General features: G+C 69.8%; 55 protein-coding genes and 1 tRNA gene (1 of these 56 cut by a window edge). 20 read left to right on the top strand and 36 right to left on the bottom strand.

From position 1 onward, the window contains the following. The coding region (locus tag ABB22_RS14560; protein WP_152984200.1) for an amino acid permease at positions 1–508 on the top strand (508 nt) is incomplete at its 5' end. Here ABB22_RS14560 and ABB22_RS14565 read toward each other — a convergent pair. Further along, entirely contained in the window at positions 487–1,107 is a 621-nt protein-coding gene (locus tag ABB22_RS14565; protein WP_055765185.1) for a cytochrome b/b6 domain-containing protein, read from the bottom strand. The two genes, ABB22_RS14560 and ABB22_RS14565, sit on opposite strands and share 22 nt — an antisense overlap. After that, a complete protein-coding gene (locus tag ABB22_RS14570; protein WP_082443473.1) occupies positions 1,104–1,775 on the bottom strand; it encodes a dioxygenase family protein in 672 nt (223 codons plus the stop codon). The genes ABB22_RS14565 and ABB22_RS14570 overlap by 4 nt, the downstream gene beginning before the upstream one ends. Positions 1,776–1,900: 125 nt before the next feature. Between ABB22_RS14570 and ABB22_RS14575 the strand changes: the two genes are divergently transcribed. The 3 genes from ABB22_RS14575 to ABB22_RS14585 all read left to right on the top strand — a co-directional run bounded on the left by ABB22_RS14575 (position 1,901) and on the right by ABB22_RS14585 (position 4,479). Continuing rightward, positions 1,901–2,449: an RNA polymerase sigma factor gene (locus ABB22_RS14575; protein ID WP_055765180.1), complete on the top strand. Its 549-nt coding sequence runs from the start codon at positions 1,901–1,903 to the stop codon at positions 2,447–2,449. Further along, complete coding sequence (locus ABB22_RS14580) at positions 2,442–3,446, top strand: FecR domain-containing protein (protein WP_055765177.1); 1,005 nt, start codon at positions 2,442–2,444, stop codon at positions 3,444–3,446. The genes ABB22_RS14575 and ABB22_RS14580 overlap by 8 nt, the downstream gene beginning before the upstream one ends. A gap of 67 nt (positions 3,447–3,513) precedes the next feature. Further along, entirely contained in the window at positions 3,514–4,479 is a 966-nt protein-coding gene (locus ABB22_RS14585) for a C13 family peptidase (protein WP_055765174.1), read from the top strand. 112 nt (positions 4,480–4,591) lie between these two features. Here the strand turns inward: ABB22_RS14585 and ABB22_RS14590 are convergent, their stop codons facing one another. The 11 genes from ABB22_RS14590 to hisS all read right to left on the bottom strand — a co-directional run bounded on the left by ABB22_RS14590 (position 4,592) and on the right by hisS (position 15,205). Further along, positions 4,592–6,118, bottom strand: a complete 1,527-nt coding sequence (locus tag ABB22_RS14590; RefSeq protein ID WP_055765172.1) for a calcineurin-like phosphoesterase family protein — start codon at positions 6,116–6,118, stop codon at positions 4,592–4,594. A gap of 118 nt (positions 6,119–6,236) precedes the next feature. Beyond that, entirely contained in the window at positions 6,237–6,872 is a 636-nt protein-coding gene (hisIE, locus tag ABB22_RS14595; RefSeq protein WP_055765169.1) for a bifunctional phosphoribosyl-AMP cyclohydrolase/phosphoribosyl-ATP diphosphatase HisIE, read from the bottom strand. Next, complete coding sequence (gene hisF / locus ABB22_RS14600; protein ID WP_055765166.1) at positions 6,862–7,638, bottom strand: imidazole glycerol phosphate synthase subunit HisF; 777 nt, start codon at positions 7,636–7,638, stop codon at positions 6,862–6,864. Before hisF ends, hisIE begins: the two co-directional genes overlap by 11 nt. Continuing rightward, on the bottom strand, positions 7,632–8,366 hold the full coding sequence (gene hisA / locus ABB22_RS14605; protein WP_055765163.1) for a 1-(5-phosphoribosyl)-5-[(5-phosphoribosylamino)methylideneamino]imidazole-4-carboxamide isomerase: 735 nt from the start codon (positions 8,364–8,366) through the stop codon (positions 7,632–7,634). The genes hisF and hisA overlap by 7 nt, the downstream gene beginning before the upstream one ends. Further along, a complete protein-coding gene (gene hisH, locus ABB22_RS14610; RefSeq protein ID WP_055765160.1) occupies positions 8,363–8,965 on the bottom strand; it encodes an imidazole glycerol phosphate synthase subunit HisH in 603 nt (200 codons plus the stop codon). The genes hisA and hisH overlap by 4 nt, the downstream gene beginning before the upstream one ends. After that, positions 8,962–10,035 (bottom strand): bifunctional histidinol-phosphatase/imidazoleglycerol-phosphate dehydratase HisB, encoded by a 1,074-nt coding sequence (gene hisB / locus ABB22_RS14615; RefSeq protein WP_055765157.1) that lies wholly within the window; start codon positions 10,033–10,035, stop codon positions 8,962–8,964. The genes hisH and hisB overlap by 4 nt, the downstream gene beginning before the upstream one ends. After that, entirely contained in the window at positions 10,032–11,114 is a 1,083-nt protein-coding gene (hisC, locus tag ABB22_RS14620; RefSeq protein WP_055765153.1) for a histidinol-phosphate transaminase, read from the bottom strand. The genes hisB and hisC overlap by 4 nt, the downstream gene beginning before the upstream one ends. Next, on the bottom strand, positions 11,111–12,406 hold the full coding sequence (hisD, locus tag ABB22_RS14625) for a histidinol dehydrogenase (protein ID WP_055765152.1): 1,296 nt from the start codon (positions 12,404–12,406) through the stop codon (positions 11,111–11,113). The genes hisC and hisD overlap by 4 nt, the downstream gene beginning before the upstream one ends. Next, on the bottom strand, positions 12,403–13,314 hold the full coding sequence (gene hisG, locus ABB22_RS14630; RefSeq protein WP_055765149.1) for an ATP phosphoribosyltransferase: 912 nt from the start codon (positions 13,312–13,314) through the stop codon (positions 12,403–12,405). The genes hisD and hisG overlap by 4 nt, the downstream gene beginning before the upstream one ends. 10 nt (positions 13,315–13,324) lie before the next feature. Beyond that, the gene (locus ABB22_RS14635; protein ID WP_055765145.1) at positions 13,325–13,651 is read right to left on the bottom strand and encodes a YerC/YecD family TrpR-related protein; all 327 of its coding nucleotides are present in this window, start codon (positions 13,649–13,651) and stop codon (positions 13,325–13,327) included. A gap of 135 nt (positions 13,652–13,786) precedes the next feature. Beyond that, positions 13,787–15,205, bottom strand: a complete 1,419-nt coding sequence (gene hisS, locus ABB22_RS14640; protein WP_055765142.1) for a histidine--tRNA ligase — start codon at positions 15,203–15,205, stop codon at positions 13,787–13,789. A 108-nt stretch (positions 15,206–15,313) separates the two neighbouring features. Between hisS and ABB22_RS14645 the strand changes: the two genes are divergently transcribed. Beyond that, the gene (locus tag ABB22_RS14645) at positions 15,314–16,072 is read left to right on the top strand and encodes a Crp/Fnr family transcriptional regulator (RefSeq protein ID WP_055765140.1); all 759 of its coding nucleotides are present in this window, start codon (positions 15,314–15,316) and stop codon (positions 16,070–16,072) included. An 84-nt stretch (positions 16,073–16,156) separates the two neighbouring features. Beyond that, complete coding sequence (locus ABB22_RS14650) at positions 16,157–16,603, top strand: hypothetical protein (protein WP_055765137.1); 447 nt, start codon at positions 16,157–16,159, stop codon at positions 16,601–16,603. Positions 16,604–16,735: 132 nt separating this feature from the next. Here ABB22_RS14650 and thrC read toward each other — a convergent pair whose 3' ends face one another. The 6 genes from thrC to ABB22_RS14680 form a co-directional block, all read right to left on the bottom strand. Continuing rightward, a complete protein-coding gene (thrC, locus tag ABB22_RS14655; protein ID WP_055765134.1) occupies positions 16,736–18,034 on the bottom strand; it encodes a threonine synthase in 1,299 nt (432 codons plus the stop codon). A gap of 43 nt (positions 18,035–18,077) precedes the next feature. Continuing rightward, on the bottom strand, positions 18,078–19,013 hold the full coding sequence (locus ABB22_RS14660; protein ID WP_055765131.1) for a homoserine kinase: 936 nt from the start codon (positions 19,011–19,013) through the stop codon (positions 18,078–18,080). 11 nt (positions 19,014–19,024) lie between these two features. Next, on the bottom strand, positions 19,025–21,529 hold the full coding sequence (thrA, locus tag ABB22_RS14665) for a bifunctional aspartate kinase/homoserine dehydrogenase I (protein WP_055765128.1): 2,505 nt from the start codon (positions 21,527–21,529) through the stop codon (positions 19,025–19,027). 501 nt (positions 21,530–22,030) lie between these two features. Then, positions 22,031–22,963, bottom strand: a complete 933-nt coding sequence (locus tag ABB22_RS14670; RefSeq protein WP_055765124.1) for a DMT family transporter — start codon at positions 22,961–22,963, stop codon at positions 22,031–22,033. 84 nt (positions 22,964–23,047) lie between these two features. Further along, positions 23,048–23,743: a helix-turn-helix transcriptional regulator gene (locus ABB22_RS14675; RefSeq protein WP_055765121.1), complete on the bottom strand. Its 696-nt coding sequence runs from the start codon at positions 23,741–23,743 to the stop codon at positions 23,048–23,050. 59 nt (positions 23,744–23,802) lie between these two features. Beyond that, positions 23,803–23,879: transfer RNA gene (locus tag ABB22_RS14680), tRNA-Arg, on the bottom strand. 152 nt (positions 23,880–24,031) lie between these two features. On the opposite strand from ABB22_RS14680, the gene amaB reads away from it, so the two are divergent. The 12 genes from amaB (at position 24,032) to ABB22_RS14740 (ending at position 35,057) form a co-directional block, all read left to right on the top strand. Next, on the top strand, positions 24,032–25,564 hold the full coding sequence (gene amaB / locus ABB22_RS14685; protein WP_055765118.1) for an L-piperidine-6-carboxylate dehydrogenase: 1,533 nt from the start codon (positions 24,032–24,034) through the stop codon (positions 25,562–25,564). 201 nt (positions 25,565–25,765) lie between these two features. Next, entirely contained in the window at positions 25,766–26,053 is a 288-nt protein-coding gene (locus ABB22_RS14690) for a DUF4190 domain-containing protein (protein WP_055765116.1), read from the top strand. A 7-nt stretch (positions 26,054–26,060) separates the two neighbouring features. Further along, entirely contained in the window at positions 26,061–26,834 is a 774-nt protein-coding gene (locus ABB22_RS14695; protein WP_055765114.1) for a class I SAM-dependent methyltransferase, read from the top strand. Between the two features lie 6 nt (positions 26,835–26,840). Further along, positions 26,841–27,896, top strand: a complete 1,056-nt coding sequence (locus tag ABB22_RS14700) for a quinone-dependent dihydroorotate dehydrogenase (protein ID WP_055765111.1) — start codon at positions 26,841–26,843, stop codon at positions 27,894–27,896. Beyond that, positions 27,893–28,933: a UDP-N-acetylmuramate dehydrogenase gene (murB, locus tag ABB22_RS14705; protein ID WP_055765109.1), complete on the top strand. Its 1,041-nt coding sequence runs from the start codon at positions 27,893–27,895 to the stop codon at positions 28,931–28,933. Before ABB22_RS14700 ends, murB begins: the two co-directional genes overlap by 4 nt. Before the next feature lie 32 nt (positions 28,934–28,965). Further along, on the top strand, positions 28,966–29,829 hold the full coding sequence (locus ABB22_RS14710; RefSeq protein WP_152984203.1) for a DMT family transporter: 864 nt from the start codon (positions 28,966–28,968) through the stop codon (positions 29,827–29,829). A 132-nt stretch (positions 29,830–29,961) separates the two neighbouring features. Beyond that, a complete protein-coding gene (locus ABB22_RS14715) occupies positions 29,962–30,633 on the top strand; it encodes a response regulator (RefSeq protein WP_055765107.1) in 672 nt (223 codons plus the stop codon). Positions 30,634–30,695: 62 nt separating this feature from the next. After that, positions 30,696–32,012, top strand: a complete 1,317-nt coding sequence (locus ABB22_RS14720; protein WP_425477810.1) for a sensor histidine kinase — start codon at positions 30,696–30,698, stop codon at positions 32,010–32,012. Positions 32,013–32,249: 237 nt separating this feature from the next. Continuing rightward, positions 32,250–33,083 (top strand): alpha/beta hydrolase, encoded by an 834-nt coding sequence (locus ABB22_RS14725; protein WP_055765105.1) that lies wholly within the window; start codon positions 32,250–32,252, stop codon positions 33,081–33,083. Continuing rightward, positions 33,083–33,442 (top strand): EamA family transporter, encoded by a 360-nt coding sequence (locus ABB22_RS14730; RefSeq protein WP_055765103.1) that lies wholly within the window; start codon positions 33,083–33,085, stop codon positions 33,440–33,442. The genes ABB22_RS14725 and ABB22_RS14730 overlap by 1 nt, the downstream gene beginning before the upstream one ends. Next, positions 33,439–33,846: a DMT family transporter gene (locus ABB22_RS14735; RefSeq protein ID WP_055765101.1), complete on the top strand. Its 408-nt coding sequence runs from the start codon at positions 33,439–33,441 to the stop codon at positions 33,844–33,846. The genes ABB22_RS14730 and ABB22_RS14735 overlap by 4 nt, the downstream gene beginning before the upstream one ends. Continuing rightward, positions 33,843–35,057: a DegT/DnrJ/EryC1/StrS family aminotransferase gene (locus tag ABB22_RS14740; protein WP_055765099.1), complete on the top strand. Its 1,215-nt coding sequence runs from the start codon at positions 33,843–33,845 to the stop codon at positions 35,055–35,057. The genes ABB22_RS14735 and ABB22_RS14740 overlap by 4 nt, the downstream gene beginning before the upstream one ends. A gap of 95 nt (positions 35,058–35,152) precedes the next feature. Here the strand turns inward: ABB22_RS14740 and ABB22_RS14745 are convergent, their stop codons facing one another. From ABB22_RS14745 to ABB22_RS14775, 7 genes are all read right to left on the bottom strand, one after another. After that, positions 35,153–36,202, bottom strand: a complete 1,050-nt coding sequence (locus tag ABB22_RS14745; protein ID WP_055765097.1) for a sterol desaturase family protein — start codon at positions 36,200–36,202, stop codon at positions 35,153–35,155. A gap of 1 nt (position 36,203) precedes the next feature. Next, positions 36,204–37,103 carry an arginase family protein gene (locus ABB22_RS14750; protein WP_055765095.1) on the bottom strand — a complete coding sequence of 300 codons (900 nt, stop codon included), beginning with the start codon at positions 37,101–37,103 and terminating at the stop codon, positions 36,204–36,206. Between the two features lie 2 nt (positions 37,104–37,105). Beyond that, positions 37,106–38,158, bottom strand: coding sequence for a GNAT family N-acetyltransferase (locus ABB22_RS14755; protein ID WP_055765094.1), 1,053 nt, complete (start codon positions 38,156–38,158; stop codon positions 37,106–37,108). A 6-nt stretch (positions 38,159–38,164) separates the two neighbouring features. Next, positions 38,165–39,394 carry a beta-ketoacyl-[acyl-carrier-protein] synthase family protein gene (locus ABB22_RS14760; protein WP_055765092.1) on the bottom strand — a complete coding sequence of 410 codons (1,230 nt, stop codon included), beginning with the start codon at positions 39,392–39,394 and terminating at the stop codon, positions 38,165–38,167. 1 nt (position 39,395) lies between these two features. Further along, on the bottom strand, positions 39,396–39,683 hold the full coding sequence (locus ABB22_RS14765; RefSeq protein ID WP_055765090.1) for a phosphopantetheine-binding protein: 288 nt from the start codon (positions 39,681–39,683) through the stop codon (positions 39,396–39,398). 86 nt (positions 39,684–39,769) lie between these two features. Continuing rightward, a complete protein-coding gene (locus ABB22_RS14770) occupies positions 39,770–41,167 on the bottom strand; it encodes an aspartate aminotransferase family protein (RefSeq protein WP_055765088.1) in 1,398 nt (465 codons plus the stop codon). A gap of 27 nt (positions 41,168–41,194) precedes the next feature. Beyond that, complete coding sequence (locus ABB22_RS14775) at positions 41,195–41,890, bottom strand: MtnX-like HAD-IB family phosphatase (RefSeq protein WP_055765086.1); 696 nt, start codon at positions 41,888–41,890, stop codon at positions 41,195–41,197. Positions 41,891–42,106: 216 nt separating this feature from the next. Between ABB22_RS14775 and ABB22_RS14780 the strand changes: the two genes are divergently transcribed. Then, positions 42,107–42,916, top strand: a complete 810-nt coding sequence (locus ABB22_RS14780) for a MipA/OmpV family protein (RefSeq protein ID WP_055765084.1) — start codon at positions 42,107–42,109, stop codon at positions 42,914–42,916. Positions 42,917–43,171: 255 nt separating this feature from the next. Here the strand turns inward: ABB22_RS14780 and ABB22_RS14785 are convergent, their stop codons facing one another. After that, positions 43,172–43,705, bottom strand: coding sequence for a carboxymuconolactone decarboxylase family protein (locus ABB22_RS14785; RefSeq protein ID WP_055765444.1), 534 nt, complete (start codon positions 43,703–43,705; stop codon positions 43,172–43,174). 117 nt (positions 43,706–43,822) lie between these two features. Between ABB22_RS14785 and ABB22_RS14790 the strand changes: the two genes are divergently transcribed. After that, the gene (locus tag ABB22_RS14790) at positions 43,823–44,686 is read left to right on the top strand and encodes an AraC family transcriptional regulator (protein WP_055765082.1); all 864 of its coding nucleotides are present in this window, start codon (positions 43,823–43,825) and stop codon (positions 44,684–44,686) included. A 68-nt stretch (positions 44,687–44,754) separates the two neighbouring features. Here ABB22_RS14790 and guaA read toward each other — a convergent pair whose 3' ends face one another. The 9 genes from guaA to pilW all read right to left on the bottom strand — a co-directional run. After that, positions 44,755–46,320, bottom strand: a complete 1,566-nt coding sequence (guaA, locus tag ABB22_RS14795; RefSeq protein WP_055765076.1) for a glutamine-hydrolyzing GMP synthase — start codon at positions 46,318–46,320, stop codon at positions 44,755–44,757. Positions 46,321–46,430: 110 nt separating this feature from the next. Next, entirely contained in the window at positions 46,431–47,888 is a 1,458-nt protein-coding gene (gene guaB / locus ABB22_RS14800) for an IMP dehydrogenase (protein ID WP_055765441.1), read from the bottom strand. A gap of 197 nt (positions 47,889–48,085) precedes the next feature. Further along, positions 48,086–48,970 carry a bifunctional methylenetetrahydrofolate dehydrogenase/methenyltetrahydrofolate cyclohydrolase FolD gene (gene folD / locus ABB22_RS14805; protein WP_055765074.1) on the bottom strand — a complete coding sequence of 295 codons (885 nt, stop codon included), beginning with the start codon at positions 48,968–48,970 and terminating at the stop codon, positions 48,086–48,088. An 81-nt stretch (positions 48,971–49,051) separates the two neighbouring features. Next, the gene (moeB, locus tag ABB22_RS14810; RefSeq protein ID WP_055765438.1) at positions 49,052–50,191 is read right to left on the bottom strand and encodes a molybdopterin-synthase adenylyltransferase MoeB; all 1,140 of its coding nucleotides are present in this window, start codon (positions 50,189–50,191) and stop codon (positions 49,052–49,054) included. 250 nt (positions 50,192–50,441) lie between these two features. Further along, the gene (der, locus tag ABB22_RS14815) at positions 50,442–51,842 is read right to left on the bottom strand and encodes a ribosome biogenesis GTPase Der (protein ID WP_055765072.1); all 1,401 of its coding nucleotides are present in this window, start codon (positions 51,840–51,842) and stop codon (positions 50,442–50,444) included. Between the two features lie 12 nt (positions 51,843–51,854). After that, complete coding sequence (gene bamB, locus ABB22_RS14820) at positions 51,855–53,051, bottom strand: outer membrane protein assembly factor BamB (RefSeq protein WP_055765069.1); 1,197 nt, start codon at positions 53,049–53,051, stop codon at positions 51,855–51,857. Further along, positions 53,051–53,692 (bottom strand): YfgM family protein, encoded by a 642-nt coding sequence (locus ABB22_RS14825; RefSeq protein ID WP_055765068.1) that lies wholly within the window; start codon positions 53,690–53,692, stop codon positions 53,051–53,053. The genes bamB and ABB22_RS14825 overlap by 1 nt, the downstream gene beginning before the upstream one ends. 58 nt (positions 53,693–53,750) lie before the next feature. Then, the gene (locus ABB22_RS14830) at positions 53,751–54,614 is read right to left on the bottom strand and encodes a helix-turn-helix domain-containing protein (RefSeq protein WP_055765066.1); all 864 of its coding nucleotides are present in this window, start codon (positions 54,612–54,614) and stop codon (positions 53,751–53,753) included. Between the two features lie 6 nt (positions 54,615–54,620). Beyond that, positions 54,621–54,937, bottom strand: the 3' end of a protein-coding gene (pilW, locus tag ABB22_RS14835) for a type IV pilus biogenesis/stability protein PilW (protein ID WP_055765064.1). The gene runs 505 nt beyond the window's last position; the window shows 317 of its 822 coding nt (coding positions 506–822); its start codon lies beyond the right edge, outside the window; it ends in the stop codon at positions 54,621–54,623.

Raw genomic sequence — 54,937 nt, forward strand, 5'->3', positions numbered from 1 at the left:
GGACACCGCCATCACCACCGCCAGCAGTACGCCGGCCGCGTTGTGGGGGCCGGCGGCCGGCGTACTGCTGGCGGTGGTGATGGCGGTGTCCTGCGTGGGCGCGCTCAACGGCTGGACCCTGCTCTCGGCGCAGCTGCCGATGGCCGCCGCGCGCGACGGCGTGCTGCCGCGCGCCTTCGCCCGCGAGAACGGCCGCGGCGCCCCGGTCTTCGGCGTCATCGTCAGTTGCCTGCTGGCCACCGTGCTGGTGATCTGCAACTACAACCGCTCGCTCGTGGACCTGTTCAAGTTCTCGGTGCTGCTGTCCACCGCGGCCACCCTGCTGCCCTACCTCGCCGGCGCCGCCGCATGGCTGTGGCGCGGCAACGGCGGCGCCTCGCGGCTGGCCGCCGCCGGCGCGCTGGCCTTCAGCCTGTATGCGCTGGGCGGCATCGGCGCCGAGGCCCTGCTGTGGGGCGCGGGCCTGATCGTGGCCGGGCTGCCGATCTATTTCTGGTTGCGGCGCTGATCCCGGCCGGTCGGCGCTGCGGGAAAGAGCGGCGCATGCCTGCCATCGGCCATGCTCCCGAAGCCCATGCGCCGGACGATGAACCCCTCCCGATGGCGCACCTGATGGAACACGGCGGCCGCAGCATGCAGGCCGACCAGCGCTGACAGCAGCCAGGCCGCGTACACATGCACGTACCAGGCGACCGCCCGCCCCGTTTCGTCGGCGGGCGGGACGAACAGCGCGGGAACCTCCACGCCCGCGAACAGCACCCGGTCCGCGCCCATCCATACCCAGATCACATGGCCGCTGACCGGCAATACCAGTACCAGGACGTAGAGCAGTCCATGCGCCCACGTGCGGACCCGACGGCGCCACGGCGATCCATCATCGTGGCCGGGTATCGGCAGCCAAAGACGCAGGCCCAGGCGCAGCAGCATCAGGCACAGGATCAGCACGCCCAGCCGGAAATGGACCGGCAGCAGCGCATCGGAGAGCTCGCGCGGGGTCCCGTGTTCGGCCGCGAACCCGAGCGCAAGCTGCGATACCAGCAGCAGCGCCAGCAGCCAGTGCAGCACCCGCAGGACCAGGGGATACCGCTCCACGGCCTGGCCGCTCATGGAGCGCAGCCCGGATAGCCGGGAATGCCGCGGCCCAGCACGATGTCGCGGGTCGCCTCCCAGCCATCCGCGATCCGCACGGGCGTCACGATGCCCGGACCGCCGCGGCCCTGCGCGGCCCTGCGCGCGACCGCAGGGGTCAGGTACGGGTCGTCGCGGAACAGCACGTCGTCGATGTAGTACAGCGCGCAGCCGCGCTCGATCACGTACAGATGGATGTGCTGGGGCATGCGCGTTCCGGGGTAGCTGCCGGGGCGGATGGTGGAAAACGCATACCGTCCGCCGGCATCGGTGGCGACCCACGCACGCAGCCGCCCGTGCCGCCGGGCTCCCGGGTCCTGGTCCGTCCTTTCGCCCGGGTAGACGCCCTGCTGGTTGGTCTGGTGCGCGTAGACGATGACGCCCGGGCGCGGCCGTCCCTGCGCATCGGTCACCCGCCCGGCCAGGTGCAGGCGCTGTCCGGGTTCATCGGCAGGCGCCAGCCGGGCGCTGGCCGCCAGCGCCTCCGGCATGCCGATCAGCGGCACCTCGCAGTCCTCGCAGGGCAGCCCGACGACGGGGATCGTAACGGCGTCGGCCCGCGAACAGGCGGCCAGCAGCACAAGCAGGGCCGCGGCGCGGACAGTGCTGGCAACCAGACGCGGAAATGATGGCGGGGAGTGAGGCATGCGGGTTCTCCAGACAGATTCATCGATGAAGAGCGCCCTCCGCGGCGCGGCGTTAACCGTCCCCACGTGTTAACACTCCGCTCCCGAGCCCCCTCTTTGCCTGTGTCTCCCAGACCCTCCCGGACATGAAGGCCGCGCCACTTTCCCTGGACATCGCCCGGCAGGTGCAGGACGCCCGCCGCGGATCGCAGGCCGCCTTCGCCTGGCTTTACCGCACCTTCGCCCCGCTGGTGCATGCCATCCACCTGGGCATGACGGCACGGGCGCGGGCGGAGGAACTGACCCAGGAGACCTTCGTCATCGCCTTCGGCAAGCTCGAGCAACTGCGCGAGCCGGCGCGCTTCGGCCCGTGGATCGCGATGATCGCGCGCCGGAACCGCCCCGCCGCCGCCATCGACGAACGGGAACTGGCCGATGCGGACGAGCCCGCCTGGACGGGCACGGGCCCCGATGCGATGGCGCAGGCAAGCCAGGCGCTGCGCGCCATCCGCGAGCTGCCCGAGGCCTACCGCGAGACCCTGATCCTGCGCCTGGTCGAAGGCCTCAGCGGCCCGGAGATCGCCAGCCTCACCGGACTGACGCCGCAGTCGGTCCGGGTGAATCTTCATCGCGGCATGCACCAGCTGCGCGACGCGCTGGGCATCGCCCGCCAGCAGGAGACGAACGATGGGTGAGAAACCCGACCCGCTGTGGGACCCGGACGTGCCCGGCGATGACGCGCTGCAGCGCCTCACCTCGCTGCTGGGCGTTTACCGCCACGCGCATGGCCCGGTGCCCACCGCAGCGGAAGTCCGGCGGCCAGGCGCGGCGAGCGTGCGCAGGCGCTTCATTCCCCTGGCGGCGGCCGTGGCCCTGGCCGCCTGCCTGGCCGGCTTCGCCGCCTGGGTGCCGTGGCGCCTGCAGTGGAGCGAGAACCGGCAGTGGGCCGTCGAGACACGCGCCCACGCGGTTCCCGCGGCGCTGGGCGTCGGGCAGACACTGGCTACCGCCGCCACGCAGTCGGCCACGATCCGGGTCGCGCGTATCGGCCGGGTGGAGGTGATGCCGCTGACACGGATCCGGCTCACGGACACCCGAACCGGGCACCACCGCATCGAGCTGCTGGAAGGCCGCATCCGCGCGCGGATCTGGGCACCGCCGGGCCAATTCGGCATTGCCACCGGCACCGGCGAAACCGTCGATCTGGGCTGCGCGTTCGAGATGGATCGCAACCGCGACGGCGAAGGCCGGATCCACGTCACCAGCGGCTGGATCATGCACAGCGTGGACGGCCAGGAGACCCTGGTGCCGGCCGGTTCGTATCTCGATTTCACCCGCGAACGCAGCGGCATCCCGTTGGCGGTGAATGCCGCCGCAGGATTCCGGACCGCCGTCGGCCAGTTCGACCGGGCGATGTCGGCAGGGCAGCGTCCGGCCGATACCGAGGCGCTCATCGCCCGCACCGCCACGGCCGCGGATCGCTTCACCCTGCTCACCCTGCTCACCCGCTATCCGGCGCTGGCCTCCGGACCGCTCTACCCCAGGCTCACCGCGATGTTCGACGGGGCGCCTCCGCCGGGGCACCGCGACGACTGGCTGCGCGGCAGCGTGCAGGCGATGAACCTGTGGTGGGAGCAGATTCCGCGTCCGCCCAAGGCCTGGTGGCTGAACTGGCGCGATGCGCTGGATTGAATGGCGGCGATTCCATGGCCGGGCGAAGTGCGCATACGATGCGTTCCGTTCCGTCCTGCCTGTTCCCATGCCTTCTGCCGCCACCACCACGACCCGCCTCGCCCGGCACTCGCGCGCCATCGCCCTTGCCTGCGCCCTGGTCTGCGCCATCTGGCCGGCACTGGCACAGACGCCGGACACCCCGCCCTGGGAACCGACCACGCCTGTGCTGGAAGGCGCGCAGCTGGCGCTGCTCGACGCGGCACTGGCGCGGCTGCCGCCGCAGCGGCCGGGCGTGACCGACCTGTATGTACTGGGCGTGGCCGGCGATGCCGACGAGGACGTGTTCCGCAACGAGGTCGCGTACCTGCGGCAATTGTCGGCGCAGCGCTGGGATGCGGCCGGGCGCATGCTGGCGCTGGCCAACCAGCCCGATACGCTGGCCAGCGAGGGGGCGCTGCCACTGGCCACCTACGACAGCCTCGGCTACGCGCTGGATGCGCTGGGGCGGACGCTGGATCCGCGCGAGGACGTGCTGTTCCTGTACCTGGGCAGCCATGGCGTGGACGACAGCAGCGTCTACCTGCATACCGGCCCGGACGAGGAGGACTACCTTGCGCCGGAGGACCTGGCCCAGCTGCTGGACGAAGCCGGGATCGGCAACGCGGTGATCGTGGTCTCGGCCTGCTATTCGGGGGGATTCGTGCCGGCGTTGAAAGCCGCCAACCGCATGGTCATCACCGCCGCACGCAAGGACCGCCCGTCCTTCGGCTGCGGCAATACCGACAGCGCCACCTGGTTCGGCCGCGCTTTCCTGGTCGAGGCGCTGAACGCCACCAACGATTTCGCCGCCGCTTTCGGCCTGGCCCGCGATACCGTGCGCCGCCGCGAGAAGGAGGAAGGCGAACTACCGTCGCAGCCGCAGTTCTTCGCCGGCAAGGCGATCACGCCGGTGCTGGCACGATGGCGTGCCGGGTTGCCGGCGAGCGCACCGGTGCCCTATCCCTTCGTGCACTCGCCGCCGGCGGGCAACAGCAACCGCAAGTCTCCATAGGAGCGCATCCTGGTGCACGCTGGGACCTGCATGCAGGCCCCTCCGCACCGGCCCGCCCATTCAAGACGGAAAGGCCTTATCGCGCACTGAAGCGCGTTCCCGCCGGCGGATATCAGGGCTGCGCGTCCTGCAGGCGGTAGGTAGTGCGGCTGCGGTATTCCCTGCCGTTGAGCGTGGTGCGCACCTCGACGGCGTGCTCGCCCACGTCCAGCTTCGTCGGCAATGCCGCGCGCCACAGGTGCGAGGAGGGCGTGGCCTCGGGCGATCGGTCGTAGCCGCGCAGGCGCGCTGCCTGGTCGTCGGCGACGTTCTCGGCCAGCAGGCGCGGGTCGGGCTGCTCGACCCGCTTCATCGGCTGCCATTCGCCGTCATCGACACGGAATTCCACCGGCAGGCCGTCATGGCCCATGAACACGTTGGCGTACACGCCCCAGGCCGGATACGCGCCATGGCGCAGCACCTTCGGCGCATGCAGGGCGATCTGCTCGTCCTCGGCCGCGCGGGCGGCGCGGTATTCCACGCTGTAGCTCCCCTGCGGCCGCACGTTGAGCAGGCCATAGCCGTTGGGCGTACCGTCGGACATGGTGGTGTCGGGAATGCCCTGCGCGTCCTTCACCCCGGACCAGAACGCGCCGCAGGCCGCGCCGACGTTGTATTCGTGCAGCGGCCGCGCGCCCTTCCAGCCCTGCGCCGCGCTCCAGAACACCTGGTTCTGGTTGTGGGTATGGCCGCTCAGGACCAGCGGGTGCGGCAGCTTTTCCAGCAGCGCGAACAGGCGCGCGCGGTCCCCGGCGCGGAACACATGGTCGAACAGCGGGATATGGATGCCCAGCACCACCAGCCGGTCCTTCGGCACCGTCGGCAGGTAGCGTTCGAGGAAGGCGAACTGGTCCTCGCGCAGGCCGCCGACATAGGCCGGCTTCTGCCCGGGCTGGGCGACGACGTCATCCAGCCCGATGAACACCATCGACGGTTCTTCCCAGGCATAGGTGTCCGGGCCGAGCTGGCGGTGGAAGCTGTCCAGCGACTGCGCATCGCTGTGCGCGCCGACGTCCATGTCGTGGTTGCCCGGTACGTGCAGCCACGGCACGCCGAGCGAGGTCACCGCCTTGACCAGCAGCGGATACAACGACGGATCGTCGTTGGTGATGTCGCCCAGGGTCATGCCCAGGCGCGCGCCGTGCCGGCCGCGCAGCGGTGCGACGATGTCGCGCTCGAAATAGCTCACGTCCAGCGGGCTGGCGGTCTGGCTGTCGGCCATCACCAGCGCCTGGAAGCTGTCCGGCGCGTCGGCCTGCGGCACCAGCGCGAACGGCCGGCATTGCCCGCCGCCCGCCTCGCCGGCGCGCGGGCGCCAGATGTCCGGCAGGCCGTCGGCACGCGCGGCCACACGGTATCGGGCGGGCTTGATGACGAACACCGTGGGCTGCGCCGAATCCGGCAGGCGATAGCGGCCATCGCGGTCGGTGACGGCGATGTGCTCGCCATCGGAAACGCGGATGCCGGCCAGCGGCTTCTCGTCCGCATCACGCACGCCGTTGCCGTTGGCATCGGCGAACACCACGCCGTCCGTGCAGGAAGCGGCCGTGGCGAACGGCATGCAGGCCAGCTGCAGGCCGGCAAGCAGGAAATGGCGCATGGAAGCCTCGTCGGGCGAACGGACAGGCGGCCATTATCGCGCCGCCATGCGACATGCGCATGGCGATGGGTTTGCCGTGGACGGCGGATCGCAGCAGCGCCGTGGCGGGCGCCCCCGTTCAGCCCGCCGCCTTCTCCGCTGCCCTGGCATGCCGCTGCTCCAGCACCGCCACCGCGTCGTCCAGCGACAGCCCGCGCGCGCGCAGCAGCACGATCAGGTGGAACAGCAGGTCGGCCGATTCGCCCAGCAGTTCGTCGTCACGCTGGACCACGCCGGCCAGCGCCGTCTCCACGCCCTCCTCGCCCACCTTCTGCGCGATGTGGCGCGTGCCCTTCTCGAACAGTTTCGTGGTGTAGCTGTTGAGCGGGCGGTCGTGCTCGCGCTGCCGGACCAGCGCGTCCAGCGCGCCCAGGAACTGTCCCGGCGCGTCGCCGAAACAGCTGGTGCTGCCGGTGTGGCAGGTGGGCCCATGCGGGCGCGCGGTGACCAGCAGCGTATCGGCGTCGCAGTCGGCACGGACCGCCACCAGTTCCAGGTGGTTGCCCGAGGTCTCGCCCTTGGTCCACAGGCGTTGCCGGCTGCGGCTGAAGAAGGTGACCTTGCCGCCCTGCAGCGTCCTGTCCAGCGCGGCGCGGTCCATGTAGCCGAGCATCAGCACCCGCAGCGTGGCCGCGTCCTGCACGACGACCGGCATCAGCCCGCCGACCTTGTCCCAGTCCAGTGCGGCCGGGTCGAAGGGGTTTTCAGTAGACATCGCGTACCTCGATCTGTTGTCCGCGCAGGAAGCGCTTCAATTCCGCAATGGCGATAGCGCCGGAGTGGAACACACTGGCCGCCAGCGCGCCGTCGACGTCGGCCTGCTCGAACACGTCGGCGAAATGCCGTGGCTCGCCGGCGCCGCCGGACGCGATCAGCGGCACGCTGCACAGGGCGCGGGCCTGGCGCAGCTGGGCGATGTCGTAGCCGCTGCGCACGCCGTCGCTGTCCATGCAGTTGAGCACGATCTCGCCGGCGCCGCGCTGCTGCGCCTCGCGCAGCCAGTCCAGCGTCAACCGCGCCTCGGCGCGGGTCCTGGCCGGGTCGCCGGTGTAGGAGCGCACCCGCCATTGTCCGTCCGGCTCGCGGATGGAATCGATGCCGACCACCACGCACTGCTGGCCGAACGCCTCGGCCAGCTCGCCGATCAGCGCCGGCCGCTCCAGCGCCGGGGTGTTGATCGAGATCTTGTCGGCGCCGGCGTTGAGGATGCCGCGCGCGGTGTCCACGTCGCGTATGCCGCCGGCCACGCAGAACGGGATGTCGATCAGGCGCGCGACGCGCTCGATCCAGGCGCGGTCCACCGAGCGCCCTTCCGGGCTGGCGGAGATGTCGTAGAACACCAGTTCGTCGGCGCCGTCGTCGCGGTAGCGCAGCGCCAGTTCGGCGATGTCGCCCATGTCGACGTGGTCGCGGAAGCGCACGCCCTTGACCACGCGGCCGTCGCGCACGTCCAGGCAGGGAATGATGCGGCGGCTCAGCATGCCAGCGCCTCCTCAAGCCGCAGCCGGCCTTCGAGCAGCGCCTTGCCCAGCACCGCGCCGGCGCAGCCGGCCGCGCGCGCCGCGGCCACGTCGGCCACGTCGCGCACGCCGCCGGAGGCCTGCACCGCCACGCCGGGCAGCCGCCGCGACAGGTGCGCGTACAGGTCGAGGTTGGGACCGGACAGCATGCCGTCGCGGGCGATGTCGGTGCACAGCAGGTGCTCCATGCCGGCCTGCGCGTAGCGCAGGGCCAGTTCGTCCAGGGTCGCGTCGGCGGTCTCGGTCCAGCCGTGCACCGGCAGGCGCCACACGCCGTCCTCGCCCTGCCGCGCGTCCAGCGCGATGGTCAGCCGGTCCGGGCCGAATTCCTGCAGCCACGCCAGCACGCGCCCGGGGTCGCGTACCGCCAGCGATCCGATCACCACCCGGCTGGCGCCGGCGTCGAGGAGCCGCGCCACGTCGTCGCGGCCGCGCACGCCGCCGCCGGTCTGCACCTTCAACGAAGTGCTTGCCGCGATCTGCGCCAGCAGCGGCGCCAGCGTGTAGCCGCCGGCCCTGGCCGCGTCCAGATCGACCAGGTGCATCCACCGCGCGCCGGCGGCGGCGAAGGCCTGCGCGCGCGGCAGCGGATCGTCGCCATAGGTGGTCTGCTGCGCGTAGTCGCCCTGCAGCAGGCGCACCACCTGGCCATCGCGGATGTCCAGCGCGGGATAGACAACAAAGCTCATGGAAATTCGTTCTCGATGAAGTTGCGCAGGATGCGCGCGCCGGGCCCGGCCGAACGTTCGGGATGGAACTGCGCGCCGCACAGGCGGCCGCGCTGCACTACCGCGGTGAACAGGCCGCCGTGATGGCAGGCCGCCACCGTGTCGGAGGTGACCGGCGCGGCGTAGCTGTGCACGAAATAGGTGCTGGAACCGGCCGGAACACCGTCCAGCAGCGGCGACTCGCGCAGGGCCAGCAGTTTGTTCCAGCCCATGTGCGGCACGCGCACCCCTACCGCAGGGTGCAGGCGGCGCACCACGCCCGGCAGCAGCCCCAGGCAGTCCACGCCGCCCTCCTCCGAGCGCTCGAACAGCAGCTGCATGCCCAGGCAGATGCCCATCAACGGCACCTGCAGGTCGCGCAGCGGCTGCACCAGTCCCTGCGCGTGCAGGCGGCGCATGCCTTCGGCCGCGGCGCCGACCCCGGGGAGGATCACCCGCGAGGTACCTTCAAGCGCGGACGGTTCGCGCACCATGCGCACCGCCACGCCCAGGCGCTCCAGCGCATAACGCACCGAGCCGAGGTTGGCCCCGCCCGCATCCACCAGGCCGACCGCGTTCACAGTGCCCCCTTGGTCGAAGGCAGCTCGGTACCTTCGCGGCGGATCGCCTGGCGCAATGCGCGCGCCAGCGCCTTGAAGCAGGCCTCGACCTTGTGGTGGTCGTTGTCGCCCTCGACCTTGAGGTTGAGATTCAACCCGGCGGCGTCGCACAGCGAGCGGAAGAAATGCGGCACCAGTTCGGTGGGCATGTCGCCGACGCGCTCGCGCTTGAATCCGCCCTCGAACACGAAATACGGGCGGCCGCTGAAATCCAGCGCCGCGCTAGCCAGCGTCTCGTCCATCGGCAGGGTGAAGCCGTAACGGCCGATGCCGCGCTTGTCGCCCAGCGCCTCGCGCAATGCCTGGCCCAGGGCGAGCCCGGTGTCCTCGATGGTGTGGTGTTCGTCGATGTGCAGGTCGCCGCGCGCCTGGATTTCCAGCGCGAAGCCGCCGTGGCGGCCGATCTGGTCGAGCATGTGGTCGAAGAACGGCAGGCCGGTGTCGATCTTCGCCGTGGCCACCTTGTCCAGATCGACGGCTACGCGGATCTGCGTTTCCTTCGTATCACGCTGCACGGTGGCGCGGCGCGGCGCGTCGGCCAGTTCGTGGGCGATGCCGTCCCAGTCCCACTGCCCTCCAAACTGTTCTGTACGCAGCTGGAAACCGCGGATCTTCATGTTGTCGGCGAACTGGATGTCGGTGGGCCGGTCGCCGACCATCGCCGAGCGCGCCCAGTCGATGTTCCGATCCTGCAGGTACGGCAGCATCATGCCGATGCCCGGCTTGCGGTTGGGGCTGTTGTCGGCCGGCCAGCTCGGGTCCACCAGCACGTCGCGGAACGCGATGCCCTGGCTGGCGAAGATCTGCAGCATCAGTTCGTTGGGGCCGTCGAAGCTGGCCTGCGGATAGCTTTCGCTGCCCAGCCCGTCCTGGTTGGAGACGATGACGAACTGGTAGCCGGCATCGCGCAGGCGCAGCATCGCCGGGATGACGTTGTTGACGAAGCGGACCTTCTCGTAGGCGTCGATCTGGAAATCGGCCGGCTCCTCGATCAGGGTACCGTCGCGGTCGACGAACAGGATGGGCGTCATGCGGCAGGCTCCAGGGTGGCAAGCACGCCCAGCACGCGCGCGTTCTGTTCGGGGGTGCCCAGGGTGATGCGCAGGGCATCGTGCAGTTGCGGCGCGGCGCGCTGGTCGCGCACCACCACGCCGGCGGCCAGCAGCCGCTGGAACGCGGTTTCGGCATCGACGAAGCGCACCAGCAGGAAGTTGGCGTCGGAGGCGTACACCCGGCGCACGCCGGGCAAGGCCGCCAACGCGGCGCGCAGACGCCCGCGTTCGGCGCGCACCAGCGCGGTGCGTTCGCGCGTACGCAGCAGCGCCGCGTCGTCCAGTCCATCCAGCGCCAGTGCCGAACACGGTGCCGGGACCGGGTATGGCGCCTGGCAGCAGCGCAGCACCGCGACCAGGTCGGCGTCGGCGATCACGCAGCCGATGCGCGCAGCCGCCAGCGCATGCGCCTTGGACAGCGTCCGCAGCACGGCGATGTTGTCGTGGCGCGGCAGCAGGGTCGCCGCCGAGGGTTCGTCGGCGAACTCGGCATAGGCCTCGTCCACCACCACCAGGGCTTGTCCACGCAGGGCCACGGCGACCTGCTCGACCTGCGCCAGCGGGATGCTCAGGCCGCCGGGATTGGAGGGCGAGCACAGGAACACCAGCCGCGCCCCGCCCCGCTTCGCGGTGGCGATGATGGCCTCGATGTCCGGCACCAGGCCGGCCTCGTCGTCGCGCAGCGGCACTTCCAGCGCCGGTGCGTTCTGCAGCCGCGCGCTGACCGCGTACATGCCGAACACCGGCGGCGTGTACAGCACGCCATCGCGGCCCGGCACGCACAATGCACGCACCAGCAGGTCGATGGCCTCGTCGCTGCCGCGCCCGATCAGCAGCTGTCCGGGCGTGCAGCCGTAGAGCGCGGCCAGCCGTTCGCGCAGTGCCTGCGGCTGCGGCTCAGGGTAGCGCCGGCAGGTGGCCGCGGCATCGCCCGGATTGGGCCATGCCGCTTCGTTGGCGTTGAGCCATATTTCGCCGTCGAGCCTGGCGCTGCGCGCGGAGGAATAGCCGCCGAAACCGCGCAGGTCTTCGCGCACCAGGTCGAGCACGCCGCTCATGGCGCACCTCCCAGGCGCAGCGCGACCGCATTGGCGTGCGCATCCAGCCCTTCGGCGCGGGCCATGATCAAGGCGCACGGGCCGATGCCGGCGATGCCCTCGGCGCTGGCCGCCTGCACGCTGATCTGGTTCTGGAAACTGGCCACGCTGACACCGCTGAAGGCGCGCGCGGCGCCGGCCGTGGGCAGCACGTGGTTGGTGCCGGAGCAGTAATCGCCCAGCGCTTCGGGGGTGTAGTCGCCGAGGAACACCGAACCGGCGGCCTCGACGTGGTCGAGCCAGTCGCGCGGCTGCCGCAGCGCCAGGATCAGGTGCTCCGGCGCGTAGCGATTGGAAATGGAAAATGCCTGTTCGATCGACGCCACCCTTACGAGCAGCGAGGCAGCCAGCGCCTGCCGGGCGATGCCCTGGCGCGGCAGCTGCGCCACCTGCCGCTCCACTTCTGCCTGCACCGCGGCGATCAACGCGGCATCGTCGCTCAGCAACAGCACCTGCGAGTCCGGGCCATGCTCGGCCTGCGACAACAGGTCGGCCGCGACGAAAGCCGGGTTGGCGCCGGCATCGGCGATGACCAGTACCTCGGACGGACCGGCCGGCATGTCGATGGCGGCGGCGCCGGCCTGCGCCACCTGCTGCTTGGCCTCGGTGACGTAGCTGTTGCCCGGCCCGAACAGCTTGTCGCAGGACGGGACGGTCGCGGTACCCCAGGCCATCGCCGCGATCGCCTGCGCGCCGCCGATCTTGAACACCTTGTGCACGCCGGTCAGGCGCGCGGCCACCAGCACCGCCGGATCGGCCGTGCCGTCCTTGCGCGGCGGCGTGCACAGCACCACTTCGCGGCAGCCGGCCAGTTTCGCCGGCACGCCCAGCATCAGGGCGGTCGACGGCAACGGCGCACTGCCGGCCGGCACATACAGGCCGACGCGCCCGATCGGGCGGATGACCTTGCCGCAGACCACGCCCGGCGCGGTCTCCAGCGAATACGGCTGCGCCATGCCGGCGCGGTGATAGGCGTCGATGCGTCCGGCCGCCTGCTGCATGGCGATGCGCAGGTCCGCCGGCACCGCCAGTTCGGCGGCGGCGAACTCGTCCTCGCCCACCTCGAAGCGTTCCAGCGCCACACCGTCCAAACGCGCCGTGATGTCGCGCAGTGCGAGGTCGCCGATGCCACGCACCTGTTCGATCAGGGCCGCGACCGCGGCACGGGTCTGCGCGGCCACGGCCTGCGCCGGCCGGGTCAGCGCACGCGCCTGCGCGTCGGCATCCAGTGCATTCCAGTCGAGGATGTTCATGCCAGCGATTTCTCCACCGCCAGCACCATCAGCCCCTGCGCACCGGCACGCTCCAGCTCCTCCAGCCGCTGCCAGCTCAGTGCGCCATTGCACATGGTCTGCAGGCGTACCGCTCCGCCATTGCCCGGCAGGCGCAGCAGCGGCTCGGCATCGGGCAGCAGCCGCGCCAGTTCGTCCACGCGTTCCTCCGCGGCGGAGAACATCAGCAGCTTCCGGTCCTGCACCCTGCTCAGGCCATCCAGGCGACGCAACAGCATCGCCATCAGCCCCGCGCGGGCGTCGTCCAGCGCGTGCGCCGGGCCCGCCAGCACCGCCTCACTGTCTAGCAGCGTTTCCACCGGCTTGAGCTGGTTGGCCGCGAGCGTGGCACCACTGGAGACCAGGTCGCAGATCAGGTCGGCGGTGCCGAGCTTGGGCGCGATCTCGACCGAGCCGGACAGCTCCACCACCTGCGCGTCCACGCCCTTGTCCTTCAGCCATGCGGCGAGGATGGCCGGATAGCTGGTGGCGATGCGCCGGCCGGCCAGCTGCGCCGGCCCCTGCCAGTCCCATTCCTCGGGCACGGCGATCATCAGCCGGCACTGGCCGAAGCCGAGGCCGCGCAGCGGCTGGTAGGCATCGGCCAGGCCGAGCTGCCGGCGCGCCTTGGCCTGCTCGTCCAGTTCGTTGAGGCCCACCACGCCGAGGTCGCAGACGCCATCGGCGATCAGCCCCGGGATGTCGTCGTCGCGCACCAGCAGCAGGTCCACCGGCAGCGATTCGCCGAAGCAGAACAGCTTGTCGCGGCTCTGCCGCCAGCTCAGCCCGCAGGCGGCCAGCAGGCTGCGCGCGGGGTCGGCCAGGCGCCCGCTTTTCTGGATGGCGATGCGCAGCCGGTCGCGGGTCGGCGCGGAGGAAGAAGCAATCATGGGTCTTGTCTCAGTTGGATTCGGCTTTGCGCACGGACAGGCGCTCGATGGCGGCGGCATAGCCCCCGGCGCCATGTTCGAGCGAGCGCGCGACCCGGCCGATGGTGGTCACGCTCACCCCGGTCAGGTCGTAGATCTCGCGGTACGGCACGCCCTTGCGCAGCAGCGGCACCACCCGCCAGCGGTCGGCCATCGCCTCCAGCTCGGCGGGCGTGCACAGGTCGCGCAGGAAGGCCTGCACGTCCTGCGGCCGGTCCAGCGCGGCGAACGCACGCGCCAGCGCCTTGAGGGAAGCGTCGGATGCCTTTTCGCGGTCGGGGTCTGGGCGCGTTTTCATGCGTACCAATGTAATAGCGTGCTAATACATTAATCCAAACAGGATTGCCCGGTCAAACATCGGCGGCCACCATCGTCCTGGCAAAAGAAAAGGCCCCGCAGTGCGGGGCCTTTGGTTCAGGTCGAGCCCGGGCGCTCAGCGCGCCATGGCGCGGGCCTGCTCCAGCTCCACCTGCAGGGTGGATGCCAGCTCGTCGCGGGCGACCTCGAACTGCTGCTCGCGCAGCAGGTCCTTGACCGCGACCACGCCGCGCGCCAGCTCGTCCTCGCCGGCAAGCACCACGAAGCGGATGCCGGCCTTGGCCGCGTACTGGAACTGCTTGCCGATCTTCTTCGGCTCCATCTGCACTTCGGTGTTGATGCCGCCGGCGCGCAGACGGCGGGCGATGTCCAGCGACTGCGGCATCGCCGCCTCGTCCATCAGCGCCACCATCGCCTGCACGCTGCTTTCGGCGATGCCTTCGATCAGGCCGGCCTCGCGCAGCTGCCAGAACAGGCGGGTCAGACCGATGGAGATGCCCACGCCCGGCAGCCGGCTCTTGGTGTAGTGGCTGGCCAGATCCTCGTAGCGGCCACCGGAACAGATCGAGCCGATCTGCGGGTGGTCCAGCAGCGTGGTCTCGTAGACGGTGCCGGTGTAGTAATCCAGCCCGCGCGCGATGGAGAAATTCAGGCAGTACGCGCTTTCCGGCACGCCCAGCGCCTTGACCAGCTCCAGCACCTCGCGCAGTTCGGCGGCGCCGGTGCGCAGCGACTCACTGGCGCCCTCGCCGGCTTCGGCCAGTACCGCGTCGATCTTCGCCAGCGCGTCGGCGTGCGACTGCGAACGCACCTCGACGAAGGCGAGGATGCGCTCCACCGCCGCGGCCGGCAGGCCGAAGTCCGGGCCGGCCAGGGTCTCGCGCACGTAGTCGGCACCGCGCTTGTCGAGCTTGTCGACCTCGCGCAGCACCAGCGCCTGCTGCTGCGGATCGGCCACGTCCTGCGCCTCGAAGAAGCCGCGCATCAGCTTGCGGTTGTTCAGCTGCACCGCAAAGCTGCCGATGCGCAGTTCGGAGAACACCGCGTGGATCACCGCCAGCACTTCGGCGTCGTAGCGGATGCTCAACGCGTCCTTGCCGATCACGTCCACGTCGCACTGGTAGAACTCGCGGAAGCGGCCGCGCTGGGCGCGCTCGCCGCGATAGACGCGCTGCATCTGGTAGCGGCGGAACGGGAAGGTCAGCTCGTGCTCGTGCTCGGCCACGTAGCGCGCCAGCGGCACGGTCAGGTCGAAACGCAGCGCCATTTCCGGCAGGCTTTTGTCGCTGCCCGCCTCGGCCGAGCTGGCGGCATTGGCCAGCGCGCCAGTGGACTGCACGAAATACACCTGGCGCTCGGTCTCGCCGCCGGACTTGGTCAACAGCACGTCGGACAGCTCGAACACCGGCGTCTCCACCGGCAGGAACCCGAAGCGCTCGTAGTTGCGGCGGATGACGTCCAGCATGCGCTGGAACGCAATCTGCTCGCGCGGCAGCAACTCCATGATGCCGGGCGGCGTACGGGGCTTGATCACGGGTGGAACTCCTGCAAACGGGGGGATGAGCGGACGCCAATTCTAGCGCCACGCCGCCCGGGCCGACCGCATGAAGTATCATGCGCACACTTCCCCCGCCCCGAAGCCATGACCCGGCCCGTCCCCGGTTCCGAGCCACCTGCCGCATTCCAGACCGTCTCCGAAGGCAGCGGCGCGCGCGAGTGCCTGCACTGCTCGGTCCGCCACCTGTCGGTGTGCTCGGCGCTGTCCTGCGACGAAGTACAGGCCCTGGAGCAGATCACGCTGTCCATGCCGGTGCCGATGGGCGCCACGCTGGCCCGCAGCGGCGAACCGCGCGCGCATGTCTTCACCGTGACCGAGGGCGCGTTGCGGCTGGTGCGCACGCTGGCCGACGGCCGCCGCCAGGTGAACGGCTTCGTCCTGCCGGGCGACTACGTGGGCCTGAGCGGCAGCGACCATCACCGTTATGACATCGAGGCCATCGCCGAGAGCCGCGTGTGCCGGGTGCCGACCTCGCAGATGCGCGACCTGCGCCAGCGCTTCCCGCACCTGGAGCGCAAACTGCTGCAGCGCGCCTGCCAGGAACTGGACGCCGCGCAGGACAACGCCCTGGCCCTGGCCCGCCTGCAGCCACCGGAACGGCTGGCCGATTTCCTGCTGCGCCTGGCCGCGCGCGAGGCCATGCAGGGCCAGGTCGGCAACCGGGTGGCGTTGCCGATGGGGCGCGGCGACATCGCCGACCATCTCGGCCTGACCATGGAGACGGTCAGCCGCACCTTCACCAAGCTGCGCCAGCAGGGGCTGATCGCCCTGCCGCACCTGAACGTGGTCGAGATCCTCGATTTCGCCGGCCTGCAGAAGCTGGCCAACGACGACCTGGGCTGAATCGCCCGCCCGGCATTTGACGCTGCGCCGCGCGGTCTGCAAGCTGGGCCTGGCCGCCACCGCTGGCGGCGCCCGGGAGGTCTCATGTCGCGTGCTGTCGCCACACTGCTCTCCATCGTCATCGGCATCGGTTTCGTGCTGCTGGTCCTGTATGCCTGGCCGCCGATCGCCGCCCACAACATGATTCCGGCCCGGCTCGCGCAGGCCGGGCTGTCCGGCACCGCCTGGTACGGCGCGCTGACCCTGCAGGACTTCGCGATCAACCTGCTGCTTGCCCTGCCCGCCGCCTGGCTGCTGCGGCGGCTGGGACGCGACCGGCTCCGTTTCCACTGCGCGCTGGCCACGCTGACGTTCGCCACTGCCTTCACCGTCGCGGCAGGCCTGCCGTTGTTCTCCGCCGGCGGCTTCATCGTCGCCGGCTGGCTGCTGATGCTGGCCGCCCTGCCGGCGGCCAGCTGGCTGCTCGGCCTGCGCGGGCGCGGCAACAGGCGCAACCGCTCCGGCAACCTGCCCCGCCCGCACGCAGCCTGAGCCAGGTCACCGGTCTGGCGTCATTTTGACCAGACCGGCGCGAACGCCCGCCGGCATTGGCCCGGCGGGCACTTGTCCACAGGCTTTCCTCGCCGCGCTCCACATCCGCTGTGGACAACGCGGCGGTGGCTCTCAAGCCAGCAGCACGTCGCGCAGCGCCGCATATTCCGGCGCGCAGGGCTCGGCATGCGCCGGACGCTGCAGCAGCTCGGCCAGCGCCGGCGGCACCGGCACCTGGCGACCGATCAGCGGCTCGACCACCGTCTCGAACTTGGCCGGATGCGCCGTCGCCGCCACCGCCCAGTGTTCGTGCGCCGCGGCCTCGCCGCTGGCGCGCAACTGCTCCAGCACCCGTACCGCGGTGGCGGTGTGCGGGCAGAACACTTCGCCATGCCGCCGATGGCGCGCGGCGATAGCGTCGCGGATGGCGTCGTCGTCCACCGCACGCGAGAGGAACTGCGCGCGCAGCACCGCGTCGTCGCCGGCGTACAGCCAGCGCAGCCGCTCGAAGTTGCTGGGCGCGCCCACGTCCATCGCATTGGCGAGCGTGGCCACGCTGGTGCGGGCCTGGTACCCGCCACCGGCGAAGTAGTCCGGCAGCACGCGGTTGGCATTGGTGGCCAGCACGATCCGCCCCAGCGGCACGCCCAGGGCGCGCGCCATGACCGCCGCCATCGCATTGCCGAGATTGCCGGTGGGAACGACGACGTTCAGCGGCGAGCCGTGCGCGGCGCGATGGGTCAGCGCCGCATGCGCGTAATAGCTCATCTGCGGCAGCAGGCGGCCGAGGCTGATGCTGTTGGCCGAACTCAGCGGCATCTGCGCCTGCAGCCCGGCATCGTTCAACGCCTGCTTGACCATGGCCTGGCAATCGTCGAACGAGCCGGCCACGCGCAATGCGCGGATGTTGCCGCCCAGGCAACCCAGCTGGTGCGCCTGCCGCGGCGACACGCGCCCGTCCGGATACAGCACCACCACCTGCAGGTTGGGTTGATTGTGGAAGGCGGCGGCCACGGCCGCGCCGGTATCGCCGGAGGTCGCCACGACAATCGTCAACGGGCGCTCCTGTCCTGCGCGCAGCCGCGACAGGCTGGCGGCCAGGAAGCGCGCGCCGAAATCCTTGAACGCGGCCGTCGGGCCGTGGAACAGCTCCAGCACATGGTCGTTGCGGGTGGCCAGGCGCTGCAGCGGCGCCGGGAAGTCGAAGGCTTCGGCGCAGATCCGCGGCAGCTCGGCTTCCAGCCCGTCGCCGGCGAAGAACGGCTGCAGCAGCGTGGCCGCGGTGTCGGCCAGCGAGTCGCCCGCCTCCAGGGCACGGGCCGGGGGCATCTGCTGCGGCACATACAGTCCGCCATCGGGCGCAAGCCCGGCGGCGATGGCCTGGCTGAGCGTGGCGGCGGGAGCATCGTTGCGGGTGGAAATGAAATGCATGGAGAAGATTCCGTGAAGTGCCCCCGCGCAGGAGGGCGGGGTTTCAAAGCAGACGTGCACCCGGGCTGTCCAGCGGCGTCACCCAGCCCTGGCTGTCGAAACCTGCGTCGGCAAACGCGGCCCGCACCTTCGGCGCGGCGGCCTCGGCCGCTTCGCGCGTCTCGAACCACGCGAACACGCTGGGACCGGCGCCGGAAATGCTGGCCCCCATCGCATCGGCATCCAGCGCGGCCTGCTTGGCCGCATCGAAGCCGGCGATCAGCGGCGCGCGGCGCGGTTCGACCAGCACGTCGCGCAGGCCGGCGCGCACCAGCCCGGCGTCGCCTGCATGGCAGCCGGCCAGCACCAGCGCCAGGTTCGTGCTCTGGGCGACGAACTCCTGCAGCGCGTAATCGCCCTGCAGGGCGGCGCGCGCGCGGCGGGTTTCCAGCAGCGCATCCGGGTGCACCAGCAGGCTGTGCCACGGTGCCGGCACCGGCACCGGCACCAGCCGCTCCAGGGTGGACAGCACGAGCCCGCCAAGGAACATCGGCCCGAGGTTGTCGCCATGGCGGCTGCCGCTGGCCACCGCCTCGCCTTCCAGCGAATGCAGGTACAGCGCTTCCCTGCTCAACGGCGCATCCAGCAGGGCGTTGGCCGCGACCAGCGCGGCCACGCACGAGGCCGCCGAGCCGCCCATGCCGGAGCTGAGCGGTATGCCCTTGTCGATCTCGATCTCGAAGCCGAACGGCAGCGCCAGCGCCTGCCGCAGTGCGATCAGCGCCGCGCCGGCGGTGTTGCCGGCCGCATCCGTGGGCAGGTCCGCGGTGGTACCGCGGATCGCCGCGATGCGCACTTCGGGCGCCTCGATGCGCCGCACCGTCACCGTATCGCCGACGCCGGCCACGGCATAGCCGAGCAGGTCGAAACCGACCGCCACGTTCGCCACCGAGGCCGGCGCGAAGGCGCGCGCCTCGCGCTGGCCGGCACCACCCTGCATTGCTTGCCCGCTCACAGTCGTGCGCCCTCCCCCGCGGCCACCCGCAGCACGTCGGCGAACACGCCGGCGGCCGTCACTTCCGGGCCGGCGCCCGGCCCCTGCACCACCAGCGGATTGTCGCAGTAGCGGCGGGTGATGAACTGCACCACGTTGTCGGTCAGGCGCAGGTTGGCGAAGGCATGGTCGGCCGGCAGTTCCACCAGTCCGACGCTGGGCGCCTGCCCCGGCGCGAACTGCGCTACATAGCGCAGCACCTGGCCGCGCGCACGGGCATCGGCCAGACGCTGCGCGAACGCGGCATCCATCTCGTGCAGGCGCGCCATGAAATCCTCCACGCTGGCCTGGCGCAGCGCATCGGGCACCAGGCTTTCCACCGCCACGTCTTCAAGGCTGAGCGGGTGGCCGGCCTCGCGCGCCAGGATCACCAGCTTGCGCGCCACGTCCACGCCGGACAGATCGTCGCGCGGGTCCGGCTCGGTGTAGCCCATTGCCCGCGCCTGCGCGACCAGCTGCGAGAACGGCACGCTGCCGTCGTACTTGTTGAACAGCCAGGCCAGCGTGCCGGAGAAGATGCCGGCGATCGCGGTGACTTCGTCGCCGGTATCGACCAGGTCGCGCAGCGTGGTGATGACCGGCAGCCCGGCGCCCACCGTGGCCTCGTAGCGGAAACGCGCGCCGGTCGCGCCGGCCGCCTCGCGGATGGCCTGGTAGCGCGCCAGCGGTCCGGAGCCAGCCTGTTTGTTCGGCGTGACCACGTGGATGCCGGCAGCGAGCCAGCCGGCATAGCGGTCGGCCACTTCCGGGCTGCCGCTGCAGTCGATGACCAGGGTGTGCGGCAGGCGGGCGGACAGCAGGTGCTCGGTGAAGCGGTCCAGGTCGGCCGGTTCCGCGGCAGCCTCGAACGCGGCCTTCCAGTCGCCCTGCACGCCACGCGCGTCCAGCAGCATGCGGTTGCGCGACAGCACCGCGCGCAGGCGCAGGTCCAGCTTGGTCCGCGCCAGCAGCTGCGGCTGGGCGACGCGCAGTTGTTCCAGCAACGCCGCGCCGACATTGCCCGGGCCGATCACGCCCACGGAGAAGGTCTGCGGCGACAGCCAGAACCCGGCATGCGCCGCGCGCAGTGCCTTGGTGGCGTCACGCGCGTCGATGGCCACCGAGATGTTGCGTTCGGACGAGCCCTGCGCGATGGCCAGGATGTTGACCTGCGCCCGCCCCAGCGCCTCGAACAGGCGCGCGGCCACGCCCGGTTGGCCGGCCATGCCGTCGCCCACCGCGGCCAGCACGCTCACGCCCTCGGTCAGCTGCACGCGCTGCACCTGGCCGGCGGCCAGTTCGTGCGAGAACGCCTGCACCAGCGCATCGCGCGCGCGCGCCGCCTCGGCCTGGCGCACCACGCAGCAGATCGAATGCTCGGACGAGCCCTGCGAAATCATCACCACCGACACGTGCGCATTGCGCAGCGCGGCGAACACGCGCTCGGCGGTGCCCGGCACGCCGATCAGGCCGGTGCCCTCGACGTTCAGCACGGCCAGGTCGGGGCTGAGCGTCAGCCCCTTGATCGGCCCGCTGCCGGCGCTGACCGCGGTGATGCGGGTGCCCGGATGCTGCGGCTGGAAGGTATTGCGGATGATGATCGGCAGTCCGCGCTCGATCGCCGGCGACATGGTCTGCGGGTGCACCACCTTGGCGCCGAAATAGGCCAGTTCGCAGGCCTCGTCGTAGCTGAGCGCCTCCAGCTGCACCGCCTCGGGCACCACCCGCGGATCGGCCGACAGCACGCCGTCCACGTCGGTCCAGATATGCAGTTCGTCGGCGGCGAACAGCGCGGCGAAGATCGCACCGGAGAAATCGCTGCCGTTGCGGCCCAGCGTGGTGATGTTGCCCTTGCGGTCGCGGGCGACGAAGCCGGTCACCACCAGCCGCCGCGCCGGGTGCGACTGCCGCCACAGCGCCAGCCTGGCGGCGCTGGACTTCCAGTCCACGTCCACGCCGAGTTCGCCATGGTCGACCACCAGCACCTCGCGCGCGTCCAGCACGTCGGCGTCTTCGCCCAGCGCCTGCAGGTGGTGGCCGAGCAGGTGCGCGGAGAACACTTCGCCCAGGCCCTGCACGCGGTCCAGCACTTCCTGCGGCAGCTCGCCGATCACCGCCAGCGCGGCGAGGATCTCGCGCAGGCGGTTGAAGCGCGCATCCAGCCATTCGATGGTCGGCCCGGAGTTCTCGACCAGCAGCGCCACCGCCGCCGCGCGGTGGCGGGCGCGCAGTTCATGCCAGCGCTCGTCCCAGGCCGGGTCGGCGCCGGCTGCCAGCCGGGCCAGCTCGATCAGCGCATCGGTGACGCCCTTCATCGCCGAGACCACGGTGACCTGCACGTGCTCCTCGCGCGCCAGCAGCAGTTGGGCCACGTGGCGGTAGCGGTCGGCGTCGGCCACCGAAGTGCCGCCGAACTTGTGGACGACACTGCGGACGGCGGCGTCCGCGGCGGGAGCGAGGGGTGAAGCGGCAACTGGCGACATCGGATGAACCTCGGCTGGAGGCCCCGACACGCATCAGGATGGGAGCCCCCGCATCCTGATCCGGGTGCGGGGCCGTGGTTTTCGGAAACTACGCGAAGACGACGGGCCGCACCGGGCGAGTGGTGACGGTAATGGTGGTGGTAATGGACGCGCGGCCGCAGCTGCCCGGCAGCGCGCCTGCAGGCGGCTGGACGAAGGCGAAGTTGGGCGACGGCGTGTGCATGCGGTCAAGAGGACACCAGCCGTGAATGCGCTGTCAAGTGTTGCGGCGCAAAAGGCCACTTGCGCCCATCGTCGGCGAACGCGCACTTATCGGTTGCAAATGTCATCAACGCCGATCATCGCCCATCTATCCGGCAAGCATCGGTAAAACGCGCCTTCGTCAATGGCAGGCCGCGGCCGCGCCCAATCGCCCGACGGATGCCTGCGGACCACCGGCTGGAAAGCGCCGACCGGCGGAACTGCGCCGAACGCGCGCATTCCGCTGCGCCACGGGGCGGTTCAATGCGGAGCCAGCGCCTCCGGTGCGGGCCGGTGCGCGGCCGCGCTCGACACCACGCCGGCCAACAGGCAGCCGGCCGCCAGCAGCTCCAGCGGCAGCGGCCAGCGCTGCTGCCAGAGGAAGCCGTAGAGCAGGCCGAACAGGGTCTCGAACACGATCATCTGCCCGCCCAGGGTGAGCGGCAGCGCACGGCTGGCGCGGTTCCAGCAGGCGTTGCCGAGGATCGAGGCCAGCACCGCCACCGCCGCGGCGACCAGCCAGAACTGCCCCCACTCGGCCGGCGGACGCCCCTGCCCTCCGCCGGCGAACGCGAGCGGCGCCACCAGCAGCGCCAGGCCGCCGGTCGCCACGCCGGTCAACAGCGACCAGTCATGCCCGGATACCTCCGGGCAGCGCGCCAGCCAGCGCGTATTGCCCACCGAGTACACCGTCCACGACAGCAGCGCGCCGACCGCGCACAGCAGGCCGAGCAGGCGCCGCCCGGTATCGGCGTGCACATGCGAAGAGGCCATCGCCGCCCATCCCATCAGCACCACCCCGGCCACGCACAGGGCCAGCGCCGGCGCCAGCTTCGACAGCGGCACCGCGCCCGGCTCGCGCGAGGCGGTGACCGCCACGAGCACCGGCACCATGCCGACGATCAGCGACGCCGCCGCGCCGCCGCTCCACTGCACCGAGATGGACAGCAGCACGTAATACAGCAGGTTGCCCAGCAGGCTGAGCCAGGCCAGGGCGCCCCATTCGGCGCGGCCGATGCGCGACCGCAGCGCCGGCCAGCGCGGCACCAGCAGCACCAGCGCGATCGCGCCATAGACCAGGTAGCGCGCGGCCGCCAGTTGCAGCGGCGCGAATCCGGCGAGCATGGCCGGGGCCAGGAACACCACGCCCCACAGCGCCCCGGAGGCCACGCCGTTGGCGATCCCGACACTCATCGAACGACTCACGCTTGCCGCACCATTGCCACGGAGAAGGGCGCGCAGTGTAGGCAGCGCCCGGGCGGCGCGTCTTGACCCAGGCTATTGCCGGGCGCGCCACTGCCGCGGCGTGCGCCCGCTCTCCCGGCGCAGCGCACGGGTGAACGCGCTCTGCTCGGAATAGCCGGCGCGCTGGGCGATGTCGCTGAGGCTGGCATCGCTGCCCAGCAGCTGGCGCTTGGCCCAGCGCAGGCGCGCGGCACCGACCCATGCCAATGGCGGCAGCCCGAACTCGCGGACGAACAGCGCATGCAGGCGGCTGCCGCTGACCCCGGCCATGGCCGCCATGCGCGCCACCGACCAGTCCAGGCCCGGTGCCGAGACCACCGCCATGCATACACCCTGCAGCCGCGCGCCGCTGCCGGCCGGGGCGAAATGCCGCAGCAGGCGCGGCAGCGGATCGCCCACCAGCCCGCTTGCCGGCAGTTCGCGCAGGCGCTGGCGCACCTCGATCGGCAGCGCCAGCCAGGGTTTGCGGTACAGGTGTTCCAGCGTGTCGTCGTCGAGCACGCCTGCCGGACAGTCAACGATCAGGCAGCTGTGCTCGCCCAGCGCTTCCAGGTCGTGGGTCTGGCCCGGTGCGACGAAGGCGCCCTGCAACCGGTCCAGGTGGCCGCCGGCGCCGCCCACTTCGAACTGCAGCTCGCCGTGCACCGGCAGCACCCATTGCGCATAGTCGTGGCACTCCAGCCCGGTGGGCCCGAGGTAACGGCGCAGGTGGGGAGTACTGGCGGACATGCAGGCAGTCTGCGCAGGAGGTGGCGGTCGCGGCAAGCATTGCGCGGCAGATGGAACGATGGCGGCCCCGACACGATTCGAACGTGCGACCTGTCCCTTAGGAGGGGACCGCTCTATCCAGCTGAGCTACGGGGCCTGCGGACGCGTATTGTGGCATGCCGCCGCCGCATCCGGCATCCACCCTGCGCCAAGAAACACGCGCGGCTCTGCTAAAATCGCGGTTCTGCATGCCGCACCCCACCTCTGCCAGCGGCTGCGCCCCCCAACGCAAAGCAATCAGGAGATTTCATGTCCTTCGAAATGCTCAAGGCGCTCGGCCTCGACGCTTCCAACGCTGGCACCTATCTGGGCAACGGCGAGTGGTCCACCGCTACCGGCGCGGGCGTGCTCAAGCCGCAGAACCCGACCACCGGCGAGGTGATCGCCGAGGTCCAGGCCACCACCGAGGCCGACTACGAAACCATCGTCGCCCGCGCCCAGGAAGCCTACAAGGTGTGGCGCACCACCCCGGCGCCGCGCCGCGGCGAGGCCGTGCGCCTGTGCGGCGAAGCACTGCGCAGGCACAAGGACGCGCTGGGCTCGCTGGTCGCGCTGGAAATGGGCAAGTCCAAGCCGGAAGGCGACGGTGAAGTGCAGGAGATGATCGACATCGCCGACTTCGCGCTGGGCCAGAGCCGCATGCTGTACGGCTACACCATGCATTCCGAGCGCCCCGGCCACCGCATGTACGAGCAGTACCAGCCGCTGGGCCTGGTCGGCATCATCTCGGCGTTCAACTTCCCGGTCGCGGTGTGGGCGTGGAACTCGTTCCTGGCCGCGATCTGCGGCGACGTGTGCATCTGGAAGCCGTCCAACAAGACCCCGCTGACCGCCATCGCCTCGATGAAGATCTGCAACGAGGCGCTGAAGGAAGGCGGCTTCCCGGACATCTTCTTCCTGATCAACGACGCCGGCACCGCCCTGTCGGAAAAGCTGGTCGCCGACACCCGCGTGCCGCTGATCTCCTTCACCGGCTCCACCCAGGTCGGCCGCACCGTCAACCAGGTCGTGGCCAAGCGCCTGGGCCGCTGCCTGCTGGAACTCGGCGGCAACAACGCCATCATCCTGGACGAGACCGCCGACCTGAAGCTGGCCGTGCCGGGCATCGTGTTCGGCGCCGTCGGCACCGCCGGCCAGCGCTGCACCACCACCCGCCGCCTGATCGTGCACGAATCGATCTATGACAACGTGCTGGCCACCCTGATCAAGGCCTACAAGCAGGTCGAGGGCAAGATCGGTGACCCGCTGGATGCGGCCAACCTGATGGGCCCGCTGAACAGCCCGGAAGCCGTGCAGCAATTCCTGGCCTCGATCGCCAAGGCCAAGGCCGCCGGCGGCACCGTCGAGACCGGCGGCACCGCCATTGATCGCGCAGGCAACTTCGTGCTGCCGGCGATCGTCACCGGCCTGAAGAACAGCGACGAGGTCGTCCAGCACGAGACCTTCGCGCCGATCCTGTACGTGATGAAGTACTCGACCCTGGACGAAGCCATCGACATGCAGAACGGCGTGCCGCAGGGCCTGTCCTCGTCGATCTTCACCACCAACCTGAAGTCGGCCGAGAAGTTCCTGTCGGCCGCCGGCAGCGACTGCGGCATCGCCAACGTCAACATCGGCACCTCCGGCGCCGAGATCGGCGGCGCCTTCGGTGGCGAGAAGGAAACCGGCGGCGGCCGCGAGTCCGGTTCGGACGCGTGGAAGGTCTACATGCGCCGCCAGACCAACACCATCAACTACTCCGATTCGCTGCCGCTGGCCCAGGGCATCAAGTTCGACCTGTGATGGTTTTTCCCCGTCTCCCGCCGGGAGAGGGGGAGGCGCGAAGCGCCGGATGAGGGTGCGGAACAGCCCCGCCCCCTCGTCAACCCGCGCCCCGGCCCAGGCCGGCGGCGCGCGCTCCAAGGCCTGCGCGGCAGTGACGCGCAGGCCGCGCCTTTTCGCCCCGGACAGGGGCTTTTTTCCACCCGCAACGGAGTCCCACCGATGAGCATTCCCGCACCACGACAGACCAGCAGCTATGCCGTGATCGCCCTGGTCGCCGGCATCCTCGGCTGGACCCTGCTGCCGTTCCTGGGCAGCATCGGCGGCATCATCTTCGGCCATATGGCGCGCGGCGAGATCCGCCGCAGCAACGGCCAGCTCGACGGCGATGGCCTGGCCGTCACCGGCCTGGTGCTGGGCTGGCTGTCGGTGGCGATGTGGGTGCTCGGCATCCTCGCCTTCATCCTGTTCTTCGGTGGCCTGGCCTGGATCGCCGCATTGAATTCCTGAGGCACGCGTGAGCGCTCCGGCCGATTCGACCCAACGTTTCAGCAGCCGGGTGGCGGACTATGTCCGCTACCGGCCCGACTATCCGCCGGCCCTGCTGGACTGGCTGCATGGCCAGATCGGGGTGCCCGCCGCCACGCCGGTCGCCGACATCGGCGCCGGCACCGGTATTTCCACCCTGATGTTCCTCGACGCCGGCCACCCGGTGGTCGCGGTCGAGCCCAACGCCGCGATGCGGCAGGCCGCCGAGCGCTGGCTGGCGCACGATCATCCGCAGCTGAGCTTCGCCGCCGGCACCGCTGAAGCCACGACCCTGGACGACGCCAGTATCGGCCTGATCAGCGTCGCCCAGGCCTTCCACTGGTTCGACACCGAGGCGGTGCGGCCGGAGTGGCGGCGCATCCTGCGGCCGGGCGGGATGGCGCTGGTGTACTGGAACTCGCGCCTGCTCGACGTCTCGCCGTTCCTGTCCGCCTACGAACAGCTGCTGCAGGACTACGGCACCGATTACAACGCGGTGGCCGAGCGCTACCAGGACGACGCGACGATGCGCGCGTGGTTCGGCGACGGCCTGCGCGGCATGGTCCAGCTGCCGAACACGCAGCACCTGGACTTCGACGGCCTGCGCGGCCGCCTCCTTTCTTCCTCCTATGCGCCGCAGGCCGGCCATCCGCGGCATGCGCCGATGCTGGAGGCCCTGCGCGCCCTGTTCGACGCCCATGCGGTGGACGGACGGGTCGCCTTCGAATACCGAACCCGTGCCTTCATCGGCACGCTGGACTGAAACAGCATGTACCCGCTTGCCCGCCCCTTCCTGTTCGCCCTCGACGCCGAACGCGCCCATGGCCTGACGCTGTCCGCGCTGGAGCTGGCGTGGCGCACCGGCACCACGCCGCTGATCGCGGCGCGGCCGGCGCCGATGCCGACCGCCGCGTTCGGCCTGGACTTCCCCAACCCGGTCGGGCTGGCGGCGGGGCTGGACAAGAACGGCGAGCACATCGACGCGCTGTTCGGCCTGGGCTTCGGCTTCGTCGAGATCGGCACGGTCACCCCGCGCCCGCAGGCCGGCAACCCGAAGCCGCGCCTGTTCCGGCTGCCGCGGCATGCGGCGATCATCAACCGCATGGGCTTCAACAACGCCGGCGTCGATGCGCTGGTGCGCAATGTCGAGCGTAGCCGCCAGCGCACCGGGCCGCTGGGCATCAACATCGGCAAGAACAAGGACACGCCCAACGAGGACGCGCTGTCCGACTACCTGACCTGCATGGAGAAGGTGTACCCGCTGGCCGACTACATCACCGTCAACATCTCCTCGCCCAACACCGCCGGCCTGCGCGAGCTGCAGGAAGAGCAGGCGTTGCGGCGGCTGGTCGGCGGCCTGCGCGAGGCGCAGGAACGCCTGGCCGCCCAGCATGGCCGGCGCGTTCCGATGCTGGTCAAGGTCGCGCCCGACCTGAGCGACCGCGACATCGAGGCGGCCGCGCGCGTGCTGGGCGAACTGGAAGTGGACGGCGTGATCGCCACCAACACCACCATCGGCCGCGAAGGCATCGAGCACGATCCGCGCGCCGCCGAGACCGGCGGCCTGTCCGGCGCGCCACTGCTGGGCCAGTCCACCCTGGTACTGCGCCGCCTGCGCGCGCGCCTGCCCGAACGCATCCCGCTGATCGGCGTGGGCGGCATCCAGTCCGGCGCCGACGCGGTGGCGAAGATGGCTGCCGGCGCGACCCTGGTGCAGTGCTACAGCGGCCTGGTCTTCCGCGGCCCGGCGCTGATCGGCGAATGCGTGGACGCCATCCGCCGCCGCCGCGAGGCCCCGTCCCGAGGCGCCGTCGCCCCCCTATGACAACCGCTGCACCCTGGTCGCTGACCGAAAACGCCCCGCTGCATTCGCTCAACACCTTCCATGTCGCCGCCCGTGCGCCGCGCCTGCTGCGCGTGAGCGACGCGGCCGCCCTGCCCGAGGCGCTGGCCGCGGTGGCGCCGTCGCCGCTGCTGGTGCTCGGCAGCGGCAGCAACGTGCTGCTCGCCGCCGACCCGGAAGGCACCGTGCTGTGCTTCGACAACCGCGAGGTCGCCATCCTCGAGCACCGCGCCGACCACGCCGTGGTCCGTGCCGGCGCCGGCGTGGTCTGGCACGAGCTGGTGCTGTGGTCGCTGGCCGAAGGCCTGTCCGGGCTGGAGAACCTGGCGCTGATCCCCGGCACCGTCGGCGCCGCGCCGATCCAGAACATCGGTGCCTACGGCGCCCAGGTCGGCGAATTCATCCAGGCCGTCGAAGCCTGGGACACCCGGCAACAGGAATGGGTGCAGCTGGACCAGGCGGCCTGCCGCTTCGGCTACCGCGACAGCCTGTTCAAGCACGAAGCCGACCGCTACCTGATCACCGCGGTGCAGTTCCGCCTGCCGCTGCTGCACGAACTGCGCCTGGACTACGCCGGCATCGGCGAGGAACTGCACGCCATGGGCGTGGAACTGCCGGTGGCCGCCGACGTGGCCAATGCGGTCATCGCCATCCGCCGCCGCAAGCTGCCCGACCCGGACGTGCTCGGCAACGCCGGCAGCTTCTTCAAGAACCCGATCCTGCCGCGCGAACAGGTCGAGGTGCTTGCGCAACAGTACCCAGCGCTGCCGGTGTTCCCCGGCGACGACGACGGCAACCGCAAGCTGTCGGCGGCCTGGATGATCCAGGCCTGCGGCTGGAAGGGCCGGCGCGAGGGCGATGCCGGCGTGTCGCCGGACCACGCGCTGGTGCTGGTCAACCACGGCAACGCCAGCGGCGCGGACCTGCTGGCCTTCGCCCGCCGCATCTCCGCCTCGGTGCTGGAAACCTTCGGCGTGCCGATCGAGCCCGAACCGCGGCTGGTCGGCGCGCGCTGGTGAACGCCACCGCCACGGCAAGCCGCCTCGCTCCGCTGCGCGCGGCGCTGCTGATGTTCGGCAGCGCCATGGCCTTCGGCCTGATGGCCATCGCCATCCGCTACGCCACGGCCTACGTGCCGACCCAGGAAGTGGCCTTCTTCCGCAATGCCTTCGGCCTGCTCGCCCTGCTGCCGATGCTGCTGCGCCCCGGCCACGCGCCGCTGCGCACGCAGCAGCTGCCGCGCTACCTGGTGCGCAGCGCGATCGGCCTGGCCTCGATGCTGTGCGCCTTCTGGGCGCTGGGCCACCTGCCGCTGTCGCAGGCCATCTCGCTGTCCTATTCCACGCCGCTGTTCGTGACCATTGCCGCGGTGCTGTGGCTGGGCGAGACCGTGCGCGCGCGCCGCTGGGCCGCGGTGATCGCCGGCTTCATCGGCGTGCTGGTGATCGTGCGGCCCGGCTCGCACGGCTTCCAGGCCGGCAGCCTGATCGCGGTGGCCGCGGCCATGCTCAGCGCACTGGTGTCGATCCAGATCAAGCAGCTCACCCGCATCGATGGCCCGGATACGGTGGTGCTCTACACCTACGTGTTCTGGGTGCCGCTGTCGCTGGTGCCGGCACTGTTCGTGTGGACCTGGCCGACCGGCATCGCCTGGCTGTGGCTGGTGGCCACCGGCGTGCTGGGCACGGTCGGCCAGTTGCTATGGACGCGCGCGCTCAGGCTGGGCGAGTTGTCGGCGCTGACACCGATCAGCTTCACCCAGCTGCCGCTGGTGGTCGCCCTGGGCTGGCTGCTCTTCGACGAACCCCTGGACCGCTGGACCCTGCTGGGCGCGGCCATCATCCTCGCCGCCAACGCCTACATCGCCCACCGCGAGGCGGTGCTGGCGCGCCGGACGCCGCCGAAAGCGCCCTGAAAGCCGGTCCGGCCGATACTGCCGCCATCATGAACGGCGGCAGTGCCGGTACCGGCGCGCCGACATTGATTGGACACCGGCCATGCCACGCTTGCCGCCCTTGGCCTATGGTTCCGAGCGGGGAACGATCGCATGCGCATCCTGGTTGCCGAAGACGACCGCGACATCGCCGCCGGGGTGTGTGCCTCGCTGCAGCGGCAGGGACATGCCGTGGATCACGTCGGCGATGGCGCGCAGGCGGACGCGGCGCTGGCCTCGATCCGCTACGACATGCTGATCCTCGACCTGGGCCTGCCCTCGCTTGAGGGCACCGCGGTGCTGCAGCGCCTGCGCCAGCGCGGCGACAGCCTGCCGGTGCTGGTGGTGACCGCGCGCGATGGCCTGCAGGAACGGGTGCGCACCCTGGACCTCGGCGCCGACGACTACCTGATCAAGCCCTTTGCGGTGGACGAACTGGAAGCGCGGGTCCGTGCCCAGCTGCGCCGGGTCACCAGCAACGGCCAGCCGGAACTGCGCATCGGCAGGCTGCGCCTGGACCTGCCCGGGCACCGCGTCTGGATGAACACCGATCCGCTGGAGCTCACCGCCCGCGAGTTCGGCCTGCTCTCGGCGCTGGCCACCCGCCCGGACCGCATCAGCTCCCGCGCGCAGCTGGTCGAAGCCCTGTGCAGCTGGGACGAGGAACTGACCGACAACGGCCTGGACATCGCCCTGCACCGGCTGCGGCGCAAGCTGCGCCCGGGCGGCATGGGCATCCGCACCGTGCGCGGGCTGGGCTACATGCTGGAGGAAGCGGCCGAGTGAGCACGCTGCGCGCGCGCCATCCCAGCCTGCGCCGGCGCCTGCTGGCGTTCCTGGCGCTGCCGATGCTGGTCCTGCTGCTGCTCAACGCGGTGATCACCTATCGCATCGCGCTGGCCTATTCCAACCACCTGCACGACCGCAACCTGCTCGACGACACGCAGTCCTTCGCGCGGATGCTGCAGACCATGCCGTTGAGCGGGGAACTGTCGCCGCAGGCGCGCTTCCTGCTCGAATACGATCCCGACGGCCACGGCTATTTCAACGTGGACAGCCTGCACCACGGCATCCTGGTCAGCAATGCCGATTTCAGCGCGGTGGCCAAGTCCCGGGACTGCGTCGATTCGACGCCGCTGCTGTACAGCGCACACCTCAACCAGCAGAAAGTGCGCCTGGCCACACTGTGCATCCAGAGCGCGACCGACCCGGGCGACCGGCTGGCGGTGACCGTCGGCGAGACCTTCGACGACCGCCGCCAGCGCGCCCAGGAAATCCTGATGATCACCATCCCGATGATGGCCCTGCTGATGCTGTGCGTCGGCGCGCTGGTCTGGTTCGGGGTCAATCACGGCCTGCGCATCCTGCGCCCGCTGACCCGGCAGCTGGCCGAGCGCAAGCGCGACCTTGCGCCGATCTCCAACCCGGACGTGCCGCGCGAAATCCTGCCGCTGATCGAGACCATCGATGGCCTGTTCGGGCGCCTGGCGGAAATGATCGCGCTGCAGGAGCGTTTCGTCGCCGATGCCGCGCACCAGCTGCGCACGCCGCTGGCCGGCATCAGCCTGCATGTGGACCGCGCGTTGAGCGCCACCGACGGCAAGACCCGGACCGAGGCGCTGGAACACGTGCGCCGCCTCAACCAGCGCACCGCCCGCGTCTCCGGCCAGCTGCTGGCGCTGACCCGCGCGCAGGCCTCGCCGGCGGTGGTGGAGACGCTGGACCTGACCGCGCTGGTGCCCGAATGGGTCGCCATGCGCGTGCCCGAGGCGATCCGCGCCGGCGTCGACCTGGGCTACCAGCGGCCGGACGAAACCCTGCGGGTTCCCGGCTATGCGCCGGTGCTGCAGGAGGCACTGGACAACCTGATCGACAACGCCCTGCACTACGCCGGCCGCGGCGCGACGGTCACGGTCGGCATCGCGGCCAGCGGCAACCAGGTCGAGCTCTACGTCGAGGACGATGGCCCCGGCGTTCCCGAGGCGGCGATGGCACGCCTGGGCGAACGCTTCTATCGGGTCGCCGGTACGCAGGAAAACGGTACCGGGCTGGGACTTGCGATCGCGCATGAAGCGGTGGAGCACTTCCGCGGCACGATCCACTACCAGACTTCGGTTCCGCATGGTCTCAAGGTTTCCATCCTGCTGCCCCGGCTTACCCCGTAGAGCGGGGCCACGCCCCGCCTGCACCTTGTCGATGAGGCCCCTGCCGGGCGGCGCCCGGCACTACGGAACCTCCAGCATTACAGTTCCGGTGCAGGCCCTGCCGGGCGGCGCCCGGCGCTACGGAACCTCCAACGTTACCGTTGATGAATACACGCCGGTCCATTGCCGGGCCTGAAAGGCTGGCGAAAAGGCCGGCTGCGATCCTTCGCCCATCTGCAGGAAGGTGAATGCGTGACGATGCCAGGTTCCCAGGAGTTTCTGTTCGAAGGCGGCCGCAGCGGCGTGCTGCTGATCCACGGCCTGACCGGCACGCCGATGGAGATGCGCCTGCTCGGCAAGGGCCTGGCCAATGCCGGCTTCACCGTGCACGGGGTGCAGCTGCCCGGCCATTGCGGCAGCGTCGAGGAACTGGTCGCCACCCGCTGGCAGGACTGGTACGGCGGCGTCGAACGTGCCGCCGAACGCCTGCGCGCGCGGGTGGACACGCTGTTCGTCGGCGGACTGTCGATGGGCGCGGTGCTGGCGCTGGCGCTGGCCGCCGAGCGCCCTGAGCTGGTCGCAGGAGTCGGCGTATACGGCGCCACTTTCCGCTATGACGGCTGGAACATCCCCGCGATGGCGAAACTGTCGTTCCTGCTGCCGCTGTTCAAGCGGCTGGGCATCGGCCGAAACCGCATGTTCATGGAGGAGCCGCCCTACGGGCTGCGCGACGAGCGCATCCGTGCCCAGGTCAGCGCCTCGATGCTGTCCGGCGACAGCGCCGCCGCCGGCCTGCCCGGCAACCCATGGCCGGCGCTGGCCGAAATGCATGGGCTGGCCGCCTGGGTGAAGCCGCGCCTGCCAAAGGTTGTCGCCCCGTGCCTGATCGCGCACGCACGCGAGGACGACATCGCCAGCCTCGATAACGCCCGACTGGTGGCCGCGCGCGTCGCCGGCCCCACCGAAATGCTGATCCTGGAAAACAGCTACCACATGATCACGATCGACCGCGAACGGCGCCTGCTGATCGAGCGCAGCGCCGGGTTCTTCAACGCCATCGCCGCCGGCCGGACGCTGGCCGACGCCGCCTGATGTCCGCGCTCGTCGTCACCCTGTGGCTGCTCAACGTGCTGCTGGATACCGGCGGGCAACTGGCGTTCAAGGCGGCGGCGGGGGATCCGGATGCCGGCGAAGGCTTCGCGCGCTGGAAGCACATGCTGTCGCGGCCGTGGCTGGGCCTGGGCATCGCCTGCTACGTGCTGGAATTCGTGGTCTGGATCGCCTTCCTGTCGCTGGTGCCGCTCTCGCGCGGCGTGCTGCTCGGCTCGATCAACATCGTCGCGCTGATGCTCGCCGGGCGCTTCCTGTTCAAGGAACGCCTGACCCGCCTGCGCGTGGCCGGCATGCTGCTGGTCAGCCTGGGCGTGGCCGTGGTGGGGGTGGCCGGATGAGGCGCCTGTACCTGGTCGGGTTCCCCCTGCTGATGACCTTCGACACCCTGGCCCAGCTGTGCTTCAAGCTGGCCGGCGACGGCGCGCTGCCGGTGGAAGCCAATACCGCCTGGGTGCTGCGGGTGCTGTCCCAGCCCTGGGTGTACGGCGCCATCCTCGGCTACATCGGCGCGTTCTTCACCTGGATGAGCCTGCTCAAGCACGCTCCGATCGGGCCCGCGTTCGCCGCCTCGCACCTGGAGGTGGTCAGCGTGCTGCTGCTTTCGGCCTGGCTGCTGCACGAACCTGTCGGCCCGCTGCACCTGCTCGGCGCGGCCCTGATCGTGGCCGGCATCGTCTGTCTCGGCGTCGCCGAATCCGACGATCCGCATTCACCGGCCCCAGCCGGCGACATGCAGGAATGAGCCGGCGCTTTCCCGGCGAACTGCCGCCCACCGCCGGGCTCCCGTTGCGGTGGCGGGATTTCCTGCCGGGGGACGCGCAACTGGGCGACACACTGGCCCAGCTGCTGGGTACGCCGCCGATGCAGCTGGAGTGCTCGGGCACCTCGGCGCTGCGCATCGCATTGCAGACCCTGCAGCAACTGCAGCCGCAGCGGCGCGTGGTGATCGTGCCCGCCTATACCTGCCCGCTGGTCGCCATCGCGGTGCACAGCCTCGGGCTGGAACTGCGCCTGTGCGATCTGGCGCCGGGGGGCTTCGACTTCGACCACCACGCGCTCACGGCCCTCTGCGACACGGACACGCTGGCGGTGGTTCCAACCCACCTCGGTGGCCGCGTCGCCGACGTGGAGCGCGCCTGCGCCATCGCCGGCCGCCATGGCATCTTCGTCATCGAGGATGCCGCGCAGGCGCTGGGCGCCGTCGATCGCGGCCGCAGCGTCGGCCTGCGCGGCGACATCGGCCTCTTCAGCCTCGCCGCCGGCAAGGGCCTGAGCCTGTTCGAAGGCGGCCTGCTGCTCGCCCGCGACCCTGACCTGCGCGCACTGCTGGGGCGGATTTCACGGCAGCACATCCACGGCGACTGGCGCTGGGAACTGAGGCGCAGCGTGGAACTGCTCGGGCTCGCCGCATGCTACCGCCCTTCGCTGTTGCCGCTGGCCTATGGCCGGCCGCTGCGGCGCGCGCTGGCCGCTGGCGATCCGGAAGCGGCAGTCGGCGACGTGTTTCCACTGCAGATCCCGCAACACCGCGTCGGCCGCTGGCGCCGCGCCGTCGGCAACCGCGCCGCCACGCGCCTGCCGGCCTTCCTCGACGAGGGCCGGGCGCGTGCGCAACGCTGGAACGCCCGGCTGCGGGAGCTGCCGGGCGTACAGGTCCACGACGACCCGCCCGGAGCACGGGGAGTATGGCCGCTGCTGATGCTGCGGTTTGCCGACGGCGGCCAGCGCGACGCCGCCCTGCGGCGGCTGTGGACGCGCGGACTCGGCGTGAGCCGCATGTTCATCCACGCCCTGCCCGACTACGCCTACCTGCGCGGCATCGTCCCCGCCGTGGACACGCCCAACGCACGCGACTTCGCCGCGCGCACGCTGACCATCGGCAACAGCCCGTGGCTGGATGACGCCCGCTTCGAGGTCATCGTCGAGGAACTGCGCGCCGCGCTCGCCCCATAGCGGGGCTTACCCGAATGGGTATTTCACCCTGTAGAGCGGCGCAACGCCCCGCTGCGGCATTCCCGATCAAGCCCCCAGCCTGGCATCGCCCGGCGCTACGACTCCGTGGACGGATGCGCCGTGTCGTCGTGCTCGACCGGAGCATGTTCGACGGAGGCATGTTCGACAGGAACCGGCTCGCAATCCTCGCTGAAAGCCACCTCGCCGAATTTCCAGCCCAGCGGTCGCCGCACCGTGCCCCAGAAGCGGCGTACCGCATGCCATTGCATGGCAAGCACGCCGCGCTGGTTGTCGGCATCGACCACCGGATCGGCCACGCCGGTCGGACGGATCGGCTCGCCATACAGCGCGGTGCCGAACAGCACGTCCCAGAAGGCGAACACCTGGCCGAAATTGCAGTTGTGCAGGCCCGGCCGCTGCGGATCCACGACCATGTGGTGCAGGCGGTGGAAGACAGGATCCACCGCCAGCCGGCTGCCCCAGCGGCCAAAGCCGAAGCGGACATTGGTATGCGAGTAGTTCTGCACCAGTTCGCCGAGCAGCATCAGCGCGGCGAATTCGTCGGCTTCCACCCCGGCCAGCAGCCCTACCCCTGCCAGGATCACCGACTGCAGCATGCCGTCCAGCCAGCTGCCGCGGTCGTTCGACCAGCAGCTCAGCTGGCGCTGGCTGTGGTGCAGGCTGTGCAGCGCCCACCACCACGGAATCGCGTGCTGGGCGCGGTGCATCCAGTAGTAGACGAAGTCGTACAGCAGGTAATAGACCGCGAACAGCAGCCACGGATGCTGCTGGAACCATGGCACCCACGCGCGCAGACCGTGCGGTCCCTGCACCGTCTCGGGGCTGCCGCCCAGCGAGGCCAGCGGCGCCAGCACCAGGTAACTGAACAGCGGGAACAGCCCCAGCAGCATCAGCAGGGTGTAGGTGCGGTCCACGCGGGTCAGGTTCCGGTCCTGCCAGCGTTCGGCAGGCCACAGGCTTTCCAGCGGCCGGAACACGCCGGCGATCAGCGTCAGCTGCAGCGCGGTCAGCAGCAGCGCGATGGCGATGTCATGGGGATCGTCGTGGCGCCCCAGCGCCTGCAGCGCCGGCGTCACCACGTGATCGGCCAGCCACATCACCGGCGCCCAGCCGTGCACGTCCATCTCAGCGCGGCCCCGCGCCCGGCACCTCGGCCAGCGCCGACAACAGGCGCTGGTTCACCTCGCGCTGCTGCGCCTGCCATGCATGCAGGGTATGGCCGGGAATCTCCGGCTGCCCATCCAGCGCCGACAACAGCCGCTTGACCCGGCTGCGGTAGCGGTACTGCGACACCTCGCCGGTGATGTCGCTGCCCACCAGCCCGCCCTCGTGCAGCGCGTGGATCACCGCCAGCGCATGGCCGAGGCGGAAACGCCCCTGGTCCCAGTTGGTGCGCGCGACCTCTTCGGCGAACACGTCCTTGTCGATGGACAGGTAGGTCGGCTGCGGCCGCCGCTGCTGCTCCGCGACGAAGGCTTCCACCAGCGCCGAAGGCGAATCGAAACTGCGGAAGCCACGGCCCAGGCCCATGTACCGCGCCCAGCGCACCGGCACGCCCATGCTCCAATAGGTGAGCCTGCCCGACAGCAGCGGCCGCCAGCGGTTCTCCCAGGCGTGCGCGCTGCCGATGTCGTGCGAGGTGATGCCCAGCACATGCACGTGGCTGATCTGCGGCAATGCCGCGGCCCAGCTGACCCAGGAACCGCAGTGGATGCCGAACGGGTAGCGCATGTTGTCCGGATGGTTGTCCAGCACCACCAGCTGGTACCGGGCACCGGCATCCAGGCGGCGCAGCAGCGGATAGCTCAGGTGGTGGAAGTCGCCGCTGCCGAACAGCACCGTGCCATGGCGGGCCGGCAGCCGTTCGTCGAGCAGGGCCGAGAACCGGCGCAGGCTGGCCTGCGAACAGGCAAAACGCAGTTCCTCCTGCCAGTCCTGCAGCGCGACGACGCGCTCGCCGCCGAGCGACAACACCGAACCGTCCAGATCGAGTACGACCGGGGACCGCAGCGCATCAGCCTCCATGCTCAACCTCCGCCATCGGCTTCGCTCTGGAACAGATGCGCGCAGCGCCGCAGCACCGCCCTCAGCAAGGGATTGCGCGCGCGTACCGCATGCCAGGTCGGGGTGATGCTGGCGCCGAGATACCGCTTGATGCGCGAATCGGTCCAGCCGGCGACGTAGTGGCCCAGGCCCTGGTCCAACGCGTACTGCAGGTTGTGCATCCAGCTGACGAAATACAGGTTGCGTTCGCGCGCCTGCGGATAGAGGAAGCCGACGTACTTGTCCACGAGCTTGCCCTCGTACAGGTAGCACAGGTTCCAGCCGATCAGCGTGTCTGCCTCGAAGTACAGGAACATGCGGCCGCTGCTGTCGCGGTCCTGCAGCAGCGCCCTGAGGTAGTCTCCGGTCAGCAGGTCGAAATGCACCTGGCTCTGCGCGTGTACGTTGAGGTACAGCTCATGGCAGCGGCGCACTGCGGCTTCGTCGAACCAGGCGTCGCCGGTTTCCAAACAGCGGATGTCCAGCCCGTCGCGCGCCCTGAGCTTGCGGCGGATGTCCTTGCGCCGGCTCGCCGACAGGCGCGACAGGTACTCGTCCACCGATTCGAAATCGATCGCCACCCAGGCCAGCGGCATGCCTTCCAGCAGCACGAAGCCGGCTTCGCGCAGGGCTTCGACAAAGGCGCCGGCGTGGCGGTTCTCGCGTACCCCCAGCAACGGTGAGTCCACGGCCAGGTCCTTGACGATCAGCAGCCGGCTGTCGCGACCGTGGCGCTCGAGGAGTTCGGCCACCAGCGCCTGCGGGTCGACGCCATGCGGCAGCGGCATGTACTCGGTGGCGGTACAGCCGATGAAGCGCGTCCTCCAGCGCAGCCAGTGCTGCCAGCGGCGATGGCCGGGCAATGCCCGCAGGCGCTGGCACATCGCCTCGTCCAGGGTAGTGGTCAGGTCGTAGTCGGCGAGGAACACCGGCACGCCCGCGGCGGACAACGCGGCTTCGAAACCCTGTGGTGGATGCGCGACGAACTGGCGGACCAGGGTGCCCGGCTCCAGCGCGGTGTCGTATCGGCCGTTCATTTCCGTTCAGGCACTGCGGAGCGCCAGCACCGCGTTCAGGCCACCAAAGGCGAACGAATTGCTCAGCGCGGCGGTGACCGGCATGGCGCGTGCGCTGCCCAGCACGTGGTCCACGCCCTCGCACTGCGGGTCGAGGCTGTCCATGTTGATCGTCGGCGGCACGCGCGATTCGGCCATCGCGCGCAGTACCGCCACCAGTTCCAGCGCACCGGACGCGCCCAGCGCGTGGCCGTGCATGGACTTGGTCGATGACACCGCCACCTGGCGCGCATGCGCGCCGAATACCTGCGCGATGGCGCGCACCTCGTTGATGTCGTTGGCCAGCGTGGCGGTGCCGTGCGCGTTGACGTAATCGACCTGCGCCGGCTCCATTCCCGCATCGGCCAGCGCGGTCCGCATCGCCGATGCCGCGCCGGCCATGTCCGGCGCGACGATGTCGCCGGCATCCGAACTCATGCCGACGCCCGCGATCTCGCCCAGCACCGTGGCGCCGCGCCGCTGCGCATGTTCCAGCGATTCGAGCACGAACATGGCCGCGCCCTCGCCCAGCACCAGTCCCTTGCGGTTGGCGCTGAACGGCCGGCAGGTGTCGTCGGCGAGCACGCGCATCGCTTCCCAGGCACGCATCGCGCCGTAGCTCAGGCTGGCCTCGCTGCCGCCGGCCAGCGCCACGTCCATCGCACCGGCGCGGATCAGCTGCACCGCCTGGGCGATGGCGTGGTTGCTGGACGCACAGGCGCTGGCGACGACGAAACTCGGGCCATGCAGCCCATGGCGCATGCTGATCTGGCTGGCCGCCGCATTGGTCATGGCGCGGATGATGGTCAGCGGATGCAGGCGCTGCGCATTCTCGGCATAGAGCCGGCGCGACTGCTCGTCCTGCGTGTTCTCGCCGCCCACCGCGGTACCGACGATGCAGCCGGTGCGCTCGGCGCTGCCGCCGGGCTCGAAGCGGAGGCCGGACTGGGCGATCGCTTCGCCGGCCGCCAGCAGGGCGAACTGCGCCACCCGGTCCAGCTGCGGCAGTACCTCGCGGCTGAAATGCGGTTCGGGCGTGTAGTCCTCCGGCACCTGCGCGGCGACGCGCACGCGCATCTCGGCCGCGCGCTCGTGGCGCAGCGGCGCGATCGCGCAGCGGCCCTCGCTCAACCCGGCCCACAGCGCCGGCACGCCCAGGCCGAAGGCGCTGACCGCGCCCATGCCGGTCACGACTACCCGTTGTGCGTCGGCGCGCATTTCAGCCTCCGGCGGCCTGGTCCTTGTCGCGCAGGCCCTGCACCACGGCATCGACCAGGTCCTGCAGGGTGTCGCTGCCGAGGCTGTCGGCGCGGCTGTCCGGGAAAGTGAAGTCGAAGTGTTCCTCCAGGTCGAAGATCAGCTCGACCGCATCCAGCGAGGCGACGCCGATGTCCTTCAACGTCGCCTGCGGCGTCAGCGCCGCCGGGTCGATGTTGCCCTGCATATGCTTGAGGATCATGTCGTTGATCGTGGTACGAATGGCGTCCACATCCGGAACTGCGTTCATCGTGCGTCCTCCTGGGTGGGTACTGCATATCGATCCGGAGCCCGCCGCGCCCACACACGGAGCGCGGAGGCCATGCGGACCGCGTATTACTTCGCCTTGCCGATCAGCTGGTCCAGCAGGGCGATCGCGGTGTCGATCTCCTCGTGCGTGATGTCCAGCGACGGCGCGAAGGTGATGACGTTCTTGTACCAGCCACCGACATCCAGCACCAAGCCCATGCGCTTGCCCTGGTGCAGCAGGTCGCCGGCCAGGCCGATGTCGACCATGCGGTCGAGCAGCTCCTTGTTCGGGGTGAAGCCGTCGGTCTGGCAGATCTCCGCACGCAGCGCCAGGCCCAGGCCGTCGACGTCGCCGATCTCCGGATGCTTCTTCTGCAGCCCGCGCAGGCCGTCGAGGAAGTACGCGCCCTTCTCCGGCACGGTGCGCTCGTAGTCCATTTCCCTGCCCAGCTTCAGTACTTCCAGGCCCAGGCGGGTGCCCAGCGGATTGGAGTTGAACGTGGAATGGGTGGAACCCGGCGGGAACACGGTCGGGTTGATCAGCTCCTCGCGCGCCCACAGGCCGGACAGCGGGTTCAGGCCGTTGGTCAGCGCCTTGCCGAACACCAGCACGTCCGGGGTCACCCCGAAGTGCTCGATCGACCACAGTTTGCCGGTGCGCCAGAAGCCCATCTGGATCTCGTCGACGACCATCAGGATGCCGTACTTGTCCAGCACGCGCTTGAGCCCGGTGAAGAAGTTGCGCGGCGGAATCACGTAGCCGCCGGTGCCCTGGATCGGCTCGACGTAGAACGCGGCGTATTCGGCCTGGCCGACCTTGGGGTCCCACACGCCGTTGTATTCGCTCTCGAACAGGCGCTCGAACTGCCACACGCAATGATCGGAGTACTCGTCCGGGGTCATGCCCTTAGGGCGACGGAACGGATACGGGAACGGAATGAACATCGCGCGCTCGCCGAAGTGGCCGTAACGGCGGCGATAGCGGTAGCTGGAGGTGATCGACGAGGCGCCCAGGGTACGGCCGTGGTAGCCGCCCTCGAAGGCGAACATCAGGCTCTTGCCGCCGCGCGCGTTGCGCACGATCTTCAGCGAATCCTCGATCGCCTGCGCGCCGCCGACGTTGAAGTGCACGCGGCCATCAAGGCCGAATTTTTCCCTGGCATCCACCGCGATGGTTTTGGCCAGCTGCACGCGGGTCGGGTGCAGGTACTGGCTGGCGACCTGCGGCAGCTGGTCGATCTGGTCCTTGAGCGCGTCGTTCAGGCGCTTGTTGGAATAGCCGAAATTGCACGCCGAGTACCACATCTGCAGGTCCAGGAACGGCGTGCCCTGCGCATCGAACATGTAGCTGCCTTCGCAGCGGTGGAAGATCTTCGGCGGGTCCACGTAGTGCACGGTGTCGCCGAAGGAGCTGTAGCGCGCCTCGTCGGCGAGCAGCTGGGAATCGTCGATCAGGGGGGCAACGTTCTTGTCGAATGCATTCATCGGGAGGGCCTGGTGGGTTCGAGGCGGTCAGGCCGGCAGCGCGGCCGGCAACGGGGAATGGGCGGGCGGCAGCAGGCTTCCATCGAGCAGGCGCGGCAGCAGCTCGATGGCGTCCTGGAAGCCGGTGATGGGCATGTACGGAATGCCGGCGGCGCGGCAATGCTCGATGAGCCTGTGCTTGGCGAAGACGAAATCGACGCGGTTGGCGACACAGAAATCGGAAGCGCCATCGCCGATGAGCAGCACGCGTTCGTCATCGCGCCTGCGGCCCGGCGCGGCGAAGCTGCATTTGCAGGTGCCGCTTCCGCAGCCTTCGGCCTGCAGCGGCGACTCCAGCGTCCAGCGATCGGGCGCGCGCGCGACGAGGTGGTTCGCCGACACCGGCAGGTCCTGCAGGCCGTGCCGGGCGAGGATGCGGTGGATCGCGTGGTCCAGGCCATCGCTGACGATGCGCAGCGGCACGCCGGCGGCAGCGGCCTGCCCGACGAAATCGGGAAAGCCCTGGTCGATGCGCACCGCGTCCAGGTGCGCGTCCAGCGTCGGGCGATCCAGTTCCAGCAGTTCCACCTGCCCGCGCATGCACTGCCGCGAGCCGATTCGCCCCGCGCGCCAGTCGTCTTCCAGCTGCTGCCAGCCCGGACGGCCGTACTCGCTCAGCAGCGAGTCGATCACATCCTCCACGCTCACCGTGCCATCGAAGTCGCACAGGATGGTCCAACGCATGCATCGCTCCAGCATCTTCGGAAAACGTCGTATCCGCTTGATGGGGCACTCTAGGCAGGGTTTCTTTCGCGTCCCTTTCTCCTGGCCCGCAGGCCGGCGCCGGGTGCTGAAGCGTTAAGCGATGTCGGAAACCTGTTCAGACGGTTCCCCATGGACGCCGGGAACCCTGGGCCGCATGCTGCGGTCCATCACGTTCCCCCACCGCGTGCCGCCCCGATGTCCTCTTCTTCTTCCCGGCTTCCCCTGCTCCTGGCCCTGGGCATCGCCAACGCCTTGCTGCTGCCGGCACAGGCACGGGCAGCCGACGATGTCCCCACCGATGGCGACAGGAAGGTCAACATCGCGCTCGGCGTCGGCGGCCAGTACCTGCCGGGCTGGCTCGGTTCGGGCCAGCGCCAATGGCAGACCGTGCCGTTCTTCGACATCGAGATGCCCGGCGTCGGCGAACTGTCCAGCACCGATGGCCTGACCCTGCACCTGCCGCATGACGGGCCGTGGGAAGCCGGCATCTACGGCGACTACCTGTGGGGCCGCAGCCGCTCCGATCTCGGCCCACGGCTGGCCGGGAAAATCCCGTCGCTGTCGCCGCGGGTACATGGCGGCGTCTATGCCGAATACCAGTTCGACGGGCACAGCGCGCTGGGCGCCCGACTCGGCCACGACCTCACCGGCAACAGCGCCTACCTGGCGGCCTACTACGACCGCGACCTGCCGCAGGTCTGGTACATCCAGCATTCCGTGGAACTGGGCTGGCGCGGCATGAACCGCGCGGCGATGAACCGCTACTTCGGCGTGTCCGCGCAGTCGGCCACGCAACTGCAGACCGATGCATGGTCGCCCGGCAGCGGCAGCCAGCAGCTGTCGGCCAACTACTCGGCCTTCGTCCCCACCAGCCAGCACACCGGATTCGCGTTCTCGCTCGACTACTCGCGCCTGCTCGGCGGCGCGGCCTCCAGCCCGCTGGTGCGGCAGTTCGGCAGCCGCAACCAGCTGGAAGAATCCATCGCCTTCGTCTACCACTTCTGAGCAGGCCGTCCGCGGCACGGCCGTGCCGGTCATGGCGCCGACGGCCCGGTCCCACACCTGCCGCAGCCCGATCCTGGAACCCGACATCGGCCTGCGACTGGCCGGATCCGGCACCCCGGCCGGACCAGCTTGAAGACCGGGAACACCCCCGCATCCGGATCGCGCGCGGGCACCACGCCGGTGGTGGCACCTCATCCCGTCACGGCGCCCGCCGATGCCGCCGGGCCTGCCGCGTGAGCGGCAGGCCCGCACGTTTCACTTCAGCGCGACCGAGGGGAAATCCACGGGAACGTCCAGCGCGACATTGACGTAGTTGGTGAAAAGATTCAGCGCGACATGGGCCATGATCTCGACGATCTGGGCGTCGCCGAAGCCGGCGCTGCGCAACTGTTCCACATCGGCGGCGCCGACCTGGGCGCGCTGTTCCACCACCTTCAGCGCGAAGGCCAGCGCCGCCGCCGTCCGCGCGTCGGCGGACTGCCCCACCTGGGCGGCCGCCATTTCGGCAGGACTCGCACCGGCGTTCTGGCCCAGCACGGTGTGGGCCGCCAGGCAGTACTCGCAGCGGTTGCGGTTGGCGATCGCCACGGCGATCTGCTCGCCCAGCCTGCCGCCCAGGCTGCCGCGCCCCAGCGCACCGAAAGCGCTCCACATGCTCTGCAGGGCGGCAGGGGAATTGGCCACGGCCTTGAACATGTTCGGCGTGGCGCCGAAGGCCTGGTGGATCTGCGCCAGCAACGGCTGGCTGGCGGCGGGAAGCTGATTGGATTCGAGGTTGACGCGGGACATGCCGATCTCCTTGGGGGACATTCCGAACCGGCCAGGTATCGCCGGTGGGAGGCAGTATCCGCAGATCACCCGTATGATTGGATACCTTTCATACACAAAAGAGATCAATCCGTACCCATGCAGCCCCCTGTCCCCATCGACCGTCTCTCCAGCCTGCTGGGACGATTCCGCGTGCAGGCCAGGCTGCATCACTCCGGCGCACTGTGCGGACTCCAGCGCTTCGATGCCAGCGAGGGCAATGGCTATCTGCACGTGCTGCGCCGCGGCCGGCTGGAACTGAGCCATCCCTCGTCGCGGGAGGTTCCGCGCCGCATGCACTTCGACGAACCGACGCTGCTGTTCTATCCGCGTCCGTTCACCCATCGGTTCCACAATCCTCCCGCGGAGGGCGCCGACTTCACCTGCGCGCGGCTGATCTTCGACGGGGGACCGGAGAACCCCCTGGCGCGCGCGCTGCCGCCCTTGATCGCCCTGCCCCTGGCGCAGGTCGACGGGCTCGGGATGGCGCTGGAACTGCTGTTCGCCGAGACCGACCGCGTGCGCTGCGGGCAGCGGCTGCTCGCCGACCGCCTGTTCGAAGTGGTGGTGCTGCAGCTGCTGCGCTGGCTGCTGGATCACCCGCAGCAGGCGGGCATCCGCCCCGGGCTGATCACCGGGCTGTCCGACCCCCGCCTGGCGCGCGCCCTGGTGGCGATGCACGACCATCCCGGCGAATCATGGACACTGGAGCGCATGGCCGGGCACGCCGGCATGTCGCGTACCGCATTCGCCAACACCTTCCGCGAACGGGTCGGCCAGACCCCCGCCGACTACCTCGGCGGCTGGCGCATCGCGCTGGCACAGAACCGGCTGCGCGAAGGCCGCCCCATCAAGCTGCTGGCCGAGGAGCTCGGCTATGCGAACCCCTCGGCGCTGTCGCGCGCCTTCTCGGCGCGGGTGGGCTTCTCACCGCGGGAATGGCTGGCCCGGCACATGCCTTGAAAGCGCCGCCATCCGGCTCGACGGCGGCACTGCCATGCGCATGGCGACTCAGGTCCCGGGAGTCCGCCTTATTCCCACTCGATCGTCGCCGGCGGCTTGCCGGAAATGTCGTAGACCACGCGCGAGACGCCGCGCAGCTCGTTGATGATGCGGTTGGAGACGCGGCCGAGGAAGTCGTACGGCAGGTGCGCCCAATGCGCGGTCATGAAGTCGATGGTTTCGACCGCACGCAGTGCGATCACCCACTCGTAGGCACGTGCATCGCCCACCACGCCCACCGACTTGACCGGCAGGAACACGGCAAACGCCTGGCTGGTCTTGTCATACAGATCAGCCGCACGCAGTTCCTCGATGAAGATCGCATCGGCCTTGCCCAGCAGTTCGGCGTACTCGCGCTTCACTTCGCCGAGGATACGCACGCCCAGGCCCGGGCCCGGGAACGGGTGGCGGTAGACCATGGTCCGCGGCAAGCCGAGTTCGACGCCGAGACGACGCACTTCGTCCTTGAACAGCTCGCGCAGCGGCTCAACTAGTTTGAGCTTCATGTCTTCCGGCAGGCCGCCCACATTGTGGTGGCTCTTGATGACGTGGGCCTTGCCGGTCTTGCTACCGGCCGACTCGATCACGTCCGGATAGATGGTGCCCTGTGCCAGCCACTTGGCGTTGCTGAGCTTGTTCGACTCTTCGTCGAAGATCTCGACGAACAGGTTGCCGATGATCTTGCGCTTGGCTTCCGGATCGCTGACGCCTTCCAGCGCCTTGAAGTAACGGTCGGCCGCGTTCACGCGCACGACCTTGACGCCCATGTTATCGGCCATCATCTGCATGACCTGGTCGCCTTCCTGGAAGCGCAGCAGGCCGGTGTCGACGAACACGCAGGTCAGCTGGGCGCCGATGGCCCTGTGCAGCAGCGCGGCCACGACCGACGAATCGACACCGCCGGACAGGCCAAGGATCACCTCATCGCTGCCAACCTGCTCGCGCACGCGGGCGATCTGGTCGTCGATGATGTTGGCCGCGGTCCACAGCGTGGCGCAGCCGCAGATATCGGTGACGAAGCGCTTCAGCAGCGCCGAGCCCTGCCTGGTGTGGGTCACTTCCGGGTGGAACTGCACGCCGTACCAGCGCTTGTCTTCGTTGGCCATCGCGGCCACCGGAATGCGGTCGGTGACGGCGGTGATGGTGAAGCCCGGCGGCACGTGGGTGACGTGATCGCCGTGGCTCATCCACACGTCCAGGCGCGGCTCGCCGTTGTGGTCGGACAGGCCGCCGAGCAGTGCGTCGTTGCCGAGCAGCTTCACCTCGGCATGGCCGAACTCGCGCTGGTCGGCAGCTTCGGTGCCGCCGCCCAACTGCTTGGCCATGGTCTGCAGGCCGTAGCAGATGCCCAGCAGCGGCAGGCCGCTGTCGAACACTTCCTGCGGCGCGGCCGGAGCGCCGGCCTCCGTGGTCGATTCCGGGCCGCCGGACAGGATGATGCCCTTGGCGCCGAACGCGGCGATCTCGGCCGGATCGTGGTCCCACGCCCAGATTTCGCAATACACGCCGAACTCGCGGATGCGGCGCGCGATCAGCTGCGTGTACTGGGCGCCGAAATCGAGGATGAGGATCTTGTCGTTGTGGATGGTGGTCATGGGGCCTGGAGCGGATCGATGAGTCGGGAAACGGGGCGATGCGGATGCCGGCGGCGTATAGAGAAAGAGGAACGGGACACGGGTCCTCGTTCCTCTTCGCTCGTCCCGCGTCAGGCGCGGTAGTTCGGCGGTTCCTTGGTGATCTGCACGTCGTGGACGTGGCTCTCACGCTGGCCGGCGCCGCTGATCTTCACGAACTTCGGCTTGCTGCGCATGTCTTCGATGGTGCCGCAGCCCACATAGCCCATGGTCGCGCGCAGGCCACCGATCAGCTGGTGGATGATGCCGCCGACCGGGCCGCGGTATGGCACGCGGCCTTCGATGCCCTCCGGCACCAGCTTGTCGGCGGTGGCCGCGTCCTGGAAGTAGCGGTCCTTGGACCCCTTCTCCATCGCCGCCAGCGAGCCCATGCCGCGGTAGCTCTTGTAGGAGCGCCCCTGGAACAGCTCGGTCTCGCCCGGCGACTCCTCGGTACCGGCCAGCAGGCCGCCGATCATCACCGTCGATGCGCCGGCGGCCAGCGCCTTGCCGATGTCGCCGGAATAGCGGATGCCGCCGTCGGCGATCAGCGGGATGCGGTCCTGCAGCGCCTCGGCGACCAGGTCGATCGCGGTGACCTGCGGCACGCCGACGCCGGCGACCACGCGCGTGGTGCAGATAGAGCCCGGGCCGATGCCGACCTTGACCGCGTCCGCGCCGCAGTCCAGCAGCGCCAATGCCGCTTCGCCGGTGCAGATGTTGCCGCCGACGACCTGCACGTGCGGGAAGTGCTTCTTCACCCAGCTCACGCGGTCCAGCACGCCCTGCGAATGGCCGTGGGCGGTATCGACCACCAGCACGTCCACGCCGGCAGCGACCAGCGCCTCGACGCGGCGATCGGTGTCGCCGCCGACACCTACCGCAGCGCCGACCAGCAGGCGCGTGGCCGCGTCCTTGGCCGCGTTCGGGTTGTCGGTCTTCTTCTGGATGTCCTTGACGGTGATCAGGCCGCGCAGTTCGAACGCGTCGTTGACCACCAGCACCTTCTCGATGCGGTTCCTGTGCAGCAGCGACAGCACTTCGTCCGAGGCCGCGCCTTCCTTCACCGTGACCAGGCGGTCCTTCTTGGTCATGATGTGGCGGACCGGATCGTCCAGCTCGGTCTCGAAGCGCATGTCGCGATGGGTCACGATACCGGCCAGCAGGCCGTCGCTGCCCACCACCGGCACGCCGGAGATGTTGTGCGCCTGGGTCAGCGCCAGCACCTCGCGGATGCTGGTTTCCGGACCGACCGTGATCGGGTCGCGGATCACGCCGGACTCGAATTTCTTGACCTTGGCCACTTCCGCCGCCTGCTGCTCCAGCGACAGGTTCTTGTGGATGATGCCGATGCCGCCGAGCTGGGCCATGGCGATGGCCAGGCGCGATTCGGTGACCGTATCCATGGCCGCCGAGACGATCGGCAGCTTCAGCCGCAGGTCGCGGGTCAGGCGCGTGCCGAGATCGACATCCTTGGGCAGGATCGTGGAGTGGGCGGGGACGAGCGAAACGTCGTCGTAGGTCAGTGCTTCAGCCTGGATGCGCAGCATCGGCATACCCGAGATGTGGGGAAGCGCGTCATTTTACCCTTGTTCGGGCGCCGATGGCAGGGGGCCGGTGCGACGCAGTGTCGCGCCGGCATATGCCGTTCAGGGGTAAGCAGGCCGTGCCACCGCTGGCCGGCACCCGCAAACAGCGCCGCGGCTCATGAGGCTGCCGGCCAGCGGCCGGCAGTACACGGGCCGGTTCAGCCCGCCGCTTCGGCCGCTTCGATGGTGTTCTGCATCAGCGTGGCCACCGTCATCGGGCCGACGCCGCCCGGCACCGGGGTGATCCAGCTGGCGTGGCGGGACGCCGCTTCGAAGCCGACGTCGCCGACCAGGCGGCCGTCGTCCAGCCGGTTGATGCCGACGTCGATCACCACCGCGCCCGGCTTGACCCACTCGCCCGGCACCAGCTGCGGGATGCCCACCGCCACCACCAGGATGTCGGCGTTGCGCACCGCCCGCTCCAGCTCGGCGCGCGGGGTGAACTTGTGGCAGCTGGTGACGGTGCAGCCGGCGATCAGCAGCTCCAGACCCATCGGCCGGCCAACGTGGTTGCTGACCCCGACGATGGTCGCGTTGCGGCCGCGCACCGGCTGGTCGGTATGCGACAGCAGGGTGATGATGCCGCGCGGCGTGCACGGACGCAGGCCGAATTCGCGCAGCGCCAGGTGCCCGACGTTCTGCGGGTGGAAGCCGTCCACGTCCTTGCGCGGGTCGATGCGCTGGATCAGCCGGTTGGCATCGGGGATGCCCGGCAGCGGCAGCTGGATCAGGATGCCGTGGATCTTCGGGTCGGCGTTGAGCTGGTCGATCAGGTCCAACAGCTGCGCCTCGGTGGTGCCTTCGGGCAGATCGTGGTCGAAGGCCTCGATGCCGACCTTCTCGGCCGCGCGCCGCTTGTTGCGCACGTATACCGCCGAGGCCGGATCGCCGCCGACCAGCACCACCGCCAGCCCCGGCCGCGAACGCCCGGCCGCGATGCGCGCGTCCACCCGAAGCTTCAGGTCGTCGAGCAGTTCCTCGGCGATGCGGCGGCCGTCGAGGATGCGGGAAGTCGCCGCGGAGGCTTCGGCAGGCAGGGTCATGGGCGTGGGGGCGGGAACGGGTTGGCTATTGTCCCCGATTCGACGCGGCACGACACCCTGCGGCGCGTCCGCCAGCCGCGATCAACCGCGGTGGGCGCAGAACGCGGCGTAGTCGATGTAGCCCGGGAATGCGCGACCCGGCGCGCACAGCGGACAATCCGGATCCGGATGCACGCGCGTCTCGCGGAAGCGCATGCCCAGCGCATCGAAGCGCAGCAGGCGCCCGGCCAGGGGCTCGCCCACGTCCAGCAGCAGTTTGAGCACCTCGGTGGCCTGCATCACCCCGGCCAGCCCCGGCAGCACGCCGAGCACGCCGGCCTCGGCGCAGTTGGGCGCGAACTCCGGCGGCGGCGGTTCGGGGAACAGGCAGCGGTAGCACGGCGCCTGTCCGCGGCGGCGGCCGGCGTCGAACACGCACACCTGGCCGTCGAAACGCTCGATCGCGGCGTACACCAGCGGCCGCGCATGCTTGATGCAGGCATCGTTGAGCAGGTAGCGCAGCGGGAAGTTGTCCGAACCATCCAGCACTACGTCCACGCCGTCCATCAATGCATCGACGTTGCCCGACGTCACCCGCTCCTGGATCGCCTCCACCTCGATGTGCGGATTCAACGCGAGCAGGCGCTCGCGCGCCGAATCGACCTTGGCGCAACCCGTCGCCGCGTCGACATGGATGATCTGGCGATGCAGGTTGCTGCGCTCCACCACGTCGTCATCGACGATGCGCAGCCGCCCCACCCCGGCCGCGGCCAGGTAGAACGCCGCCGGCGCGCCCAGGCCACCGGCACCGACGACCAGCACGCGCGAGCGCTGCAGGCGCCGCTGCCCGGCCTCGCCCACCTGCGGCAGCAGCAGGTGCCGCGAATAACGGTCGTGGAAATCGCACTCGGCGTCATCGGCCCCGGGCCGCACCAGCGGCAATCCCGCCGCACGCCATGCGGCCGTTCCGCCCAGGACCGACGCCAGACGCGTATAGCCAGCGGCCAGCAGCGCAGTTGCCGCATCCGCTGAACGCCTGCCGCTCTGGCAGATCAGAACGATCTCCTGCTCCAGCGACGGCAGTGAGAGGGAGGGATCGGCCAGCAACTCGCCCATGGCCACCCCGCGCGCGCCTTCGGCCATGCCGCCGGCGCGTTCGTGCGCCTGCCGCACGTCGATCACCACCGCGCCGGCCAACTGGCGGGCACGGGCCTGTTCCGGTGTCAGTTCGCGAATGCTCATGGCCGGATTATCGGCCATGCCTTGCCCGCAGGTCGGGATTCATCCCATCATCCGCGACGCATGAAAGCCGCCGGCAGTGATGTTCGACAGCGGCGATGCGGCATTACGGAGTTGCGCGGCAATGCCCAGGCGCATGGCCGCGCGCCAGCCCGGATTGGCGCCAAAACGCCGTCGTGGCGTAGCCAGAAGAGCGGCCGCCGTCGATGGCGGCGGCAAACAGAAGGGCGGCCCTGCGGCCGCCCCTGCGTGATCACTTTCGACCTTTCACGTGTTTCATCAGGCGCCGCTTGGCCTTGACCTGGCGCTCGGTCAGCACGTTCTTCTTGCCCTCGTAGGGATTGGCGCCCTCGCGGAACAGGAAGGTCACCGGCGTGCCCACCAGTTTGAAGCGCTTGCGGAAGAAATTTTCCAGATAGCGCTTGTAGGAATCCGGCAACTCCTTCAGGCGCGTGCCGTGCACGATGAAGGTCGGCGGATTGGTGCCGCCCGGGTGCACGTAGCGCAGCTTGGAGACATGGCCGCGGATGCTCGGCGGCGGGTTGCTCTCGTAGGCGATTTCCAGCGCCTTGTTCACTTCGCTGGTGCTGAACTCGTGCGTGGCCGAAGCGTGCGCGCGATGTACCGCGCGGAACAGTTCGCGCAGGCCCGAGCCATGCTTGGCGGAAATGCGCACCACCTCGGCCCAGGGCACGAAGCCGAGCTTGAGCGACAGCAGGGTCTCGGCCTGCTCGCGCTGGTAGTCGGTCAGCCCGTCCCACTTGTTGATCGCGATCACCAGCGCCCGCCCGGCATCGAGCACGGCGCCAAGCACGCTGGCATCCTGGTCGGTGACGCCCTCGCTGGCATCGAGCATCAGCACCGCGACCTGGCATTCCTCGATCGAGCGCAGCGTCTTGACCACCGAGAACTTCTCGACGACCTCGTCCACGCGCGACTTGCGGCGCAGGCCGGCGGTGTCGATCAGGCGGTACAGGCGCCCGTCGCGCTCCAGGTCCACCGAGATCGAATCGCGGGTGGTGCCGGGCACGTCGGAGGCGATCATGCGCTCCTCGCCCAGCAGGCGGTTCACCAGCGTGGACTTGCCGACGTTGGGACGGCCGACGAAGGCGATGCGCACGCGCGCCGGGTCGTTGTCCAGGGTCTCGGCCGTGCCTTCTTCCGGCAGGCGTTCGAGGACTTCCGCCAGTAGATCGTCCAGCCCCTGCCGATGCGCGGCCGAAACCGTGAGCATCTCGCCGAAACCGTAGCGCGCGAATTCCGAGCGCACCGCATCCTCGTCGGTGCCGTCGATCTTGTTGATCAGCAGCAGCGTGGGACGCGACAGCTTGCGCAGCCAGGACAGGATCTCGTCGTCCAGCGCCGAGGTGCCGTCGCGGGCATCGACCACGAACAGGATCAGGTCCGCCTCGGCGGCGGCGGCGCGGGCCTGGCGCGCGGTGGCGCCGGCCAGGCCTTCTTCCTCTTCGGCGATGCCGCCGGTGTCGACGATCAGGAACGGATTGTCCTCGTCGAGCCGGCACACGCCGTAATTGCGGTCGCGGGTGACGCCGGGCTGGTCGTGGACCAGGGCGTCACGCGTACGCGTCAAGGCATTGAAGATGGTGGACTTGCCGACATTCGGCCGTCCAACCAGGGCGACCAAAGGCAGCATCGCTAGGACTCCTTAATTCGCCAACCGCCAGGCGGTCAGCTTGCCGTCCACGTTCTGCACCAGCAGAACGCCGTCGGCGACGATGGGTTGCGCGATCACCCGGTCGCGCCCGCTTCTTTCGCGGGCGGCCAGGGCGCCGTCGCCCAGATGCAGCCAGTGCAGGTAACCCTTGTAGTCGCCGACCACGACATAGTCGCCCTGGATCGCCGGACCGGTCACCGAACGCCGTGCCAGCGCCTGCTGCGACCACATCGCCGAACCGGAGGTCTTGTCCAGGCCGAAGACCGTGCCCTTGCCGTCGGTCACGACGACATTACCGGACGACACCGCCACGCCGCCGCCGCCGCCGTGATCGCGTGACCACAGCGGACGGCCGCTCGGGCCCTCGATCGCCATGGTCTCGTTCTTGAAGCTGGTCACATACAGGTTGTTGCCTTCCAGCACCGGCGCGCCATCGACGTCGGCCATGCGCTCCAGCTCGGTGCGGCCTTCCGGCGTACCGATGGTCTGTTCCCACAGCGGGCGGCCGTCCTGCATCGCCAGCGCGCTGAGCGTGCCGTCATCGTTGCCGACGAACAGTACGCCCGGGCCGGCCACCACCGGCGCGTTGCCGCGGACGGTGAGCGAAGGCAGCTCCTGCGCATTGAACCAGCGACGCTCGCCGCTGGCGGCATCCAGCGCCGTGGTGCGGCCGTCGTTGCTGCGCACGAACACCATGCCCTGCGCCACCGCAGGCGCGGTGATCACTTCGCCCGGCACGCGCGCGCGCCATTTCTCGCTGCCATCGGCCGCGTCGAGCGCGATCACCTGCCCATCCAGCGTGCCGATCACGACCAGGCCATCGCCCACGCCCGGGCCACCGGAAAGGCGCAGCTTGGCCTTCTTCTTTTCCTTGGCCGGCTTGTATTCCCAGATCTGCTTGCCGGTCTGCAGGTCGAGCGCGTGCACCCCACCCTCCACCGCGGCGGCATAAACGCGGCCATCGGCCACGGCCGGAACCTGGCGCACACCGATCCGGCCTTCACCCTTGCCAACGTTTGCCGACCAGATCCTGCCGACCTTGAGGGTGGGTTCGAACTTGACCAGTTCAGCCGGTTCCAGCGCCTTCTTGGCCTCGGCGTCCTTGCCGGCGAACCAGCCCTTCACCGTCGAGCAACCACTCAGCGCCACCGCGACCAGCGCGATGCCCGCGACATGCTTGAGTTTCATCAGATCTTCTCCGCCGCAGGATCGGCGACGGTACCGCCGGCGTCCATCAGCTTGATTTCGAGCAGGCGGCGTTGCGGAGCGGCCACGTCGAGCTTGGCCAGCGACTGCGCGTACAGGTCGCGCGCCTCTTCGCGCTTGTCCTGCGCCACCAGTGCGTCGCCACGGATCTCCAGGCCCGCGCTGTCGTCGGCATTGCCGAGCAGCGCCAGCGCGTCGGCCGGCTTGCCGGTCTCGACCAGCAGGCGGGCGATGCGCTGGTCGATCAGCGTCTTGAACTCGCCCTCGACCTTCAACCCGCGCAGGGTCTTGATCGCGTCCTCGTTCTTGCCGGCCTCGACCTGCGCCTTGGCCAGCTCCAGCGCTGCCAGATCGGCATAGATACCGGCCTTGCTGCCTTCCAGCGCCGCCACTTCCTTGACCGCCTCGTCCAGATTTTTGGACTGCAGGCTGCGGGAAACGGCATCGTAGCGGCTGTTGGCTTCGGCCAGCCTGCCCACCTGCTCGTTCTGCCACCACCTCCAGCCGCCGATCACGGCCAGCGCAAGCACTACTCCGCCAATGATTCCAGCGCCGTTCTGGCGCAGCCAGGTGCGGACACGTTCGCCTTGTTCATGCTCGTCGAGCAGGTCGTCAATCGCCATGCGTAACTCTCGCTCCAATCCTGCCGGGGGAGCCTTGTTGTTTTGATCTGCGCTTGTTTCAGTGCGAAACCGGCGCCACGGAGCCGTCAGAGGATACCGTAAAGCGGGCCACATTATTACCGCTTGTATACGGCGCCAGATCGATGCTGCCACCGTTCTGGCGGAAGTCGACCTCCGAGGCGTTGCCTACTTTCATGCGTCCGACCTGACCAGCCGCATAACCGCGCTTCTCACCGGCCCGGACCAGCGCCTTCTCGACGATGGAACCGTCGGGCGCGGAGACCTCCACCCAGCTGTCGCCACGGAACTCCAGGGCCAGGCCCGGCGATGCCACGGCAGCCTGCGGCTCCGCCGCCTGCCGCGCGAGCGGCGCCATCGAAGCGATGTAAGGCGCGCGCTCGGGCGCTGGGCGCGCCGCGGTTTCATCCGCGGCCGTACCGCCGGCATGCTGCGCGGCCGCCAACGACGCCGCATCCGGCACCACGTCCAGCGATGCGGTGCTGGGCGGGGCATCTCCGAACTTGCTCTGGAAGGCGTACCACACCGGCACCGCGAGCACGGCGGTGATGACCACGTACACCGCCCGGCGACCGAGGCTCTCGGCCAGCCGGCGGACGCGCGGCGTATGCGTATGACTGACCAGCCTGGGCGGCTCGACCGGCGCGATCCGCGCCTGCTGCAGGAGCCCCCCCAAGTCGACGCCCAGCAGCCGCGCATAGCTGCGCAGCTGGCCGCGCACGAAGACCGGCGCCCCCAGCCGCTCCCATTGCTCTTCCTCCAGTGCAGCGACTACCTGCACCGGCATGTGCAACCGCCCGGCGACATCCGCCACCGAAAGACCCGCCGCTTCGCGCGCCCGGCGAAGCTGCTCCCCGCAACCCACCGCCCCCTCAAAAGCGTTCATACCCGGATCATTGCTCACAATGCATCAGCCCTGGGAATTCGGGGTTGCGCCTGCAGGAAATTCCTCGCGCAACCGCTGCTGGTATCGGCCGACGGCACTCCTGTCGCCCAGCCGTTCTTCTATCTGAATGGCAAGTTGTAACACGGAAACCGTGGCCGGCGCAGCCGCAAGGCGCCTCTGATAGAAAGCCCGTGCCTCGAAATACCGCCCTTGCTGGAACTCGCTGCGCGCCATGGACTCCAGCGCATAGGCGTTGTCCGGTGCCAGCTCGAGCGCCTGCCGCAGATTCTGCCCGGCCCGCTCGCGCTGCCCCGCATCCAGCGCGCAGCCACCGGCGTTGG

Origin of the sequence: Stenotrophomonas nitritireducens (genome assembly GCF_001431425.1) — a bacterium.
GTDB lineage: Bacteria > Pseudomonadota > Gammaproteobacteria > Xanthomonadales > Xanthomonadaceae > Stenotrophomonas > Stenotrophomonas nitritireducens.

What these genes read in the sequence shown, in the direction of transcription:
- ABB22_RS14565 (WP_055765185.1), bottom strand. Translation starts at nt 1,107, where the DNA reads ATGAGCGGCCAGGCCGTGGAGCGGTATCCCCTGGTCCTGCGGGTGCTG.
- ABB22_RS14570 (WP_082443473.1), bottom strand. Translation starts at nt 1,775, where the DNA reads ATGCCTCACTCCCCGCCATCATTTCCGCGTCTGGTTGCCAGCACTGTC.
- ABB22_RS14575 (WP_055765180.1), top strand. Translation starts at nt 1,901, where the DNA reads ATGAAGGCCGCGCCACTTTCCCTGGACATCGCCCGGCAGGTGCAGGAC.
- ABB22_RS14580 (WP_055765177.1), top strand. Translation starts at nt 2,442, where the DNA reads ATGGGTGAGAAACCCGACCCGCTGTGGGACCCGGACGTGCCCGGCGAT.
- ABB22_RS14585 (WP_055765174.1), top strand. Translation starts at nt 3,514, where the DNA reads ATGCCTTCTGCCGCCACCACCACGACCCGCCTCGCCCGGCACTCGCGC.
- ABB22_RS14590 (WP_055765172.1), bottom strand. Translation starts at nt 6,118, where the DNA reads ATGCGCCATTTCCTGCTTGCCGGCCTGCAGCTGGCCTGCATGCCGTTC.
- hisIE (WP_055765169.1), bottom strand. Translation starts at nt 6,872, where the DNA reads ATGTCTACTGAAAACCCCTTCGACCCGGCCGCACTGGACTGGGACAAG.
- hisF (WP_055765166.1), bottom strand. Translation starts at nt 7,638, where the DNA reads ATGCTGAGCCGCCGCATCATTCCCTGCCTGGACGTGCGCGACGGCCGC.
- hisA (WP_055765163.1), bottom strand. Translation starts at nt 8,366, where the DNA reads ATGAGCTTTGTTGTCTATCCCGCGCTGGACATCCGCGATGGCCAGGTG.
- hisB (WP_055765157.1), bottom strand. Translation starts at nt 10,035, where the DNA reads ATGACGCCCATCCTGTTCGTCGACCGCGACGGTACCCTGATCGAGGAG.
- hisC (WP_055765153.1), bottom strand. Translation starts at nt 11,114, where the DNA reads ATGAGCGGCGTGCTCGACCTGGTGCGCGAAGACCTGCGCGGTTTCGGC.
- hisD (WP_055765152.1), bottom strand. Translation starts at nt 12,406, where the DNA reads ATGAACATCCTCGACTGGAATGCACTGGATGCCGACGCGCAGGCGCGT.
- hisG (WP_055765149.1), bottom strand. Translation starts at nt 13,314, where the DNA reads ATGATTGCTTCTTCCTCCGCGCCGACCCGCGACCGGCTGCGCATCGCC.
- ABB22_RS14635 (WP_055765145.1), bottom strand. Translation starts at nt 13,651, where the DNA reads ATGAAAACGCGCCCAGACCCCGACCGCGAAAAGGCATCCGACGCTTCC.
- ABB22_RS14645 (WP_055765140.1), top strand. Translation starts at nt 15,314, where the DNA reads ATGACCCGGCCCGTCCCCGGTTCCGAGCCACCTGCCGCATTCCAGACC.
- ABB22_RS14650 (WP_055765137.1), top strand. Translation starts at nt 16,157, where the DNA reads ATGTCGCGTGCTGTCGCCACACTGCTCTCCATCGTCATCGGCATCGGT.
- thrC (WP_055765134.1), bottom strand. Translation starts at nt 18,034, where the DNA reads ATGCATTTCATTTCCACCCGCAACGATGCTCCCGCCGCCACGCTCAGC.
- ABB22_RS14660 (WP_055765131.1), bottom strand. Translation starts at nt 19,013, where the DNA reads ATGCAGGGTGGTGCCGGCCAGCGCGAGGCGCGCGCCTTCGCGCCGGCC.
- thrA (WP_055765128.1), bottom strand. Translation starts at nt 21,529, where the DNA reads ATGTCGCCAGTTGCCGCTTCACCCCTCGCTCCCGCCGCGGACGCCGCC.
- ABB22_RS14670 (WP_055765124.1), bottom strand. Translation starts at nt 22,963, where the DNA reads ATGAGTGTCGGGATCGCCAACGGCGTGGCCTCCGGGGCGCTGTGGGGC.
- ABB22_RS14675 (WP_055765121.1), bottom strand. Translation starts at nt 23,743, where the DNA reads ATGTCCGCCAGTACTCCCCACCTGCGCCGTTACCTCGGGCCCACCGGG.
- amaB (WP_055765118.1), top strand. Translation starts at nt 24,032, where the DNA reads ATGTCCTTCGAAATGCTCAAGGCGCTCGGCCTCGACGCTTCCAACGCT.
- ABB22_RS14690 (WP_055765116.1), top strand. Translation starts at nt 25,766, where the DNA reads ATGAGCATTCCCGCACCACGACAGACCAGCAGCTATGCCGTGATCGCC.
- ABB22_RS14700 (WP_055765111.1), top strand. Translation starts at nt 26,841, where the DNA reads ATGTACCCGCTTGCCCGCCCCTTCCTGTTCGCCCTCGACGCCGAACGC.
- murB (WP_055765109.1), top strand. Translation starts at nt 27,893, where the DNA reads ATGACAACCGCTGCACCCTGGTCGCTGACCGAAAACGCCCCGCTGCAT.
- ABB22_RS14715 (WP_055765107.1), top strand. Translation starts at nt 29,962, where the DNA reads ATGCGCATCCTGGTTGCCGAAGACGACCGCGACATCGCCGCCGGGGTG.
- ABB22_RS14720 (WP_425477810.1), top strand. Translation starts at nt 30,696, where the DNA reads ATGCTGGTCCTGCTGCTGCTCAACGCGGTGATCACCTATCGCATCGCG.
- ABB22_RS14725 (WP_055765105.1), top strand. Translation starts at nt 32,250, where the DNA reads ATGCCAGGTTCCCAGGAGTTTCTGTTCGAAGGCGGCCGCAGCGGCGTG.
- ABB22_RS14730 (WP_055765103.1), top strand. Translation starts at nt 33,083, where the DNA reads ATGTCCGCGCTCGTCGTCACCCTGTGGCTGCTCAACGTGCTGCTGGAT.
- ABB22_RS14735 (WP_055765101.1), top strand. Translation starts at nt 33,439, where the DNA reads ATGAGGCGCCTGTACCTGGTCGGGTTCCCCCTGCTGATGACCTTCGAC.
- ABB22_RS14740 (WP_055765099.1), top strand. Translation starts at nt 33,843, where the DNA reads ATGAGCCGGCGCTTTCCCGGCGAACTGCCGCCCACCGCCGGGCTCCCG.
- ABB22_RS14745 (WP_055765097.1), bottom strand. Translation starts at nt 36,202, where the DNA reads ATGGACGTGCACGGCTGGGCGCCGGTGATGTGGCTGGCCGATCACGTG.
- ABB22_RS14750 (WP_055765095.1), bottom strand. Translation starts at nt 37,103, where the DNA reads ATGGAGGCTGATGCGCTGCGGTCCCCGGTCGTACTCGATCTGGACGGT.
- ABB22_RS14755 (WP_055765094.1), bottom strand. Translation starts at nt 38,158, where the DNA reads ATGAACGGCCGATACGACACCGCGCTGGAGCCGGGCACCCTGGTCCGC.
- ABB22_RS14760 (WP_055765092.1), bottom strand. Translation starts at nt 39,394, where the DNA reads ATGCGCGCCGACGCACAACGGGTAGTCGTGACCGGCATGGGCGCGGTC.
- ABB22_RS14765 (WP_055765090.1), bottom strand. Translation starts at nt 39,683, where the DNA reads ATGAACGCAGTTCCGGATGTGGACGCCATTCGTACCACGATCAACGAC.
- ABB22_RS14770 (WP_055765088.1), bottom strand. Translation starts at nt 41,167, where the DNA reads ATGAATGCATTCGACAAGAACGTTGCCCCCCTGATCGACGATTCCCAG.
- ABB22_RS14775 (WP_055765086.1), bottom strand. Translation starts at nt 41,890, where the DNA reads ATGCGTTGGACCATCCTGTGCGACTTCGATGGCACGGTGAGCGTGGAG.
- ABB22_RS14780 (WP_055765084.1), top strand. Translation starts at nt 42,107, where the DNA reads ATGTCCTCTTCTTCTTCCCGGCTTCCCCTGCTCCTGGCCCTGGGCATC.
- ABB22_RS14785 (WP_055765444.1), bottom strand. Translation starts at nt 43,705, where the DNA reads ATGTCCCGCGTCAACCTCGAATCCAATCAGCTTCCCGCCGCCAGCCAG.
- ABB22_RS14790 (WP_055765082.1), top strand. Translation starts at nt 43,823, where the DNA reads ATGCAGCCCCCTGTCCCCATCGACCGTCTCTCCAGCCTGCTGGGACGA.
- guaA (WP_055765076.1), bottom strand. Translation starts at nt 46,320, where the DNA reads ATGACCACCATCCACAACGACAAGATCCTCATCCTCGATTTCGGCGCC.
- guaB (WP_055765441.1), bottom strand. Translation starts at nt 47,888, where the DNA reads ATGCTGCGCATCCAGGCTGAAGCACTGACCTACGACGACGTTTCGCTC.
- folD (WP_055765074.1), bottom strand. Translation starts at nt 48,970, where the DNA reads ATGACCCTGCCTGCCGAAGCCTCCGCGGCGACTTCCCGCATCCTCGAC.
- moeB (WP_055765438.1), bottom strand. Translation starts at nt 50,191, where the DNA reads ATGAGCATTCGCGAACTGACACCGGAACAGGCCCGTGCCCGCCAGTTG.
- der (WP_055765072.1), bottom strand. Translation starts at nt 51,842, where the DNA reads ATGCTGCCTTTGGTCGCCCTGGTTGGACGGCCGAATGTCGGCAAGTCC.
- bamB (WP_055765069.1), bottom strand. Translation starts at nt 53,051, where the DNA reads ATGAAACTCAAGCATGTCGCGGGCATCGCGCTGGTCGCGGTGGCGCTG.
- ABB22_RS14825 (WP_055765068.1), bottom strand. Translation starts at nt 53,692, where the DNA reads ATGGCGATTGACGACCTGCTCGACGAGCATGAACAAGGCGAACGTGTC.